This window comes from Aquabacter sediminis (assembly GCF_028863665.1).
Taxonomy (GTDB): Bacteria; Pseudomonadota; Alphaproteobacteria; order Rhizobiales; family Xanthobacteraceae; genus L1I39.
Map to the genome: position 1 here is coordinate 1 of NZ_JARBFX010000014.1, position 57,091 is coordinate 57,091.

A 57,091-nucleotide genomic window follows, 5' to 3' on the forward strand; every position below is an offset into this window, starting at 1 on the left:
CCGGCTCCGGCTGCTTCGGGCACCCGCGTGTTCGCCTCGCCGCTCGCCCGCCGCATCGCCAAGGACAAGGGCATCGACATCGCCGCCGTGGCGGGTTCCGGCCCCCATGGCCGCGTGATCGCCCGCGACCTGGACAATGTGCAGCCCGGCGCCAAGCCGGCGGCCGCGCCCACTGCTGCCGCCTCGGCTCCGGCCGCTGCGCCTGCCCCCGCCGCCCCGAAGGCGGCCGCCGCGCCCGTCACCGGCCCCACCGCCGATCAGGTCAAGGCTCTCTTCGAGGCCGGGACCTATGAGGAGATCATGGCCGATGGCATGCGCAAGACCATTGCGCGCCGCCTGGTGGAGAGCGAGCAGCTGACCCCGACCTTCTATCTGTCGGTGGATTGCGACCTCGACGAGCTGATGGCCCTGCGCGAGACGGTGAACGGCACCGCCCCCAAGGACAAGGACGGCAAGCCCGCCTTCCGCGTCTCGGTGAACGACTTCATCATCAAGGCCATGGCGCTGGCGCTCCAGAAGGTGCCCGCCGCCAATGCGGTGTGGGCCGAGGACCGCATCCTGCGCATGAAGCATTCCGACGTCGGCGTGGCGGTGGCCATCGATGGCGGGCTCTATGCGCCGGTCATCAAGAAGGCCGAGACCAAGACGCTCTCCGCCATCTCCAACGAGATGCGTGACCTTGCGCTGCGCGCCCGCAACAAGAAGCTGAAGCCGGAGGAATATTCCGGCGGAAGCACCTCCATCTCCAATCTCGGCATGATGGGCATCCGCGATTTCGTCGCGATCATCAACGCGCCCCAGTCCTCCATCCTGGCCATCGGCGCCAGCGAGCAGCGGGCGGTGGTGCGCGGCGGTCAGATCGTGGTCGCCACGCAGATGACCGCCACCATCACCTGCGACCATCGCGTGATGGACGGGGCGCTTGGCGCCGAGCTGCTGACCGCGTTCAAGCAGTTCGTGGAGAAGCCCTTCTCCATGCTGGTGTGAGAGTTGGGCGCGCGGGTCTTCCCGCGCGCCGCTTTATCGGGGGGCGAAAACGCTGCGGCAGATCAAACCTTTCGCCGCGTTGAGCGTGTAGCAGGGCGGGGATGCGGCGCTTCGGCGCCGTGATCGAGCAAGCAAGAGAGCGAGACAGCCCATGAGCCACACGCCCCACCAACTGGCGTCCGACTTTCCCGACTATGCGGGCAAGATCCACGAGCTGCGCCAGTCCGACGCCCATTTCGCCCATCTGGTGTCGCAATATGACGCCGTGAACGAGATCGTCCACAAGGCCGAGACCAATCTTGAGCCCATGGACGACCTGGACCTGGAAGAAAAGCGCAAGGAACGCGTCCGCCTGAAGGACGAGATCTACGTGCTCTTGTCCCGCTGATCGCCAGGCCCGGTGGCGCCCGAACGCCGCCGGGCCGGTTCATCCGCGAGGGCCGCCCGCATCTGCCGGGCCGGCCGCGTCGAGGGTGCAGGCGGGGCCTGATCGTTCCCACCACCCCCTCCCATCGGGACGGAGGGGAGGAGACACCCCATGGCTGATGCATATGATGTGATCGTGATTGGCGGCGGACCGGGCGGCTATGTGGCCGCCATTCGCGCCGCCCAGCTCGGCTTCAAGACCGCGGTGGTGGAGAAATCCCATCTCGGCGGCATCTGCCTGAACTGGGGCTGCATCCCCACCAAGGCCCTGCTGCGCTCGGCCGAAATCTATCACTACATGCAGCACGCCAAGGATTACGGCCTCTCGGCGGACAATGTGACGTTCGATCCGGCTGCGGTGGTGAAGCGCTCGCGCGGGGTGTCGTCCCAGCTCGCGACCGGCGTCGGCTTCCTGATGAAGAAGAACAAGATCGACGTCATCTGGGGCAAGGCCAAGCTGCTCGGCGGCGGAAAGATCGAAGTGCAGGCGGCGGAGAACCCCATCAAGGGCGCGCTCAGCGGCGGCACCTATGCGGGCAAGCACATCATCGTGGCCACCGGCGCCCGCCCGCGCGCGCTGCCCGGCCTTGAGCCCGACAAGAAGCTCATCTGGACCTATTTCGAGGCCATGGTGCCCGAGAAGATGCCCAAGTCCCTGCTGGTGATGGGTTCAGGCGCCATCGGCATCGAGTTCGCCTCCTTCTACCGCACCATGGGCGCCGAAGTGACCGTGGTGGAAGTGCTGCCCCAGATCCTCCCCGTGGAGGACGAGGAAATCGCGGCGGTCGCCCGCAAAAGGTTCGAGAAGCAGGGCATGAAGATCCTGTCGGGCGCCAAGGTGACCGGCGTCACCAAGCATGCCGACAGCCTCACCGCCCATGTGGAAGACGCCAAGGGCGCCAAGCTTGACATCACCGTGGACCGGATGATCTCGGCCGTGGGCGTGGTGGGCAATGTGGATGGCCTCGGCCTCGAGGCGCTGGGCGTGAAGATCGAGCGCGGCATCATCTCGACCGACGGCTATGGCCGCACCAACGTGCCCGGCCTCTATGCCATCGGCGACGTGGCGGGCGCGCCCATGCTGGCCCACAAGGCCGAGCATGAGGGCGTGATCTGCGTGGAGACCATCAAGGGCCTTCACACCCACCCCATGGACAAGAACAAGATCCCCGGCTGCACCTATTGCACGCCGCAGATCGCCTCCGTCGGCCTCACCGAGAAGAAGGCCAAGGAGCAGGGCCGCGAGATCCGCGTCGGCCGCTTCCCCTTCATCGGCAACGGCAAGGCCATCGCGCTCGGCGAGCCGGACGGCCTGGTGAAGACCATCTTCGACAAGAAGACCGGCGAATTGCTGGGTGCCCACATGGTGGGGGCTGAGGTCACCGAGCTGATCCAGGGCTTCGTGGTCGCCATGAACCTGGAGACCACCGAAGAAGAGCTGATGCACACGGTCTTCCCGCATCCCACCCTCTCGGAAATGATGCACGAGGCGGTGCTGGACGCCTATGGGAGGGTGATCCACACCTGAGGCGAAACACCCGACCCACGGCGGCGATCCGTGGGTCGTTCTTCATGGGGCGGATAAGCGTGCATCCGGCGCGGAGCTGGGCACCGGAAGCCGCCCTCGACGTTCGCGGCCGCGAACGCTACATCTAGGCACGATTGCACCTGCCGCCGTTGCGGCACGCGCGAAGGTCTTCTTGCTCATGGTCACGGTCGTCAACACCCTGAACAGGCCCCGCCACCCCGAAAAGGCCCACCGGCCCGAGACGGAGGTGCTGCGCAAGCCCGAATGGATCCGCGTCAAGGCGCCGGGGTCCGCCGGCTGGGGCAAGACCGCCGAGATCGTGCGCGCCAATGGCCTGCACACGGTGTGCGAGGAAGCCGGCTGCCCCAATATCGGTGAGTGCTGGGAGAAGAAGCACGCCACCTTCATGATCATGGGCGACACCTGCACCCGCGCCTGCGCCTTCTGCAATGTGCGCACGGGCCTGCCGGCGCCGCTCGACCTGGACGAGCCGCAGAAGGTGGCCGAGGCGGTGGCCAAGCTCGGGCTCTCCCATGTGGTCATCACCTCGGTGGACCGGGACGACCTGGCCGATGGCGGCGGCGCCCATTTCGCCCACACCATCCGCGCCATCCGCGCGGCGAGCCCCGGTACCACCATCGAGATCCTCACCCCCGACTTCCTGCGCAAGCCCGGCGCGCTGGAAGTGGTGGTGGAGGCTCGCCCGGACGTGTTCAACCACAATCTGGAGACGGTGCCGTCCAAGTATCTGACCGTGCGTCCCGGCGCGCGCTATTTCCATTCCCTCCGCCTGCTCCAGCAGGTGAAGGAGCTGGACCCGTCCATCTTCACCAAGTCCGGCATCATGGTGGGCCTCGGCGAAGAGCGGAACGAGGTGCTCCAGCTCATGGACGACCTGCGCTCGGCGGAGGTGGATTTCATCACCATCGGCCAGTATCTCCAGCCCACCCGCCGCCACCACAAGGTGGAGCGGTTCGTGACCCCCGACGAGTTCAAGGGCTATGAGACGGTGGCCTATGCCAAGGGCTTCCTGATGGTCTCGGCCAGCCCGCTCACCCGCTCGTCCCATCATGCGGGCGAGGATTTCGCCCGCCTGCGGACGGCGCGCGAGGCCAAGCTCGGGCGGGCCTGACACGTGCCGAGCTTTTCCAGCAGCCGGGTGGTGAACCACGGCGCCGCCGACATGTTCGCGCTGGTGGCGGACGTGGAGCGCTATCCCGAATTCGTGCCGCTCTGCCAGGCCCTGCGCGTGCGGCGGCGGGCGCAGAGCGGGGAGGGCGTGGAGATATTGGTGGCCGACATGACGGTCGCCTACAAGCTCATCCGCGAGACCTTCACCTCCCGCGTGACGCTGGACCGGCCGCGCCTGACCATCCATGTGGAATATCTGGACGGCCCCTTCAGTCGCCTGGACAATCGCTGGACCTTCAAGGACATGCCACCCGCGCGCAGCGAAGTGGGCTTCTACATCTCCTACGAGTTCCGCTCGCGCACCCTGGGCCTGCTCATGGGCGCCATGTTCGACGCCGCCTTCCGCCGCTTCGCCGATGCCTTCGAGAAGCGGGCGGACGAGGTTTACGGGCGCGTCTCCTGACCTGCGCCTTGGACGGCGGGGCGGACCCCGCCGCCGGATGGGACCTCAAGCGCTCCTCGCTTCCCCACTCTCCACATAGGCGCGGAAGCCGCCGAAGATGGTGATGTCCGTGCAGCCCTGCGTGCCGCTCGCTTCCGCCAGGAAGCCGGTCACGTGCCGCCCATCTTCCAGTTCAACCGATCCGAGGCCGAGCGGGGCGGGGATGCGGGCGAGCAGGCGGCCGATGCTCTCGACGGGAAGGGACCACACCTCGCCCTCCAGCGCCGCACCGCCCTGTGTCACCCGCAGCACGCCGGGGCGCGCCACCTCGCCCTTCAGGAGCCACATGCGATAGGCGGGCGCGGTGCGGGCCACCGCCACGAAGCGTCCGCCCAGTTCCAGGATTTCGCCGTTCAGCTTCATGCCGGACAGGTGCGCGCCGAAGACGCACACGTCCATCCGGCCTTCCTCTTTCGGGGCGGGGAGCGAGGCCATGGCAGGCGGTGGCGCGTCGCTCGATCCCAGCGGCAGCGGGGTGGCGGCGACGAAGGCGCGGGCGATGGCCGCCACCTGCCCGTCCCGTCCCGCCGGCGCCAGGAGCGTGATGCCATAGGGCACGCCATCGGCGGAAATGTGCGCGGGCACGGCGGTGCCGCACAGGTCCATGAGGTTGACGAAATTCGTGTAGGTGCCGTTGCGCGAATTCAGGCGGATATTGTCGGCCATCACCTCGTCCACGTTATAGGCCGTGGGCGCGGTGGGCAGGACGATGGCGTCGACGCTGGCAAGCACCGGCTTCACCTTGGCGGTGAGCTCCTTCAGCCGATAGAGCGCGCGGAAGGCATCCGCCGCGCTGGCGCGTCCGCCGGGCTCGGTGATGGCGCGGGTGACGGGGTGCACCTCGTCCGGCCGGGTGGTGAGGAGGGGTTCCGCCACGATCCAGCGCTCGGCCACCCACGGGCCTTCATAAAGCAGGCGGGCGGTCTCGGCGAAGGGACTAAAGTCAAACTCCACCAGGGTGGCGCCGATGCCCTTCAGGCGCTCCAGCGCCGCCTCATAGGCGGCGGCGGCTTCCGCATCGCCGAAGAATTCCCGCTGGGCGGCGGGCAGGATGCCGAGCCGCAAGGCGGGCGGGGCGGTGGTGAGGGGGGCCAGGGGCAGGGGCCGGGAATAGGCGTCCTCCGCATCAAAGCCCGCCATCACCTCCAGGGCGGCCATGGCGTCGTCCACGGTCAGCGCGAAGACGGAGATGCAATCCAATGTCCGGCACGCGGGCACAAGCCCGGTATTGGGCACGAGGCCGAGGGAGGGCTTCACGCCCACGATGTTCTGGAGCATGGCTGGCACCCGGCCGGAGCCGGCGGTGTCCGTGCCGAGCGCGATGGGCACGAGGCCGGCCGACACCGCGCTGGCCGAACCGGACGACGAGCCGCCGGGCACCAGCTTGGCATTGAAGGCGTTGCGGGGCACGCCATAGGGCGAGCGGGTGCCCACGAGGCCGGTGGCGAACTGGTCCAGATTGGTCTTGCCGATGATCAGCGCGCCGGCCGCCTTGAGCCGCGCGACCACCGTCGCGTCCTTGGCGGGATCGTAGGCGAAAGCGGGGCAGGCGGCCGTGGTAGGCAGGCCGGCCACGTCGATATTGTCCTTCACGGCCACCGGGATGCCATAGAGCGGAAGGTCGGTATGGCCCTTCGCCTCCAGCTCCGCCGCCTCCGTCAGCACGTCGGCCTCGGGCCGCAAGGTGATGAAGATGGCGGGGTCATCATGGGCGGCGATGCGCGCATAGGTCGCCCGGACGGTGTCGCGCGGCGTGGCAACGCCGCTGCGATGGGCGGAAAGGAGCGAGGCAAGCGTTTCCATGACAACTCCTGGCCGGACGACAGGAGGCACGCGCCGATGCCCGTCGTGAACAAGATGAGAGCGTGCGGCAGGCCGCAGCGGGTGGGGTCTCTCTAGCAGGAACCGCGCCAGGGATCGCGCACCCCTCCCGATCGCCCGAAAATGGCGTGGATACAGGGCTTTCGAGCGCGATACCGGAACGAATAGCCCGCATCGCGTTTCTCTTCCGGCGATCGAAGATGCCGATTAAATAAACAAAATGATCATACATTAATCAATATGTGCGCACTTGCATGCACCTGAGTGTATGACACATTCGCCGCTTTTGCGTGCTGCCCTGGTGACGGCGCGTGTCGGGAGGTGTCAGGTCAGCCCCGCCATTGGCGCCCCACCCGGATTGAGCGCCGAGGGCCCCGGGAGCGCGATCACCACGATCGCGCTCTAACGGATTGAACCTAGGCGGATTCACCGAGCGCGTCGGATCGCCATGCGACTCAATGCGCTCGGATCGCCCGTTCATCGAAATGCGTGCCGGCTCCTCGCGCATCATGCGGTTCCGGAGAAACGGAGCGCTTCCCGGCGCGCCGCCTTAGCGCTTCGCTTCAGCGCGCGGCCGGGGCCTGCGTCGTGGCCGGCGGCTCTGACGGCGGGCTGCGGCGCTCGGCGGTGTAATAGGAGGCGGCGAAGGCAGCCGAGAAGATGAGGGCGCCGATGAGAAGGCGGAGCTTGGGGTCCATGATCTTAACCTTGCGTCATCAGGCGAGGGTAATGAATCCGGCGCCCAAACGAAAGCGCCCGGATCTCTCCGGGCGCCAGCTTAGGGATCACGGGCAGTGCGACCTCAGTCGCGGAAGACCACCGTCTTGTGGCCATTGGGAATCACCCGGTCCTGCAGGTGCCAGGCCAGCGCCCGGGCGAGCACCCGGCGCTCGATGTCGCGACCCTTGCGGACCAGGTCATCGGGGCTGTCCTGGTGGCTGATGCGCTCCACGTCCTGCTCGATGATCGGCCCTTCATCCAGGTCCGAGGTCACATAGTGGGCGGTGGCGCCGATCAGCTTCACGCCGCGCATATGGGCCTGATGGTAGGGCTTGGCGCCCTTGAAGCCCGGCAGGAAGGAATGGTGGATGTTGATGCACTTGCCCGACAGCTTGGCGGAGAGCCCGTCGGAGAGCACCTGCATGTAGCGGGCCAACACCGCCACTTCGGAGCCGGTGGACTGGAACAGGTTCCACACCTCCGTCTCCTGCTCCAGCTTGGTCGCCTTGGTCACGGGCAGGTGATGAAAGGGGATGCCATCGAAGTCCAGGTGGGCATAGGTCTCGCGCGGATGGTTGGAGATGATGCCGGTGATCTCCATGGGAATCTCGCCGATGCGCCAGCGATAGAGCAGGTCCGCGAGGCAATGGTCGAACTTGGAGGCGAGCAGCAGCACGCGGCGCTTCTCGGCCTTGTCGCGCAGGCTCCAGGTGAGGCCGAAAGCGTCGGCCACGGCGGCGAAGCCGTCGCGGATCTCGGCGGCGCTGGCCTCGCCGATGGCCACGTTGAACACCACGCGCATGAAGAAGCGCTTGCTCTCCGTGTCGTCGAACTGCTGCGCCTCCAGGATGTTGCAGCCCTTCTCGAACAGGAAGGTGGAGACGCCCGCGACGATGCCGGGGCGGTTGGGGCAGGACAGAGTGAGGATGAACTGGTCGGACGGATTGGTCATGGCGGTTCGTGTCCTGAAGCTGGACGATCGCGAAAGGGGTGAGAGGTGCGATGGCGGCGCGCGACGCGCTGCCATCAACCTCGGCCGGTGCCGATCAACTCGAAGCCCAGCGGCGCCGCGGCCGCCGTCAGCGCGCGCACGATGGCCGGGGCGAAGGAACGGGCGATAACGAAGCGATAGCGCGGGCTGCCATCCACCTGCCAGAACAGGAGCGGGATCAGCGCCACCGCCGTCGCCGCGGCCTGTCCGGGACCGAAGACGGAGGGGTGCAGGTCAACAGCCACCAGCTTTTCCAGCGCCGCACCCACCTGCGGGCCGGTGAGGTCCAGCACAAGATTGGCATCCGATTGGTCGGTCAGCGAGGCAAGGCCGGCAAAGGCTTCGCCCAGCTTGCCCAGCAGGGCGTCCCCGCTCGCGCCGGGAAGGCCGATGAGCCAGCGGTCCGGCGCGGTGCCCACGGCGATCAGGCCGCCGGCTTCAACCACACGCGGGCCGTCGGGCAATTGCAGGCCAAAGGCGCTGTGGGCCGCCGCGCGCAGGTCGCCGCTCTTGCCCTTGCGCGCGGCGAGGGTGGCGAGCGCCAGGCCCTCGACCACGGTGGCGGTCACGCCGGGAAAGCCGGCGACCGAGCCATAGATGCCGGCGGGAACAAGCCGCGTCGGCGGAATGTGCGCCAAAAGGTCAGACACGGAGCCGCTCCCCTTCAGGATCCACGAAGCCCGGATGGCAGATTTCCACCTCGATGTCGCCGCCGCGCACCGGGTCATAGGCGCGCACGCGCTCGCCGATGCGCTCCGGGCCGCGCTTGATGAGGCCGAGGCCAATCCAGGTGTTCAGATGCGGGGAGAAGGTGACCGAGGTCATGTAGCCCTCATCATTCTCCACCTTGGCTTCGGCGCCGACCGCCAGGAAATGCGCGCCCGCGCGCAGCCGGGCGGTGGGGTCCACCGGCTTGAAGCCGATGAAGGTTGGCCGGTCGGGATCGAGGAAGGCGGGCCGCTGGGACAGGACGCGGCCGATATAGTCCTTCTTGGTGGACGCCATCTTGCCGAGCCCCAAATCGCGGGCGGAGGTCTGCCCGTTCAACTCGTTGCCGGAGACGTGGCCCTTTTCGATGCGCATCATGGCCAGCGCCTCGGTGCCATAGGGTGTGATACCGAAGGGCTCGCCCGCCGCCATCAGGGCGCGCGTGAGGGCCTCGCCCTGGCGGGCGGGCACCGCGATCTCAAACCCCAGCTCCCCGGAAAAAGAGAGGCGGAAGATGCGTGCCGTCACCCCGCCAAGCACGCTGCCCTGGAGCACGCCCATGAAGGGTAGGCCCGCATTGGAGACATCGTGGGGGGCATCCACCACCTTGGCCAGCACCTCACGGGCGCGCGGCCCGGCAATGGAAATCTGCGCCCATTGCTCGGACACGGAGGCGAGCTGCACATCCAGCTCCGGCCACAGCACCTGGAGGCAGAATTCCAGGTGCTGGAAGACCTTGGCTGCATTGGCCGTGGTCGTGGTCATCACATAGTGCTCGGGGCCGAGGCGGGCGGTGGTGCCGTCATCCATGACGATCCCGTCCTCGCGCAGCATGATGCCGTAGCGCGCCTTGCCCACCGCCAGGGTGGAGAAGGTGTTGATATAGACGCGGTCGAGGAACGCGCCCACATCCGGGCCCTGCAGGTCGATCTTGCCGAAGGTGGACACGTCGATGAGGCCAACCGAACTGCGGGTCGCCTTCACCTCGCGGGTGACGGTCTCCAGCCAGTCCTTCTCGCCGGGCTTCGGGAAATACTGCGCCCGCAGCCACAGGCCCGTTTCCACGAACACCGCGCCCTGCTCCTGCGCCCAGGCATGGGTGGGGGTAGGCCGCACGGCGCGGAAGTCCTTGCCGCGATGGTGGCCCGCCAGCGCGCCCAGCGCGACCGGCGAATAAGGCGGCCGGAACATGGTGGTCCCGGTCTCGGAAATGGGCTTGCCCGTCAACTCCGCCATGATGGCGAGGCCGGTGACGTTGGACGACTTGCCCTGATCTGTGGCCATGCCCAGCGTGGTGTAGCGCTTTAACAGCTCCACCGCCCGGAAGCCTTCCTTGTGGGCGATGGCCACGTCCTTGGCGCTGACGTCGTTCTGGAAGTCGACGAAGGCGAGGCCCTTGCTGTCCTTCACATGCCAGAAGGGCGAGAGCGTGATGGGCCTGTCCTCGGCCTGGGGCACAGGGGTGGCCTGGGCGCTAAACCCGAGGTCATCAACCGCTTCCGCCGCCCGCGCGGCACCACTCGCCAATGCCCGCGCCAGGGAGAAGTCCGCCGCAGCCGCGCCCGCGACCGTCATGCCGGGCGGATTCGTACCCGGCACGAACGCGGCGATGTCGGACCGATAGACCGGCTTGCCGCCGAAATGGCAGGTCAGGGCCACGTTGGGATTGGAGCCCCCCGACATGGCCAGCACGTCGCAGGCGATGGTTTCCGTGCCCTTGGGGCTGCGCACGCTGACGGAGGACAGCACCTTGCCGGAGGTGGCGATGATCTCGCCGCCGGTGATGACACGCACGCCGCGCTTCTTCGCCCGCTCCATCTGGACCGCCGGCGGCTCCGCCCGCACGTCCACGATGGCCGCGATCTTGAGGCCCGCCGCTGCCGCATCAAAGGCCGCCGACCAGGCATAGCCGTTATTGGCGAAGACCACGACGGAGGAACCGGGCGCCGCCGCATAGCGCACCGCATAGGTGCGAAGCGCCTGGGCGGACATGACGCCCGGCCGGTCATTGCCGCCGAACACGATGGGCCGGTCCAGCGCCCCGGCGCACAGCACCGCCCGCTTGGCCACGATCTTCCAATAGCGCTGGCGCGGCATGTGGGGCGCCGGCACGGCCAGATGGTCGCTCACCCGCTCAATCGCGCCATAGGTGCCGCCGTCATAGACGCCGAACACGGTGGTGCGGGGCAGGATGCGCACATTGGGAAGCGACGCCAGCTCCGCCTCCGCCGACGCCAGGAAGGCGCGGGCGGGGGCGTCGTCGATGCTGACCATCTCGGAGGTAAGGCGCCCGCCCAGGCGGAAGTCCTCGTCGGCGAGGATCACGCGGGCGCCGGAACGTCCTGCGGTCAGCGCCGCCATGAGGCCGGCGGCGCCGCCGCCGATCACCAGGAGATCGCAGAAGGCAAAGGCCTTCTCGTAGGAATCCGGGTCCGGCAGGCCGGAGGCCGAGCCAAGGCCCGCCGCGCGGCGGATCGCCGGCTCATACACCTTCTCCCAGAAGGAGGCCGGCCACATGAAGGTCTTGTAGTAGAAGCCCGCGCCCAGGAAGGGGGAGAGCCACTGGTTCACCGACAGCACGTCGAAGTCGAGCGAGGGCCAGCGGTTCTGGCTGGTGGCGTCGAGCCCGTCATAAAGCTCGGCCATAGTGGCGCGGGTGTTGGGCTCGCGCCGGTTGCCCGAGCGCAGTTCCACCAGCGCGTTCGGCTCTTCCGAGCCGGCGGTGAGGATGCCGCGCGGGCGGTGATACTTGAACGAGCGGCCGACCAGGCGCACGTCATTGGCCAGCAGGGCCGAGGCCAGGGTATCGCCGGCAAAGCCCTTGAGGCTGCGGCCGTCGAACGTGAAGGAGAGCGGGCGGGAGCGGTCAATCAGCCCCCCGGTGGCAAGGCGGCTCATGGGGTCACCTCCGCGCTCTCCGGCGTTGCGGGCCGCGCGAATTCGGTCGCGAATATCTCGTGGGTGCGGGTGTCGCGGGTCACCACCAGCCATCGGCGGCAACCGGCGCCGTGATACCAGAGCTCGCGGTGGGGACCGGCAGGATTGTCCCGCAGATAGACATAGTCATGGAAGGCGTCGGCGGCATCCGGCGCGTTCGGGTCGGGGCGAACCGGATTGGCGTCGCCCAGATAGGAGAATTCGTGGGCGTCGCGGACGCCGCAGAAGGGGCAGGGGATGCGCATGGTTCAGCGACCGTTCTTCAGTGCAGGTTCGGCTGCGCGCCGACCCCCTTTTCATCGATGATGTGGCCGGTTCGGAACCGGTCCAGCCGATAGGCGGCGTTGAAGGCGTGGGGGGCGTCTTTCGCGATGGTCCAGGCGAAGCACCAGCCCGAGGCGGGCGTCGCCTTGAACCCCCCGTAATTCCATCCGGTGTTGAGATAGAGGCCGGGCAGCGGCCCCACATCAATGATGGGCGAGCCATCCATGGACATGTCCATGACGCCGCCCCAGGTGCGCAGCACCCGCAGGCGCCCCACCAGCGGCATCAGCGCCATTCCGGCTTCCGCCACATCCTCCACCACGGGGAGGTTGCCGCGCTGGGCATAGGAATTGTAGCCGTCAATGTCGCCGCCGAAGACGAGGCCGCCTTTGTCCGACTGGCTGACATAGAAATGGCCGGCGCCAAAGGTGATGACGCCCGGCACCAGGGGCTTCAGGCCTTCGGAGACGAAGGCGGTGAGCACATGGCTCTCGATGGGCAGGCGCAAATCCAGATGGCGCGTGAGGCGCGAGGTGGAGCCGGCCACCGCCAGTGCCACTTTGCCGGCGCGGATGGGGCCGCGATTGGTCTCCACCCCCACCACCTTGCCGTTCTCCCGCAGGAAGCCCACCACTTCGCAATTCTGCACGATGTCGACGCCGAGCCGGTCGGCGCCGCGGGCATAGCCCCACACCACCGCGTCATGACGCGCCGTGCCGCCACGCCGCTGCAGGAGGCCGCCCTGGATGGGGAAGCGGGAATTCTCGAAATCCAGGAAGGGCGCCATGGCTCGCACCTGCTCGCGGTCCAGCAATTCGCTGTCTGCGCCATTGATGCGCATCGCGTTCGCGCGCCGGGCATAGGCGTCGCGCTGGGCGTCGGAATGGCACAGATTCAACACGCCGCGCTGGCTGACCATGGCGTTGTAGTTGAAGTCCTGCTCCAGGCCCTCCCACAGCTTCATCGACCATTCGTAGAAGGGCTCGTTGCCGGGCAGGAGATAATTGGAGCGGATGATGGTGGTGTTGCGCCCGGCATTGCCGGAGCCCACATGGCCCTTTTCCAGCACCGCCACATTGCGGATGCCGTGTTCCTTGGCGAGATAATAGGCGGTGGCAAGGCCATGGCCGCCGCCGCCCACGATCACCACGTCGTAAGCGGGCTTGGGCGCCGCATCGCGCCAAGCCGGCGTCCAGCCCTTCTGGCCGGAAAACGCGTTGGCGATGAGGCTGAAGACCGAATAACCCTTTGACATGCCCGTCGGCTCGCTCTCGGAAGGGGAGGAGTGACCCCTCGGATCAACGTAATATCTCACCCGCGTGACGGGGATGATATAAATGTTACTTATAGTGTGACGCGTCGCGTCGTTTCGGCGCCGCTGGAGCTTGCCATGGCCGTTCGGGGAGAGGCGCTGCCCTTCGATTTGCGCACCCTGGAGATCTTCCTCGCCGTGTGCGACGTGGGCGCCATGGCGGGGGCGGCGCGCCAGTTGGGGCTCACCCAGCCGGCCGTCTCCCAGGCGGTGGCGGACCTGGAGGCGAAGACCGGCGCGGTGCTGTTCGACCGCTCCGTGCGCCCCATCGGCCTCACCCCGGCCGGCGGCGTGCTGCGCCAGCGGGCGAGCGCGCTGCTCTCGGAAGCCCGGCAGATCGCGCCCATGCTGCGGGAGACGGAGAACAGCCGGTTTCCCCTGCTGCGGGCGGGGCTGGTGGATTCCCTCTCCCGCGTGCTCGCCGCGCCCTTGGGCGTGCGGCTCATGGGCCTGGCGGACGAGGTCTCGGTTCTGGCGGGGCTCACCTCCTCCCATGCCAGCGCATTGCTGACACGACAGCTGGACCTGCTGCTGGGCGTGGACGAACTGGAGGAGATTGCCGGCCTGGAGCGCTTTCCCATCATCTCTGAGCCCTACATCCTGCTTCTGCCCGCCGGCCGCCCCCGTCCCGCGCGGCTCGACGACATTGCCCGCCTGGCGCAGGACCTGCCCATGGTGCGCTTTTCGGCGCGCTCCAAGACCGGCATCGAGGTGGAGCGCCACTTCCGGCGGCTGAAGCTGGATCTGCCGCGCCGGCTGGAATTCGACACGCCGCAAGGGGTAACGGAAGTGGTGGCGCGGGGGGAGGGGTTCGCGGTGTCCACCCCGCTCTGCATTCTGGAGGCGGGCATCGACATGGTGCGCCTCGCTTGCTGGCCCATGCCGGGGCCGGCTTTCCTGCGCGGCCTCACCTTGGTGGCGCGCCGGCAGGAGTTGGGACGCGCGCCGCGCGAACTGGCAGCCTTCTGCCGCGCAGAACTGGCCCAGCGCGCCGTGCCGGAATTGCGCGCCTGGCTGCCCTGGCTGGGCGAGGCGCTCTCCATTCAATCGTGATGATGATGCCTTAGCATGGGGCAAGGATCTGCCATGAGGGGGACAAGATGAGGCTGGATCGCCGCCGGTTCGTTTCGTGTGTCGTGTGCACCGCCATGGGCTATGTGGCCACCGCAGGAGAGGCCGGGGCACAAGCGGCGCCCCCCGCGGGCAGCGGGATTTCGCGGGCGGTCCTCGACAAGACCCCATTTCCCGGCGACGCCTATATGACCCTCCTGGTGACAGCGGACCTGGAGCCCGGCGCGATCATTGCCCGGCACACACATCCGGGCGTGGAGAGCGTCTATCTGGTGTCCGGAGGCGGGGTGGTGCGGTTGGAAGGGCGCCCGGAGCGCGCCATGACGGCGGGGGAGGGGCTGATCATTCCCGCCGGCCTGCCGCATCTGTTTGAGAATGGCGCGGACAAGACGCGCATCGCCATCACTTATGTGGTGGAGAAGGACAAGCCGCTGGTGAGCCCGGCGCCGCTTTGAAGCGGCGACGACAAACGCGACCGGGGGCGGCATGGGTAATGCCGCCCCCGGAAGATCAATGTGCCGGTCGCCTCATTCCGCCGGAGCGGGGAGGGCCTCCGACGTGTGGTCGAGCATCTCTTCGTGCATCTCCTTCTCCATGGCGATCTGGCGGACGATGAAGACCACGAAGAAGGCACCCGCCAGGGCCGCGAACAGATATTCGAAGCCGTGGAAGGGGTAGATCTCCGCCATTTCGGAGACCTTGGCGAGGGACGTGACACCTGTATTCATGACACATGTCTCCTTAGATCGGGTGGCGTAAGGGTCAGAGCTTGGCTTCCTTGCGCTGGATTGCCTCGAAGGCGGCTTCCATGCCGGAGGCGGCGGGGTAGGTGACGGGAATGTGCTTGCCGTCGAGGCCGTGGATCTCCACGGCGGGCGCGACGCGCAGCAGGCCGGCCATCTTCAGGAGCTTGCCGATGATGAGGCCGGGGATGAGGCCGAAGCCCAGCGCAAACACCAGGGAGCCGATGATGTTGCCGATGGGCGTGACCACGGGCAGGCCCTCGGCATTGCGGCCGAACCAGCCGGCGCCTTCCGACAGGGCGATGAGCGTCCCGTCAGAGGGCATGATGGCCGGGTAGCCCCACAGGGCAAAGCCCGCCACGATGCCGCCGAACAGGCCGCAATAGCCGTGCACGGCCACCGCGCCCACCGCATCGTCGATCTTGTACTTCCGCTCCACCCAATAGTGCAGCTTGTAGGCCATGATGGTGCCGGCGATGGCGATGATCATGGCCACCACGGGATGGTAAAGATCGTTGCCGGACGAAGCGCTGATCAGCCCGGTGAGGCCGCCGGAATAGGTCCAGTAGGCGTTGCCGTTGCTGATCAGATAGGCGGTGACCATGCCGCCGAACAGGGCCATGAGGAAGTTCATGGTCACGCCGGACAGCGTTATCGGAACGCCATAGATGTTGGTGGCGGTCCAATAGGGCGCGGCGGCAGTGCCCACGTTCGCGATCGGGATGTGGCAGGCGGCATAGAAGCCCCAGAAGCCCACATAGATCATGAACAGGCCGATGGTGATGAGCCAGGGATTGTGCGCCGGAATCTCGCGCGGGGTGCCATCTGGGGCGAACTTGCCGATGCGCGGGCCCACATGGATGAGGATGCCGAGCGTCGCAAAGCCGGCCACCGAGTGCAGGATTGCCGAGCAATACTGGTCATGATAGCCCAGATACTGCGCCATCCAGCCATTGCCGGCCCAGGCCCAGGCGGCGGGGATGACCCATGCGATGGCGCCCACATAGACGGCGATGATGAAGAAGCCCGAGGTCTTGGTGCGCTCGATCAGGGCGCCGGAGACAATGGAGGCCGCCGTCATGCCGAACAGCGCGAAAGCCGCCCAGAACACGCCGGAGATGCGATCGCTGAGGTTGGGCGCGATCTTCGTGGACCAGGGCTCGAAGCCCGTCTCGAAGCTGAGCGCCGTGGACGACACCGGCCAGCCCTGGAAGGCGATGTAGATCCACATGCCGAACAGGAAGAAGGCAAGACCGACCAGCGGAATCGCCATCGTGTTCTTCAAAAGCGTGTGCTGGACATTCTTAACCCGCGCCGCGCCGACTTCGTACATGCAGAAGCCGACATGGATGAAGAACATGAGGACGACCGTCAGGAAGAAATAGAATTCCGTGAATATGGTCGTCAGGGCTGTCAATTGATCTGTCATGCTGATCCCCAAACCCGTTGCCCTCAGCCGCATGAACCGACGCCGGCAGATCCCGCTGGGGAACCACAGAGTACGGCCCATGAGCAGTTCACTGTGGAGCAACTTTTATGCCAGGGAGGTGAAGCGGGCGCGTCCGGCGCTGCGTCATGTCTCAACGGCATGACCAACGGGAATAAGCGCCTGCCTAAGTCATTCAGCCCGCGGTGGTTTCCAAGCGGGCCCGATCACCTTCGCATCCTTACGGAAAAGGCAAGAAAAAGGGCGAGCCGCCAGCCATTTCGCTGCGCGTCATATCATTTGCACAAAGAACAACCGTATCCGCTGCGAAGTGCCCGCCGAACAGGCGCCGGGCGTGGCTGCGCGCCCCTGCCGGCGGCCCCATGCGGCTAAAGGGGAAGGCGCTGCTTCAATCGTCGTCGAGGGAGAAGATGCGGGCGGGCGCCGCGCGCAGGAATCCCCGGAAGGCGTAAGGCGTGGTGGCGTCATAGGTGGGAAGCGGCATGTCCTGGGCGGTCAGCGTGAGCTGGTCCCCGAACACGCCGCGAATGTCCACATGACAGTGGCGGGCCAGAACCACTTCGCTTGGCCCGTCATCGGTCTCCAGGTCGAAAATATCCCGGTCCGGCACCGATGTGAGGGCCACGTCGACCGTCGCGCTGCGCGTGATGTGAAGCGAACTGCTGCTCAGATTGAGGCCGTCTTCCGCGGGCGAGACGACGCGCAGACGCTCCAGGCTCACCTGCGAATTGGTGAGGTCGAAGCCATCATCCCCCGAATGGTAGCTGCGCACTTCCCTGACCGTCCATTCCTGCGGGCCCACGCCCATGAGGGACACGCCATCCCGATCGTCCTGTCGCGGGTCGTCCTTGCCATTCTGCGGATCGCCGTGGCCCAGATAATAGCCGGCGATGAGATCCGCGCTGAACGCGGAAGGCTCGACGTGGGGCGCCGGCGCCACCACAAGTCCGTCCTTCGTGGCGGGATGATGGGTGCCGCAGAACCAGACCCCGCCATTGTCCGCCACACGCACCGCCCGAAAGCGGTCATCGCAGGCTTTCAGAAACAGGCGCCCCGCCTGGAGCCGCGCGCCGGGCTCGAAGATCAGCGCCGCCCGCCGAAGGGTGCCTGAGCGGCGGGTTCCATTCTGAATGAGGATGGTCGTCCCATCCTCGGCCGCCAGCATGGCCCCAGCCTTGACGCGCACTTCGCTGGCCACAGCATAGGGCCGCTCGGCCGTCAGCCGCCGGACACCCGTGATCGGTCCTTCCAGGAGCTCGAAGCGCTGCTCAGTCATGGCTGTTTTCCGGTGGGGTGCAGGATGGGATCCTGGCTGCGCAAGCTGTCATAAACGGCGGTGATGCTATCGTCGGAGATGCTGGTGTCGCCCAGATAGGGCAGATCGACGATGGCGATGGCGCCCAGCATGAGCGTCAGCATGATGAGCTGCACCGTCAGCGTGACCACGCGCATCAGGCTCGCCTCCATGAGGCGCAGCGCGCAGATGATGATGACGCCGGCAATGCTGATGACGCTCACCGTGTAGAACATGGTGGGCAAGGTGTTGGAGATGTTCATGAGCCGGTCGTTGCGCGCCTGTGCCACCTGGTCGGCAGCCACCAGGATGCGGCCGAAGACTGTGTTGGTCTTCGGCGATTGCGGATCGATCCGGTCGATCTCGCGGAACACATTGGTCAGTGCGGCGGAGGTGCGCTCGCTGCCATGGCCGAAGCGCAGGCCGGGCCACTCGTCGGTCAGGATCGACCCGGTATAGGCGATGAGCGCCTCCCGCGCTTTCAACGCCGGTGCTGTTTGATCGAGGATGAGAAGGCGGTTGAGGCTCTTGATGGCCTGGGCCTCCTGCGAAACCTTGTCGTCCATGCCGGAGGCCGTGGTCATGACCAAGGCGAGCACGAAGCCGAGGACCACGTAGCCCCCGGACATGGTGTTCTGCGTCGCGGTGTCGATGATGTCCGTGTCGTACTGAAGGCACTGGAACTTCCGGTTCACGGCCTGCAGCACCAGCGTCACCAGCCCCAGGATCAGGCAGGACACGATCGGAAACAGGACCAGAAGCTGCGTGTCCGTCAGTCGTTCGATGAGGAGGGCGTACATCCCGCTGCCGCTTTCTCTAGGATGTGGAGTCTAGGAGGGTTGCTCCAGCGTGGAGCGCTTCTTCCGGGCGTCCTGAAGCGTGCCGCTGATGGTGCGTCGCAGGTTGAAATAGTGGCGCAACTGGTCGTCGGCGACCCAGGTGGTGGCCACCGTGTGATCCAGTTGCTGGAGCCCGGCAATCACCACATCCACCTGACCAGCCGTGCCGGCGGCGCCCAGCTCGTCTTCCAGGTAGCGAAGCTCCCAGAAATGCAGCCAGAGCAGCCGCTGCGAGGCAAAGCTGCGATAACCGAACAGCTTCTTGAAAGCCGGCAGGGCGAGCAGGAACAGGGCCAGCAGCACCACCCAGACATTCTCCACCATGGCGGCCAGCCAGAACGGCAGGTAGCTGAAAAAGACGGGCACGCCGGTGGTGTAGAAGCGCAGGCCCACCGGGCTCAGGGGGAAGCCCTGATCCTTGTAGCGGGGGAGGGTGTCAGCGGCGGGGAAGAAGTTGTTGGTCTTCAGGTTGGTGTCCCGTGCCGCCATCAGGAAGGCCCATTGCACCGTGGGGTGCGTGTCCTTTTCCACCAGGAGGTTCACGCCCGAGGCCAGCAGCGCCACATCGGCCCGCGGACGGATCTCGGCAATGTCCAGCGCGCCGCGCGGCACGGTCACCTTCTGCAGGAAGGGCAGGCGGCGTGCATAGGCATCGGCGAGCGGGAAGTTCATCAGCTGGATCTGCGGCGCGTTCAGCAGTTTCTGAACCAGCGTGGAGCGGAAGCCGTCGACGATGAAGAGCGCGTCGATCTGGCCGGCAAGCAGGCGCTCTACCGCCTCCTCATGGGGGAGCTTCAGGAAATTGGGCCTGTCGCCCGTGCCGGGATTGTTCATCTCCATCAGCGTGGCGAAAAGCTTCTGGCTCACCGTGCCGGGCGCTCCCACGGCCACGACCTTGTCCTTGATCTCCTGGAACGGGTCGTCCGCGGCCACGGGGTCGCCCCGATAGAACAGCCACAGCGGCGCCAGCGCCACATTGCCCAGCGAGACGAGATCGGGATAGGCGGCAGGCGATCCCGCGCCCGAAATCACGAAGCTCGCATTGATGCGAGACTTGGGATCCCGCAACTCCTTCTCGATCTCGTTCAGCCCCATCCGGTTTTCGACCTGGAGGGAGAGGCCTTGGCGCTGGAAATAGGCCTGGAAGGCTTCGCCGAGCTTGTCCGTCAAGGTGTCGCGCTGGCCCGTCGCTAGGTAGGTGGCGCGCCCCGGCATCGGATTGATATAAAAGAGCACGGCGAGCGCAGCCAAGGCGAGCGCGGCTGCAACCGGCACGTAATAGATGCTGATCCGGCTCAGCGTCGAAATTTCGCGCGCCAGATCATGGCGCGCGTACATGCGGATATAGGCGAGAAGACTTTTGAACATCCTCGATCATATGAAAGAGGTTCATATACGGGTCAAGCGCCGAAAATAATTGCACGGGCAAACCAAGTATTGCTCGGGGCGGGTGGTTGTGCCTTTGCTTGGCCTGCTTCAGGTAGATTTAAAATATTGGTGTCTATTGGCCCGCTACCACCCGGCTGGCCGCAAGGAAATGGAATTTGGCGAGGAGGTATAATGAGCCCCTCGTTCCGCAATGGCCGGGTTCGCGGGGCGGCCGGTCTGGCAAATGGAAAGCGGAGAATTGTCTCTTGTCCAAGCGCGGGAAAAATGACGTGAGGCACGTCGCAGGCGGCGGTGGCTTTCACTCGCGCGCTGCAGTCTCAGGATTGGAAATATTCTAGGGAGGCTTTGGCGCCCGAAGCCTAAAGCGACTGGCCCCTGCGCGCCGCGGCAGGCGGGCGGCCTGCAGGAAGGCGATCTTGAGCGCGGCAGACAAGGCGCGATTTCAACGCCAGAGGGCGCGATCCGCTGAGATGGACGACATCCGAGCGGATCGCGCTCCCCGGAGCGCGCACCACATGGGGCATTGCCAGGCACTTGGCACTGCCTGTGCGCGCCGCAGTGCCCGAAGAGGGGCGAAGCGATTCTGCGCTTCAGATATCCAGCGTGTTGTCACGCTCCCACTGGGTCAGGTGGCGGGAATAGGCGTTCCATTCCTCGCCCTTGAGCTTGAGGTAGCCGGAAACGAAGCTCTCGCCGAGGCTGTCCTTCAGCACCTTGGAGCGATCCAGAGCGCGCATGGCATCCAGCATGTTAAGCGGCAGCTTCTTGGCGCCCTTCACCTTGTGGCCGTCCGTGTACATGTTGATGTCGAGGCGCTTGCCGGGATCGCGGCTATTGGTGATGCCGTCGAGGCCCGCCGCCAGGACGCCCGCCTGTAGCAGATAAGGGTTCGCCGCGCCATCGGCGAGGCGGAACTCGAAGCGCCCCGCATCGGGAATGCGGATCATGTGGGTGCGGTTATTGCCCGTATAGGTCACCGTATTGGGCGCCCATGTGGCGCCCGAAATGGTGCGGGGGGCGTTGATGCGCTTGTAGGAATTCACCGTGGGATTGGTGATGGCGCACAGCGCGTCCGCATTGTGGATGAGGCCGCCGATGAAATTGTAGCCGAGCGAAGAAACCCCCAGCTCGCCCTTGGGATCGGAGAAGGCGTTCTTGCCGTTGTTCCAGAGCGAGACATGCACGTGGCAGCCCGAGCCCGTCAGGTTGATGAAGGGCTTGGGCATGAAGGTGGCGCGCAGGCCATGCTTCTCGGCGATGGACTTGACCATGAACTTGAAGAAGACGTGCCGGTCGGCGGTCAGGAGGGCCGCGTCATAGTTCCAGTTCATCTCGAACTGGCCGTTGGCGTCCTCGTGGTCGTTCTGGTAGGCACCCCAGCCCAGGGTGAGCATGGCATCGCAGATTTCCTTGATGACCTCGTAGCGGCGCATCAAGGCGGACTGGTCGTAGCACGGCTTCTCGGCGCGGTCGGAGCCGTCCGAGATGGCGGTGCCGTCGGCGGAGATGAGGAAGTATTCGCACTCCACGCCGGTCTTCATCTCGTAGCCGAGGCTCGCGGCAGCGGCGAGCTGCTTCTTCAGCACCGTGCGCGGCGCCTGCGCCACCTCCGTGCCGTCCATGTAGAGATCGGAGGCGAGCCACCCGATTTCCGGCTTCCAGGGCAGCTGGATGAGGGAGGAGGCGTCCGGAACCGCGAACAGGTCGGGATCGGCCGGGCTCATGTCGAGCCAGGTGGCAAAGCCCGCAAAGCCCGCGCCGGCCTTCTGCATGTCGCCGATGGCTGATGCGGGGACGAGCTTGGCGCGCAGGCCGCCGAACAGGTCCACATAGGAAATGAGGAAATATTTGATGCCCTTCTCCTGCGCGACCTTCTCAAGGTCGGCGGAGGCGGCGATGGAGGCGCGGCCTTCGGCTTCGCGCGGCAGGTCGAACGAACGGGTCATGTGCTGTCCCCTGGAAGGTCTTCGTTTTCGTTAGGCGAGATCGCGCCGGTTGTGCCCGGCGCGATGAAAGCTGTGGTCAGAAGCCGGTGCGGCCCGGGATCCAGTTGGTGCCCGCCAGCGGCACCCCGGCCATGGCGGCGGCCTCGATGGTGAGGGACACCAGATCCTCCGGCTCCAGATTGTGCAGGTGGCTCTTGCCACAGGCGCGGGCGATGGTCTGGGCTTCCAGGGTCATCACGCCCAGATAATTGGCCAGACGCCGGCCGGCCTTGATGGGATCGAGGCGGGACCACAGCTCGGGATCCTGGGTGGTGATGCCCGCCGGGTCGCGGCCCTCGTGCCAGTCGTCATAGGCACCCGCCGTGGTGCCCAGAGCCTGGTACTCGTCCTCATATTGCGGATCATTGTCGCCCAGCGCCACCAGTGCCGCCGTGCCAATGGCCACCGCGTCGGCGCCGAGCGCCAGGGCTTTGGCCACGTCCGCGCCATTGCGGATGCCGCCGGAGACGATGAGCTGCACCTTACGATGCATTCCGAGATCCTGGAGCGCCTGCACCGCCGGGCGGATGGCGGAGAGGATCGGGATGCCCACATGCTCGATGAACACGTCCTGCGTCGCCGCCGTGCCGCCCTGCATGCCGTCCAGCACCACCACGTCGGCGCCCGACTTCACGGCGAGGGAGATGTCGTAATAGGGGCGGGAGGCGCCGACCTTCACATAGATGGGCTTTTCCCAGTCCGTGATCTCGCGCAGCTCCTCGATCTTGATTTCCAGGTCGTCCGGTCCGGTCCAGTCGGGATGGCGGCAGGCGGAGCGCTGGTCGATGCCCTTGGGCAAGGTGCGCATGGCGGCCACGCGGTCGGAGATCTTCTGGCCGAGCAGCATGCCGCCGCCGCCGGGCTTGGCGCCCTGGCCGATCACCACCTCAATGGCGTCCGCCTTGCGCAGGTCGTCCGGGTTCATGCCGTAGCGGGACGGGAGATACTGGTAGACGAGGGTGGAGGAATGGCCGCGCTCCTCAGGCGTCATGCCGCCATCGCCCGTGGTGGTGGAGGTCCCCATGGCCGAGGCGCCACGCCCCAGCGCTTCCTTGGCGGGAGCGGAGAGGGCGCCGAAGCTCATGCCGGCAATGGTCACAGGCGTCTTCAGGTGGATGGGCTTCTTGGCGAAGCGGGTGCCCAGCACCACGTCGGTGCCGCACTTCTCGCGATAGCCTTCCAGCGGATAGCGCGAGACCGAGGCGCCCAAGAACAAGAGGTCGTCGAAATGGGGCAGCTTGCGCTTGGTGCCGCCGCCGCGAATGTCATAGATGCCGGTGGCCGCGGCGCGACGGATTTCGGCCAGTGTGTGCGGATCGAAGGTGGACGAGAAGCGCGGCAGGGTGCGCGGGACATTGGTGTGGGAGGTCATCTGATCCTCACGCGAGAAAAGACGTTTGACGGGGCGCGGCGGGCGTCCTCTCCCGCAGTCGGGAGAGGGAAGAGCGCTCAGTAGGCGCCGGCATTGTCGATGTGGAAGTTGTAGAGCTGGCGGGCCGAGCCGTAGCGCTTGAACTCGGACACATCCACTGTGCCCGCGAGGCCCGCGGCGGTGAGCTTCTCGTGCAGATGCTGCTTGTGCTCGTCGCGCAGCTCCTTCTCGATGCAGTCGGCACCGAGGCTCTTCACCGAGCCGCGCACGAAGAGCTTGGCCTCATAGAGACTGTCGCCCAGCGCATCGCCCGCATCACCGAACACGATCAGCGAGCCGGCCTGGCCCATGAAGGCGCTCATATGGCCCACCGAGCCCTGGACGATGATGTCGATGCCCTTCATGGAGATGCCGCAGCGGGCCGAGGCATTGCCGTCGATGCGCAGCATGCCGCCATGGGCGGTGGCCCCCGCCGACTGACTGGCATCGCCGCGCACATGGACGAAGCCGCTCATCATGTTCTCGGCCACGCCCACCCCGGCATTGCCGTGGATGATGACGTTGGCCTGCTGGTTCATGCCGGCGCAGTAATAGCCCACATGGCCGTCCACCTCGATGGTGAGGGGCGCCTTGACGCCGGCGGCGAGGGCATGGCGGCCATTGGGATTCAGCACCCGCCAGTGCCGGGTATTGCTTTCGCCTGTGGCCTTGTGGAGCGCGGCGTTCAGTTCGCGCAGGGGGGTCTCTGCGAGGTCGAACGTGACGTCGGGATTGAAGGCGTTCATGCGGCGCGGTCCCAGAAATAGACGGTGGCGGGTTCGGGCTCGAAGACGCGGGCCTTGGAGATGCCCGGCAGATCCACGAGCGCGCGGTATTCGGAGCCGAAGGCGACATATTGGTCGGTCTCGGCCATCACGGCGGGCTTGCAGGCGATGGGGTCGCGCAGGACGCCGAAGCCGCTTTCCGTGCCCACCACGAAGGTGAAGAAGCCGTCGAGGTCGCCAAGGCCGGCTTCCAGCGCCTCGCCCAGGGACTTGCCCTGCTGCATGCGCCAGGTCAGGTAGCCGGCCGCCACTTCGCTGTCATTCTCGGTGGCGAACGAGATGCCCTCGCGGCGCAGGTTGCGGCGCAGGTCGTTGTGGTTGGACAGCGAGCCATTGTGCACCAGGCACTGGTCGGCGCCGGTGGAGAAGGGATGGGCGCCGGCGGTGGTCACCGCGCTCTCGGTGGCCATGCGGGTATGGCCGATGCCGTGGGTGCCGGCCATGCCCGGCAGGTCGAAGCGCTCGGCGACCGCACGGGGCAGGCCCACTTCCTTGAAGATTTCCATGCGCGAGCCGGTGCCCACGATAGCGACCTCGGGGTGGCGCTCGGCGAGCGCGGCACGCACCTGGCCCTCATGGGCCTTGGGCACCTCGATCACCGCATGGGTGGAGCGCACCACCAGCTTGGGCGCGCCGCTGGAGGTCAGCGAGATGGAATTGGCGAGCGCCTCGAAATCATAGCCTTCGACCGCGCGGAGGGAGAGCTTCACATGGTCCTTCTCGCCCGACCCGTAGATGGCGAAGCCGGCGCTGTCCGGCCCGCGATCCGTCATGACGCAGAGCATGGAAGAGAGCATGGCGCCGAGGTCCGGCTCCAGCTTGGGGTCCTTAAGGAAGATACCAACGATGCCACACATGGCGCACTCCGGGCCGGTCAGAAACCTTGACCAAAGTGGTACGCCGCCCAGCGCCTCCCGTCAACGATCTAGAATAAAATTTTCTTGGCAGGAAAAGATAGTGGCGAACGCTCTCAGCGGGTGTCGCGGGCGTAGACGATGACGGACAGGTAGGTCATGGGCCGGACGATGAGTTCCTCGGGGCCGTGGGCGGCGCCGGAATCGAACATCAGTGAGTCGCCGGGGCGCAGGTGATAGGTGCGGTCGGCGTGGCGATACATGACCTCGCCCGACAGCATGTAGAGGAACTCGACCCCCGCATGGCGGAAGCCCGTATAAGGCGTCGCCTCTTCCGACAGGGTGATGAGATAGGGCTCCACCACGATATCACCGCCCAGGCCGTGGCCGAGCAACTCGTACTGGTGGCCGACCTTGGTTCCCCGCCGCTCGATGATGACGCCCTGGTGCGCGCGCACGAAGGAGCAGTCGCGCCGCTCCTCGAAGGCGGAAAACAGCGTGGTGATGGGAACATTCAGCGCCTTGGCGATGGATTGCAGCGTCGCCAGGGAGGGGGAGATCTGACCGTTCTCGATCTTGGAGAGCATGCCCACCGAGATGCTGGCCGCGCCCGCAAGGTCGGAGACGGTGAGATCGAGCTGCCGGCGGATGGAGCGCACCTGCACGCCGAGGGCATGTTCCAGGGTGCTCGCGCTTGCGGCCGGTGCGTTCGATCCGGTCACATAATCGACCGCCTCGCTCTGGTCCGCGACCTTCGCCTTGCGCTCCGCCACCCCTGACCCTCCCCGGTGAAATCCCATGGGCCAGCTTGCCAGTTTCTGGAGAAGAAAAAAGCCCCTTTCGCGCCAGTCCATGCGACGAAAGGCGGATTTGGCGCGCTCAGGCGGTTTTCTCCTCTCCGGAGAGGTGGTCGAGGTGCATTCGGATGTGCGCGGCCTCGGCCGGGGTGCGCGCGAGGGCGATGGCACGCAAAAAAGCCTCCCGGGCTTCGGCCGTGCGTCCCAGCTGCTTCAGGAAGGCGCCCTTCACTCCGAAGAAATGGAAGTAGCCCGAGAGGGGGCTCGCCAGCGGCTCGATGAGGGCCAGGGCCGCTTCGGGACCCGACACCTTCGACACCGCCACGGCCCGGTTGAGGGTGATGACGGGCGAGGGTTGCATGCGTTCCAGCGCGCCATAGAGGAAGGCGATCTGGGGCCAGTCGGTCTCGGCCGGGGTGGTGGCGCGGGCATGCAGGGCGGCGATGGCCGCCTGCACCTGGTAGGCACCCGGCACCTTGTGGCGCATGGCCTTGTCCATGAGCGCCAGGCCCTCGGCGATCATGGGTTTGTTCCAAAGGGTTCGGTCCTGGTCCTCCAGCAGCACGGTGCTGCCATCGGCGGAAAAGCGGGCAGGGGCCCGGGCGTGCTGGAGCAGCATCAGGGCGGCGAGGCCCATGATTTCCGGCTCGGCGGGATAGAGGCGCAGCAGGAGACGGGCAAGGCGGATTGCCTCGTCGCACAGCGACCCGCGCCCTGCGCTTTCGGAAGGGCCGGCGGAATAGCCCTCATTGAACAAGAGATAGACCATGGCCGCCACCGCCCCGAGGCGTTCTGCCCGCTCCACGGGGCCGGGCGGCTCAAACGGGACGCCGGCCCCCGCCACCTTGCCCTTGGCGCGGGTGATGCGCTGCTCCATGGCGCTGTCCGAGACCAGGAAGGCGCGGGCGATTTGCGGCACGCTCATGCCGCACACCACCCGCAGCGCCAGCGCGATCTGCTGGGTGGCCGGAAGCTCGGGATGGCAGCAAATGAAGAGCAGCCGCAGGATGTCGTCGCGATAATCGGCCCCATCGAGCCGCTCTGCCATGCGCGCCTCGGCATCCTCGAGATCCGAGACCTCCTCCTCCGGCGGCAGCTCGGCCTGCCGGCTGCGGCGCCGCACATGGTCCAAGGCGGCATTGCGCCCCACCAGGATCAGCCAGGCGGCGGGATCACGCGGCGGGCCGTTCTTGGGCCAGTGGGAAAGCGCCCGGAGCGAGGCTTCCTGGAACGCCTCCTCGGCCAGATCCAGGTCGCGAAAATAGCGCAGGAGGGCCGCCACCGCCTGCGGCCGCGCTCCGGCGAGCGTGGAGGCGATGAAGTCCAGGTCGCTCACGCCGATGCGCCGCCAGGGTAGAAAAGCCCGATGGGCCGGATCTCATAGGAGCCGCCCGGATTGGCCTTTCCCAGCGCCCGGGCGATGTCGAGGGCTTCCTCCAGGTCCTTGCAATCGACCACATAGAAGCCGAGCAATTGCTCCTTGGTTTCTGCGAACGGTCCGTCAAGCACGAGGGGCGGGTCACGATCCTTGCGCAAGGTGGTGGCGGCGGTGGTTGGCAGGAGGCGGGCCACGGGCCCGAGCTTGCCGGCGCGGATCAATTCCTCCTGGACCACGGCGAGGCGCGCCATCACAGCGTCGTCCTCCTCCTTGGACCAGGCACAGACCACATCCTCCTGATGGTAGCAAAGGATGGCATATTGCATGGGCGTCCCTCTCCCGTGATCTGGCCGGTCACGCCGAAGGAACGCGCGGCGCGTAAGCTTGCCGACAGCCGGCCGTAATTTTTTCGGCGCCCGCCAGGACCACCCGGCTTCCGGTCACACCGGCAGGCGCAAGGTGGCGCGAAGGCCGCCCATGGGGCTGTCCGCCAGGATGATGTCGCCGCCGTGGGCGCGGGCGATGTCGCGGGCGATGGACAGGCCAAGCCCCGAGCCACCCGCATCCTGGTTGCGCGCATCGTCCAGGCGCAGGAACGGGCGGAACACCTCGTCCCGCTTCTCGGCGGGAATGCCGGGGCCGTCATCATCCACGTTGACGATCAGCCAGCGGGCATCCCGGGTGCCGGAAATCTCCAGGCTCTTGGCATAGCGCACCGCATTGCCCACCAGATTGCCGATGCAGCGGCGAAGCGAATCCGCTTTCACCTCCACCAGGGGCGGGCCCAGGAAGCTCGCCCGCGCCACCGCGCCCGAGCGCTCCGCATTGGCACGCAAATCCTCGATGAGCTGGGCCATGTCGGTGAGCGCCGACTGCTCGCCGGGATCACCGCGCGCGAAGGCGAGATAGGCTTCCAGCATGCCCTGCAACTCGTCGACGTCCTTGCGCAGCGCATCCACTTCCGGTCCCTCGGGCAGGAAGGCCAGTTCCAGGCGGAAGCGGGTGAGGATGGTGCGCATGTCGTGGGAGACGCCCGCCAGCATGGTGGTGCGCTGCTCGATCTGCCGTTCGATGCGCCGCTTCATCTCCAGGAAGGCCACCGCCGCCCGGCGCACCTCGCGCGCGCCGCGCGGGCGGAAATTCTCCACGTCGCGCCCTTTGCCGAAGGCTTCTGCCGCGTCCGCCAGCATCACGATGGGCCGGATCTGGTTGCGCAGGAACAGGATGGCAACCGCAAGCAGCACAAGCGAGGTGCCCACCATCCAGAGCAGGAAGATGTGGGAATTGGAGGCATAGGCGAGCCCGCGCGAGGCAAAGACCCGCAGCACCGCATTGGGCATCTTGATGCGCACTTCGAGCAGGTCGGAGCGGCCCACCGTGTCCATCCAGTACGGCTGCTTCAGCCGCCGGCTGAGCTCGCGCGAGAGCACGCCGTCCAGGATGGAGAAGAAGGGCCGGGCGCTGGGGGCGGGCAGGGGATCGGGCGGCAGCACGTCCACGGTGAGCTGTAGGTTCTGCCAGGCAATGCGACGCAGGACGGTGGCGTCCTTCTCCGTCGGAAAGGCTGAATAGAGCGCCACCACGGCGGCGATGTCCTGGCTGACGGCGGCGGACAGGCGGCGCGTGACCGAATTGTAGTGGCGCTCCATGAACACGAACGCCACGACCGACTGCAGCAGCACCATGGGCATGACGATGATGAGCAGCGAGCGCGGATAGAGCCCCTTGGGGGTGATGCTGTTGAACCAGGCCCCGAAGCGGCTGTTCACCGCTCCGAGCCGCGAGAGGAAACCCCGCATCCCGGAGCGGCCCGCCGCCATCATGGTCATGGCGTCACCACGAGCCGGTAACCCACCCCGCGCACCGTCTGCACATAGATGGGATTGGCGGGGTCGCGCTCCACTTTCCGGCGCAGGCGGTTCACCTGCACGTCCACCGCCCGCTCGCTCGCCGCCCCGTTGCCGGCGAGCGCGAGCCGCGGCACGGTCTCGCCCGGCTCCTCGGCCAGGATGCGCAGCATGTCGCGCTCACGCTCGGTGATGCGCACGATCTCCCCGCCCTTGGCCAGTTCTCCCCGGCCGAGATGGAAGACGAAATCGCCGAAGCGCACTTCCTCGATGGCCTTGGGCGGCGGCGGCGCGGCGCGCTTGAGAATGGAGCCCACCCGCAGCAGCAATTCGCGCGGCTCGAAGGGCTTGCCCAGATAGTCGTCCACACCGGCCTCCAGGCCGGCGATGCGGTCGGGCGTATCCGAACGGGCCGTGAGCATGAGGATGGGCACGGGATTGGTGCGGCGGATGTCGCGGGCCAGATCCAGGCCCGACTCGCCGGGCATCATCACGTCGAGGATGAGCAGGTCGAAGGTGAGCCCCTCCATGCGGCTGCGCGCATCCGCTGCCGAGGCGGCCATGGTGATGCGGTAGCCGTGCCCGGTGAGGAAGCGCGAGAGCAGCGTGCGGATGCGGCTGTCGTCGTCCACCACCAGGAGATGGGGGGCATCGTCCGGGACGGAGGCGGGGGGCAGGTCGGTGGCGGTCTCGGGGCTCATGGTGTGGCCGTCTGCGGTCGGAGAAGGGAAGGCAAGGGGTCAGGCGGAGCGACCGCGCTCGGCCCTATGGATCAGGTTTTCCACCTCGGCGCGATCTTCCGGGTCGATCATGGCGACAAGAAAGCGGCGCACCGTCTCGCGCGAGCCGGGCCCGCAAGCCTGCAATGCCTTGTGGATCCGGCGGCTTTGCACCGCCATGAAGGCCCGCGCCAAAGCCTCGCCCTTGGGGGTGGGATAGAGCAGGCGCTGGCGGCGGTCGGACGCGCCAGCCCGGCTGTCCACGAAGCCCTCGTCCACCAGTTCGCGCAGCACCCGGCCCAGCGATTGCTTGGTGATGCGCAGGATGTCGAGCAGGTCGGTGACGCGCATGCCGGGATGGCGGTTCACGAAATGGAGAACGCGATGGTGCGCGCGACCGAAGCCGAGGGGCGCCAGCGCCTCGTCGGGATCGGCGACGAAATCCCGATAAGCGAAGAAAAACAACTCGATGAGGTCCACCATGGGGGGACCTTCCGCCGGAGCGGCGGGGGAATGCGCATCTGCCAGAGGCGGCGCAATGAGAGGATTTATGTCAGCCATGTTGACTTTTTTCGATCCGATCATTACTCACACAGTCGCGGTGGCGAAAGGATCGGTCTCGAACCGAGGTTCTGGAGTTCGATCATTGCGCTCTTGCCGTCTGTGACCATATTTCAGACGGAAAGTAACCGTACCGGGCATGGCTGCAAAGTCGCGGCCGCCAGGGAGGCAAGGCCGTCTTAAAGGAACGGCCGCATAGGAGTGAAGACAATGAGTGGTGGAGAGCCTTTCGACAAACGTGACGGGTGGATCTGGTATGACGGGGCCATGGTGCCCTGGCAGGACGCCAAGGTGCACGTACTCTCCCACGGTCTTCATTATGCCAGCTGCGTGTTCGAAGGCGAGCGCGCTTATGGCGGTCGCATCTTCAAGAGCGCGGCCCATTCCGAGCGCCTGCGTCTCTCCGCCGAGATGCTGGACTTCACCCTTCCCTATTCCATTGAGGAAATCTGCGCGGCCAAGCAGCAGACCCTTGAGAAGAATGGTCTGGTGGACGCCTATGTGCGCCCCGTTGCCTGGCGCGGCAGCGAGATGATGGGCGTCTCCGCCCAGAACAACAAGATCCACCTCGCCATCGCGGTGTGGGAGTGGCCGAGCTATTTCGACCCCGAGCAGCGCCTGAAGGGCCTGCGCCTCGACCTTGCGGAGTTCCGTCGCCCCGACCCGGCGACCATCCCTTGCAAGGCGAAGGCGTCCGGCCTCTACATGATCTGCACCATCTCCAAGCACAAGGCGGAGCGCCGCGGCTACGCCGATGCGCTGATGCTGGACTATCGGGGCCTGGTGGCCGAGTGCACGGGTGCCAACATCTTCTTCGTGAAGGATGGCGTCATCCACACTCCGAAGCCCGACTGCTTCCTGGACGGCATCACCCGCCGCACCGTGATCGACCTCGCCCGCCGCCATGGCCTTGAGGTGGTCGAGCGGGCCATCAAGCCCGAGGAGCTGGCTGACTTCACCGAGTGCTTCATCACCGGCACCGCCGCCGAGGTGACGCCCGTTGGCCAGATCGCCGACTGGCACTTCGCCCCGTCGGGCATCACCCATCAGCTGATGGATGCCTACACCGCCGAGGTGCAGCCGAAGCAGGCCGCCGCCTGATCGCTGCCGCACAGGCTTTGAAATCGCGGGCGCCGGCCGGAAGGTCGGCGCCCGTTTTCTTTGGCGCGGGGGCCGGGAAAGCGGGGTTGGACCATCCCTTTCGAGGCCCGGGCGGCGGCGGCGCTGCCGCGCTTACGCAGAAAATCGCGTTGCACCGCCGAAGCCGTTGTTTTTCCGTGACGTGCGCCCTCTAATGTCCCCGGAGTGGCAATAACTTACCTTGCGTCATGGGGGCAGGATGCGTCGTCCGCTTTACAAGATCCTCTATGTGCAGGTCCTGGCGGCGGTCGCACTTGGAGTGGTGGTCGGCACCCTCTTCCCCCATCTGGGCGAGGCCATGAAGCCGCTGGGCGACGGCTTCATCAAGCTGATCAAGATGATCATCGCGCCAGTCGTGTTCTGCACCGTGGTGGTGGGCATCGCCAATATGGGCGACGTCAAGCGCGTGGGCCGGGTCGGCGGCAAGGCGCTCCTCTATTTCGAGGTGGTGTCCACCTTCGCTTTGGTGATCGGCCTCATGGTCGGCAAGGTTCTCCAGCCGGGCGCGGGCTTCAATGTGGATCCCGCCACGCTCAATGCGGCGTCGGTGACCCAGTTCGCCACTGCTGCCAAGCACACCTCCATGGTGGACTTTCTCCTCAACATCATTCCCGACACGCTGGTGGGGGCGCTGGCCAAGGGGGAGATCCTCCAGGTCCTGTTCGTCGCCATCATCACCGGCTTCGCGCTCTCCGCCCTCGGCCCGCGCGGCGAGCCCATCCTTGAAGCGATCCGCAAGGTGGAGGAACTGGTCTTTTCCATCGTGGCCATCGTCATGCGCGCGGCGCCGGTGGGCGCCTTTGGCGCCATGGCCTTCACCATCGGCGCCTATGGCCTCGCCGCCATCGGCAACCTGCTGGAATTGATTGCCACCTTCTATCTCACGGCGACTCTGTTCGTGCTGCTCGTGCTCGGCACCATCGCGCGCCTTGCCGGGTTCAGCATCTTGAAGCTCCTGCGATACATCCGCGAGGACCTCCTGATCGTGCTCGGCACCTCGTCATCGGAGAGCGCGCTGCCGAGCCTCATGCGCAAGCTGGAGGCGGCCGGCGCGTCTCGTGGGGTGGTCTCGCTGGTGGTGCCCACCGGCTATTCCTTCAATCTGGACGGCACCAACATCTACATGACCCTGGCGACGCTCTTCATCGCCCAGGCCACCAACACCCCTCTCACCTGGGGCCATGAGCTGACCATCCTGGCGGTGGCCATGCTCACCTCCAAGGGGGCAGGCGCTGTCACCGGGGGCGGTTTCATCACCCTGGCGGCGACGCTGGAAGTGGTGCCGGAAATCCCCATTGCCGGCATGGCGCTGCTGCTGGGCGTCGACCGCTTCATGTCTGAGTGCCGCTCGCTGACCAATTTCGTCGGCAATGCGGTGGCGACCTTGGTGATCGCCCGGTGGGAAGGCGAACTCGACCGGCCGCGACTGGCCCGGGTGCTGGATGGCGAGACCGACGCTCCCGCCACCGAGCCCGCCCGCGTCAACTGATCCATGGCCATGCTCCGCCACACGCTGGCGCACACCAGCGCCAGCCGGACGCCCCGCTGGCGCAGCCTGCCGGTTCTGGTGCTCATCGGTGCGGTGGCGGGTGCGCTCACGGGCGCACTGGTTCCCGGTTTCGGCGCCGCGCTCGGCCCCTTGGCCGAACTGTTCGTGCGCCTGCTGCACCTGGTGGTGGCGCCGGTGGTGTTCTGCACCTTGACGCTGGGCATTGCGGACCTGGGAGACGGACGCCGCGTAGGGCGGCTCGGCGGCGGAGCGCTGCTTTATTTCGAAGCCATGTCCACCCTGGCGCTGATTCTCGGCCTTGCGGCCGGCCTTCTGCTGCGGCCGGGGGAGGGGTTGCACATTCATGCCGCTTCCCTCGATCCGGCCTTGGTCCGTGACTTCGCCGCGCAAGCCAAGGCCACCGGGCCGGAAGCCTTCCTCCTGGGCATCATCCCCGACACGCTGGTGGGCGCGCTGACCCAGGGCAGCATGCTCCAGGTCCTGTTTGTCGCGCTGCTCAGCGGCTTCGCTTTGTCCCGCCTCGGCGAGGCGGGCGCTCCCATCTTGCGCGGGCTGCGCCATCTCCAGGACCTTGTCTTCCAGCTGGTGACCCTGGTGATGCGGGTGGCGCCGCTGGGAGCGTTCGGCGCCATGGCCCTCGTCGTGGGCAAATATGGCATCGGCGTCCTCGTGCCGTTCCTGTGGCTGGCCGCCGCCATGTATGGAACCCAGGCCCTGTTCGTTCTGGGGGTGTGTGGCGCCGTGGCCTGGGCGTCGGGCTTCAGCCTGCTGGCGCTGCTGCGGCTGCTGAAGGAGGAGCTGTTCGTGGTTCTCGGCACGGCGTGTTCGGAAAGCGCGCTGCCGGGCACCATGCGCCGGCTGGAGGAGGCGGGCCTCTCCAAGGGGGTGGTGAGCCTGGTGGTGCCGGCGGGCTATTCCTTCAACCTGGACGGCACGAACATCTATATGACGCTGGCCATCCTCTTCATCGCCCAGGCCACCGACACGGTGCTCACCACCGGCCAGATGGTCGCCCTGCTCGCCACCGCCATGCTCACCACGCGAGGCATGCCGGGCATTCCCGGCTCGGTCTTCATCGCCCTTGCCGCCACCTTCGCCATCGTGCCGGCGGTGCCGGCTGCCGGGATCGCTCTCCTGCTGGGCGTGGACCGGTTTCTGAACACCGGCCGCTCGCTGACCAATGTCATCGGCAACGCGGTGGGGGCTGTGGTGGTGGCGCGCTGGGATGGCGGCTACGAACCGGCCCGCTTCGCCGATACGCTCGGCCGCGGAAGCCGCCCATGACCGCGCCCGCAGCCGTTCCGCCCCGCAAGGGCTGGTACCGTTCGCTTTACATGCAGGTGCTCGTCGGCGCGCTGCTGGGCGCCGGCGTCGGGCTGGCGGCGCCCGCCTTTGGTGCCGCGCTGGAACCGCTGGGGCAGGCTTTCATCAAGCTGGTCCGGATGATCATCGACCCGCTGGTCTTCTGTACCTTGGTGGTGGGCATCGCCGGTAGCCGGAGCGAGGTCGCCATGGGCCGCATCGGCGGCAAGGCCCTGCTTTATTTCGAGGTCATGTCGACGCTGGCCCTGTTCATCGGGCTAGCCGTCGGCCTGCTGGTGCAGCCGGGGGCAGGATTCCAGGTGGATCCACGCACCATCGACATGGCGGAGGTGGCGCCCTACGTGGACAAAGGTGCCCAGCACACCGTGTCTGGCTTCCTCCTGGGCATCATCCCCGACACGCTGGTGGGCGCCTTCACCTCCGGCGACATGGTGCAGGTGCTGTTCGTTTCGCTGCTCACCGCCTTTGCCTTGCTGCGGCTGGGGCCGGCGGGCGAACCACTGCTGCGGGCCATGGAGAAGCTGGAGGGCTTTATCTTCGCTTTCGCGCGCCTCGTCATGCTGTCGGCCCCCCTGGGGGCGTTCGGGGCCATGGCTTTCGTGGTGGGCAAGTTCGGCTGGCACGCCATTGGCAGCCTGTTGCTGCTCATCGGCACGCTCTATCTGGCGGAGATCGCCTTCGTGGTGCTGGTGCTCGGCACCGTGGCGCGGCTGTGCGGTTTTTCCATCTTCAAGCTGCTGCGCTACATCAAGGACGAGATCCTGCTGGTGATCGGCACCTCCTGCGCCGAAAGCGCGCTGCCGGGGCTCATCCCCAAGCTGGAACAGGCGGGCGCGCGGCCGGCAGTGGTGCGCCTGGTGGTGCCCGGCGGCTATGCCTTCAATTCCGACGGCACCAACATCTATCTCACCCTCGCCATCCTCTTTATCGCGCAAGCGACGGGCACGCACCTTTCGTTCGGCCAGCTCGCCGGACTGCTTGCGGTGGCCATGCTCACCTCCAAGGGGGCGGGCGGGGTGAGCGGGTCGAGCTTCATCGCGCTCGCCGCCACCTTGAGCGTGGTGCCGGACCTGCCACTGGCGGGCATCGCCCTCATTCTCGGCATCGACCGCTTCTTGTCCGAGGCGCGCTCCACCACCAACATGATCGGCAATGCGGTGGCGACCCTGGTGGTCGCCAAGTGGGAAGGCGCCCTCGACATGGAGCGCCTCAGGGCGGCGCTGGACGGGGAGAGGCGCGCGCCCGGCCGATCGGCCGGGGTCACGCCGGCCTGACGGCCTATTTCCAGCGCGCAGCCGCCGTGTCGTCGCTGGCCTTGGCCGCCACCCAATCTCCGGCAACGCCCCGTTCTTCCTTCTTCCAGAAGGGGGCGTCGGTCTTCAGCCAGTCCATGAGGAAGGCGGCGGCGTTGAAGGCGGCCTCGCGATGGGCGGAGGCGGTCACCACGAGCACGATCTGCTCACCCGGCACGATGCGGCCAAAGCGGTGGATCACCCGCGCGCCCTGGAGCGGCCAGCGGGTTCGCGCTTCTTCCACATGACGGGCGATCTCATCTTCCGCCATGCCCGGATAGTGCTCCAGCACCAGGGCGGTCAGCGGCGCGCCGGCCGTGGCATCCGGCGGATCGGCGCGGCACAGGCCGGTGAAGGACACCACCGCACCCACCTCGCCCGTGCCGGAAAGCGCAGCGATCTCCGCCGCCACGTCGAACGGCTCGGCCTGGATGGCGACGGAAAAGGGCAGGGGCGAGGTCACGGGGTCAGCCTCCGGTCATGGGCGGGAAGAAGGCAATCTCCTGCGCCGTGCCGAGCAGCGTGTCCGGCTTCACATGCCGCCGGTCGATGGCCGCGCGGACCACGTCGGGCTTCTCGAAGGCATGGGCATGGGCTTCGTCGCGCCCCGCCAGCCAGCGGGCAAGATCCGCCACGGTGCGGACCTCCGGCGGAGGGGTGACCTCCTCCTGCGCCAGTCCCACCCGCTCGCGCAGCCAGGCAAAATAGAGGATCTTCACGCGTCATCCTCCACCAGGTGCCGGGCGCCGGCGCGGAAATAGTCATAGCCGGTATAAAGCGTCAGTACGGCCGAGACCCACAGCAGGCCCAAGCCCACATAGCTGACGCCAGGAAGAATCGCATCGCCCGCCGGCCCCGCCAGCAGGAAGCCGACCGCCACCAATTGCAGCGTCGTCTTCCACTTGGCGAGCCGCGACACGGGCACGGACACCCGCAGCTCCGCCAGGAATTCCCGCAGGCCCGAGACCAGGATCTCGCGGCACAAGATCACGACCGCCGCCCACAACGACCATCCCCTGATGGTGCCGTCGGAGGCGAGCATCAGGAGCGAGGTGGAGACCAGCAGCTTGTCGGCGATGGGGTCGAGCATGCGCCCGATGGCCGATTGCTGCGACCAGGCGCGGGCGAGATAGCCATCGAAGAAGTCGGTCACCGCCGCGGCGATGAACAGGCCCAGCGCCACCCAGCGCAGCCATTCCCCGCCATGAAAGATGTCCGACCAGAACAGGCAGGCCGCCACCATGGGCACGGCGGCGCAGCGGGCATAGGTGAGGATATTCGGCAGCGACAGGGCCAGCCGGCGCTCGTTGCGGGGCTTGGGGGTGCCAGAGGGGCGGGTTGCGGCTTCGGCCATGGCAATCAGTCTTCTGGCGGTCAAAGGGGCTGCGGCAGGATCGCGGCGGGCCGGACCATGCCGAAGAAAACGGGCGGGGTCGAGGCGTGCGTCACGGCTGCGGCTGCTCGTGGAAATAGCCGTAGATGGCCAGTGCCGTCGAGGCGTTGATTCCATCCACCTGCTCGAGATCGGCGAGCGAGGCCCGCTCGATGGCCTTCAAGGTCCCGAAATGGCGCAGCAAAGCGCGCTTCCGGGTGGGGCCGACGCCCGGTATGGCCTGGAGGCCCGCATCGGTGATGTCCTTCTTGCGCCGCGCCCGGTGCGAGCCGATGGCAAAGCGGTGGGCTTCGTCCCGCAGGCGCTGGATGAAATAGAGCACCGGGTCGCGGGGCTCCATGCGGAAGGGCGGCAGGCCCTCCACGAAGAACTGCTCGCGCCCCGCCTCCCGGTCGACGCCCTTGGCGATTCCCACCATGGGCACATCGGTGATGCCAAGTTCCGCCATCACGGCGCGGGCGGCGCTCATCTGGCCCTGCCCGCCATCGATAAGCACCAGATCGGGCCAGGGGGAGGTATCTTCCGCGGCCGAGGGCTCCGGGGCGACATCCATGCCGGTGGTCGTGTCGGGCACGGGCGCGGCGGACCGGGGCGCTTCCTTCAGCAGGCGGGAGAATCGCCGGGTCAGCACCTCCCGCATCATGCCGAAATCGTCGCCCGGGGTGATGTCTGCCGACTTGATGTTGAACTTGCGGTACTGGCTTTTCAGAAAGCCTTCCGGCCCCGCCACGATCATGCCGCCCACCGCATTGGTGCCCATGATGTGGGAATTGTCATAGACCTCGATGCGCCGGGGCGGGCCGGGCAGGCGGAAGGCGGCGGCGACGCCTTCCAGGAGGCGGGTCTGGGTGGCGGTCTCCGACAGCTTGCGGCCCAGCGCCTCGCGGGCATTCTGCAAGGCGTGGTCGATGAGGTCCTTCTTCTCGCCACGCCGGGGGCAGGCCACCTCCACCTTGAAGCCGGACTTTTCCGACAGGGCCTGGGCGATGAGCGCCTGCTCCTCCACCTCGTGGCTGATGAGCACGAGGCGGGGGCAGGGCTTGTCGTCATAGAATTGCGAGAGGAAGGCGCCGAGCACCTCGGCCTCCGTGAGCGAGCGGTCGGCGCGGGGATAATAGGCGCGATTGCCCCAGTTCTGCCCGGTGCGGAAGAAGAAGACCTCGATGCAGGTGGCGCCCCCCTCCTGATGGCAGGCGAAAACGTCCGCCTCTTCCACCGAGCGGGGATTGATTCCCTGGCTGCCCTGTACCGCCGACAGCGCGGCGAGGCGGTCGCGCAGCCGGGCGGCGCGCTCGAACTCCAGCGCCTCGGCGGCCGCCTCCATCTCGTGGGCGAGCTGCTCCTTCACAGCGCGGGAGCGGCCGGCGAGGAAGGCGCGAGCCTCGTCCACCAGCACCTTGTAGTCGGCCGGCGCGATCTCATCCGTGCAGGGGCCGGCGCATCTCTTGATCTGGAACAGCAGGCACGGGCGGGTGCGATTCTCATAATAGCTGTCGGAGCAGGAGCGCAGCAGGAAGGCGCGCTGGAGCGCATTGATGGTGCGGTCCACCGCCCAGACGCTGGCGAAGGGCCCGTAATAGGCGCCCGGCCGGTTGCGCGCGCCGCGATGCTTGAGGATCTGCGGCGCCTCGTGGTCGGCGCTGATGAAGATGTAGGGGAAGGACTTGTCGTCCCGCAGCAGCACGTTGAAGCGCGGCTTCAACTGCTTGATGAGGTTGGCCTCCAGCAGCAGCGCTTCCGGCTCGGTGCGGGTGGAGACGAACTCCATGGTCTCGGTCGCAGCGATCATGCGGGCGATGCGATTCGTATGACCCACCGGGCGCGTGTAGCTGAGCACGCGCTTCTTGATGCTCTTGGCCTTGCCCACATAGAGCACCGCGCCGTCCGAGCCGATCATGCGATAGACGCCCGGTCCCGTGGGTGCGTGGCGCACGGCTGCCAGGATCGCCGCCCGACCGGTGGCCAGCGGACCCTCGGCCACCTCCTCCTCGGGTTCGGAAGACAGGGCAAGCAGCGCCTCCTCTTCCATGTCCTCAGGCGTGACGAGGTCGGGGGGCGTGTCGGGCAGCTCTTTTGCGGGGCGCGGGCTCATGGCCGGGAAGTTAGGCATTCGGAAGCGCCGGGGCCAGGGGGCAAGCGCAGTGCGGTGCGGAAGGACGGGACCACGAGGACAGGAATCGCCATGTCCAAGCGCGCCCGCCTGTTTCACTGTTCATTGACCATCTTCAACAATTGCAAGGGGTCGCGCGGGAGCTGCCAGACTTCGTTTGTCATTTCCTCCTAGTGGAAGAGACAGCGCGCAGCCACGGCTGCGGCAGCGAGCGAGGAGTGTTGAGGATGAAGATCCAGGCCATTGCGGGTTCTGCCATTGCGGGTTCTGCCGTGGCAGGTCTCGCCATGCTGGGCGCCCTCGTGGTGCCTGCGGGCGCCGCAGACATGAATTCGGGCTACGGCTATGGCTATGCGGCAGCGCAGGCGCCCATGTCGTGGACCGGATTCTATATCGGCGCCAATGCGGGTTGGGGATGGGGAAGCTCCGGTTCCTATTCCCCGAGCGGTTTCGTGGGTGGCCTCCAGGCCGGCTACAACTGGCAGTTCGCCGGTTCGCCGTTCGTGGTGGGCATCGAGACCGATTTTGACTGGGCGGGGGTGAGTGCGGGTGCCTACAGCACCACGTATCTTGGCACCGTCCGGGCGCGTGCGGGCTTCGCCTTCGAACGTATACTGGCCTACGGAACCTTGGGTTTCGCCTACGGGCAAGGTCAATATGAAGTTTGGGGGCTGAGCAACAGCCAGACTCAGACGGGCTGGACAATTGGAGCAGGCGCGGAATATGCGCTTGATCGCAATTGGAGTGCCCGTGCCGAGTATCTTTATGTGGACATGGGTAGTTCTACTTACTCCTCCCTGCTTGGTCCCGCCACTCTTGGGTTTGACGGGAGCATCGTCAGGGCAGGAATGAACTATCGTTTCTGAAGTGTTAAGCTGCGTCGGGGCGGTAAAAGCCTTGTGATCTCGTCCGAGCCACGGAACTTGTCTCTAATTGTGTTCCGATGTAGGCTCAACGTCACAATCTCGCCGGGTTTTCTTTCGGCGGTGTTGCAGACGGGTTACAGACGGGCCCCCTGTCCCGATGTATGGTCCCGGTCATTGAGTTTTGTATCGCAACAAAGGGTGTAACCATGTTGAAGCGCGCTCTCGCCGGGGTCTCTGCCCTGGCTCTCCTCGGCGGCGCCGCCTCTGCGGCCGATCTCGCCACCAAGTACCCGGTCAAGGCCGTGGCTCCCGTCGTCCCGGTGTTCTCCTGGACCGGCTTCTACATCGGTGGCAACATCGGCTGGGGCTGGGCTGACAGCTCCCTGAACGTCTCCCCGATCTACGGCGCCACCCCGACCTCCATCGGCGTCGGCAGCGCGAACGGCTTCATCGGCGGTCTGCAGGCTGGCTACAACTACCAGTTCGCCAACAACGTCGTGCTCGGCCTCGAGGCTGACATCGACTGGACGAGCATGGGCTCCAACACCGTCGTGATCTCCAACACGGGCGGCGCTGGCGAGGCTTCGCTCGACTATGTCGGCACGATCCGCGCCCGCCTCGGCTACGCCTTCGACCGCGTGCTGCCCTACATCACCGGTGGTGCGGCTTACGCCAACACCAACTACGGCACGATCTACGGCGTCTCCACCTCCCAGACCAACTGGGGCTGGACCATCGGCGCTGGCGTCGAGTACGCCTTCACCCAGAACTGGACTGCCAAGATCGAGTACCTGTACGTCGATCTGCAGGGCAACTCCTACACCATCCCGGCCACCCTGGGTTCGGTCAACGCCGACACCAACCTGAACCTGCTCAAGCTGGGCGTGAACTACAAGTTCTGATCTTCCGATCAGGACGGTTCCTGGAAGGCCCCGGGCGCAAGCCCGGGGCTTTTCTGTTTTTGGGCGGGTCGCATTGGTTGGGCCAGTTGCTTGAGGCAATCCCGACATGTCCGTCCCTGTGCGGCGCCCTCGCTCCCCGCCGCCTTGGCCTGTCGCTCCGCCCCGCCGGGCGTCTGCCCCAGTCGCCGCTGGAATTGGCGGTGGGCCATGCCACAGCCAGTGAGGTACCCAAGCGTCCGATCTGATCCGGAGCGACTGTTTCATCCTCCCATGACACCCCCCAAATGGGCCGGGACTGAGGAGCGCCGGAGGAATTCCAATGGCGAGGGCGGAGCCGTGCCGCCAGGGTGGAAGCACCTCATCGGCCGACGGGCGTGTCGTTCCGTTAACGGCTTTCAACCCATTGAAAATCCATAATTTTCCTAGCGGAATGCCGGTGCGTGACGGGTGTCCGCCGTGCCATTGAGACACCCCAGGCATGCCATGGGATTGCCTTTTCTCGGTCACCGGCTGGCCTGTCTTCGGCGTCACATTCCGCTCGATCAGGAACGCATGCGGGGCTTCCGTCATTGGAACCGCAGGCAGCCTGTGTGGGTGTTCGTGGGTCCCTGGGCCCGGACGCCCGAGGCCGCGCCGGCCCAGGGTGAGGCAGTGCCTCCGCCTTGGTCGCCCGGCCCCGAGTTAAGTGAGGTGGACGAATATGAAGTCGGTTCTCATTTCCGGCGCCCTGCTGGGCGCGATGGTGGCAGCACCTGCCATGGCTGCGGACCTCTCAAGGCCGCAAACCTATCCGGTGAAGGCCCAGGTCGCCGCTCCGCCCCCCGTCTTCTCCTGGACTGGCTTCTATATCGGCGCCAATGCCGGCTATGCGTGGGGCTCCGGCAAGGGCGCCGCCGACTATTATGGCGTCTCGCCGGACGGTTGGTTCGGTGGTGGCCAGGTGGGCTACAACTACCAGTTCCAGAACAACATGCTGGTGGGTGTCGAGGCCGATCTCCAGGGCAGTGACATCTCCGGCAACGCCAATGGCGTGAACAGCAAGCTGGACTATTTTGGCACCGTACGTGCACGCGTCGGCTACGCCTATGACCGATTCCTGCCGTACGTCACCGGTGGTCTTGCCTATGGCAAGAACACCATCAACGATTTCGGCTACTCCGATTCCAACACCCATGTGGGTTGGACTGTGGGTGGTGGCCTGGAATACGCCATCACCAACAACTGGACCGCCCGCGCCGAATATCTCTACGTGGATCTCGGCAAGAAGACCTACGACAATATCGGCGATGCCGGCATCGCGGCCAGCACCGCCCGGGTCGGCGTGAACTACAAGTTCTGACGCAGACCGTCTTGGTCCCGTCCGTTACGGGATCACCAGACGTAAACGCGCGGGCGCCGTGAAGGGCCCGCGCGTTTTGTATGTGCACCTATAAAGGGTGCTTCGGCCAAGCCGTAATATGGCGACGCAATTGTTGAAGGCGGGGAGGTAGGCGGCTCTTCCCGCCGCCTCGCATCCGCCCCATCTCCCGTGATAGACGCGTCGTCGCACATCAGGAGTGAGGCTCAAATGGCGCACGATTCGGCTTCGCTGGATCGCCCCCCGGTGCGGATCGGGGTGACGGGCATCGGCATCATGGGATCCAACCACGCCCGCGTTCTCTCCCAGCTTGCTGGCGTGGAGCTTGTGGCGGTGGCTGATCCCGACCAGGCCCAGGCGGAGCGGGTGGCGGGGTTTCTCGGCTGCAAGGCGGTGGGCGACCATCGCGCGCTGCTGGACCTCGGTCTTGACGCCGTGATTGTGGCGGCGCCCACCCATCTGCACCACCCGGTGGCCCTCGACGTCATCAATGCCGGCGTGTCCGTGCTGGTGGAAAAGCCGGTGGCCTCCACCGTGGCGGAAGGGCGCGAAATCGTGTCGGCCGCCCGCGCCAAGGGTGTCACCCTCATGGTCGGCCATGTGGAACGTTTCAATCCGGCCGTGCAGACGGTCAAGAACGCCATCCGTGACGAGGAATTGCTCTCCATCGCCATTACGCGGGTGGGTCCTTTCCCGCCCCGCATGTCCAATGTGGGTGTGGTGATCGATCTCGCCGTGCATGACATCGATCTCATCCGCTGGTTCACGGGCTCCGACATTGTCGAAGTGCAGCCACAGACCTCCAGCGCCATGGCCGAGCGCGAGGACATCGCGCTCCTTCAGTTCCGCACCGCCTCCGGCGTGCTCGCCCACATCAACACCAACTGGCTGACGCCCTTCAAGGCGCGCACGGTGCATGTGGCCACCCGCAAGAAATATGTGATGGGCGACCTGCTCACCCGCCAGGTGACCGAGTGCTTCGACTATCGCCCCGACGGCTCCTATTCCATGCGCCACTTGCCGGTGGCCTATTCCGAGCCGCTGCGCTCGGAGCTGGAGAATTTCGTCGAGGCCGTGCGCACCAAGAAGCCGCCCATGGTGTCGGGCGACGAGGGCGTCGCCAGCCTGGAAATCGCCATTCAGTGCCTGGCCGAGCGCGCCGAGGCCACCTTGCGCGCCGACCGCCTGCGGGCGGCGAGCTGACAGCCATTTCAAGGGACATTTCATGACCACCCACGTGACCTCGCAGATGGCTCCCATTCCCTTCATCGACGTGGCCGCCCAGCGGGCCCGACTCGGTGCGCGCATTGACCGCGCGGTCTCCACCGTGCTGGAGAGCTGCCGTTTCATCAATGGGCCGGAAGTGGCGATGCTGGAGGAACAGCTCGCCGCCTTCGCCGGCGCCAAATATGCGGTCTCCTGCTCCAGCGGCACGGATGCGCTGGCCATGCTGCTGATGGCCTGGGGCGTGAAGGCGGGCGACGCGGTGTTCTGCCCGGCCTTCACCTTCTGCGCCACCGCCGAAGTGGTGCCGTGGGTGGGCGCCACCGCCGTGTTCGTGGACGTGCTGCCCGACACCTTCAACATGGACGCGGCTTCCCTGGAGCGCGCCATCGCGATCGCCAAGGCCAAGGGCCTGACCCCCAAGGTGGTCATTCCGGTGGACCTGTTCGGCCAGGCGGCGGACTATGACGCCATCCTGCCGGTGGCTGAGGCTCATGGCCTGAAGGTGCTGTGTGACACGGCCCAGGGCTTCGGCGCCACCTGGCGTGGCCAGCGCACGGGTAGCATCGGCCATGCCACCGCCACCTCCTTCTTCCCGGCCAAGCCGCTCGGCTGCTACGGCGACGGGGGCGCCATCTTCACTGATGACGCCGACCTCGTGGCTGTGCTCAAGAGCGTGCGCGAGCACGGGCAGGGGACGGACAAGTATGAGAATGTCCGCATCGGCATGACCGCCCGCCTCGACACCATCCAGGCGGCGGTTCTGATCGAGAAACTGGACATCTTCGAGGACGAGATCGCCGCCCGCGACCGCATCGCCGCTCGCTATAACGAGATGCTGGGCGATGTGGCGACCGTGCCCGTGGTGGACCCCCGTGCCACGTCCATCTGGGCGCAATACACCATCCGCCTGGCGCCCGGCCGGCGCGATGGCCTGGCCGATACGCTCAAGAAGGACGGCATCCCCACCGCCGTCTATTACCGCATCCCCATGCACCGCCAGCCGGCCTACAGCCACTTCCCGAGCGATGCCGCTCCCGTTGCGGAGGCGCTTTGTCCCGAAGTCATCAGCCTGCCCATGCATGCCTATCTGGACGAGGCGACGCAGGATCGCATCGTCACCGCGGTGCGTCGCGCGCTCGCGGCCTGAGCCGCTACGCCGGCCACATTCAAGGGTGAGGAAAAGGGCCGTCCCGAAACGGGCGGCCCTTTTTCATGGGGGCGGTCCCGCAGCGCGAGGCGCGGGGTGCGCAATGGGGCAGGGGAGGCTTCCAAACAGCCCTGCCTTCAGATTGCGATACAATCGCGCCTGAACGTGCCATAGCCTGCGGCCAGACGCGGCGATTCAGCGGACCCATGTTCAAGAGCATCCTTTCCGTCGGCGGGCTCACCTTGCTTTCGCGCCTCGCCGGCTTCGTGCGGGACGTGGTGATGGCGGCCGTGCTCGGCGCCGGGCCCGTGGCCGATGCCTTCCTGGTGGCGTTCCGCCTGCCCAATCATTTCCGCGCCATCTTCGCCGAGGGCGCGTTCAACGCCGCCTTCGTGCCCACCTATTCGCGGCTGCGGGAGCAGGGGGGCATCGCCACCGCGCGGGAATTTTCCAACGAGATCCTCACCGCCATGGCGCTGGTCCATGCGGTGCTGCTGGCGCTGGCGCTGGGCTTTACCGCCGATTTCGTCGGCCTGCTGGCGCCGGGCCTCAAGGAGGACCCCGAGCGGTTCCAGCTCGCGGTCTCGCTCACCCGCATCACCTTTCCCTATTTGGCGCTTATCTCCGTCGCCACCCTCATTTCCGGCGCGCTCAACGCGTCCAACCGCTTTGCCATGGCGGCGGCCTCGCCCATCCTGCTGAATGTGTGCATGGTTGGCACCCTGCTTTCGGCGGCGGCCTTCCCCACTGCCGGCCACGCCGCCGCGTGGGGCGTGCTGCTCTCGGGCATCGGGCAGGTGATCCTGGTGGGGTGGGATGCGGAGCGCAGTGGCATCGGCTTGCGATTCTCCCGGCCCCGCCTCAACCCCGGCACGCGGCAATTCCTGAAGGCGCTGGGGCCGGCCATCATCGGCTCGGCGGGCGTGCAGATCGCGCTTTTTGCGGACACCATCATCGCCACCTTCCTGCCGTCGGGCGCGCTGTCCGCGCTTTATTATGCTGATCGCATCAACCAGCTTCCCATCGGGGTCGTGGGCATTGCCATCGGCACGGTGCTGCTGCCGGAAATGTCGCGCCGCCTTGCGGCAGGCGATGATTCGGGCGCGGCGCATGCGCAGGCACGCTCCATCGAGTTCGCGGTCCTGCTCTCGCTGCCCTTCGTGGTGGCAGCCCTCCTCATTCCGGACCTGACCATGCGCGCGCTGTTTGCGCGCGGCGCCTTCACGCGCGGCGATGCGGCCGAAGCGGCGGCCACTCTCCAGGCCTATGGGGTGGGGCTCATCGCCTTCGTGGTGCTGCGCGCCTTCATCGCCCCGTTCCATGCGCGTGGCGACACGACGACGCCCATGATTGCGTCCCTGACCGCCGTCGCCATCAATGTGGCGCTCAAGTTCGCGCTCATGGGCGCTCTGGCCCAGGTGGGGCTGGCGCTCGCCACGGCGCTCGGCGGCTGGATCAATCTCGGCCTTCTCATTTTCTTCGCCCGCCGGCGCGGCCTGCCGCTGGGTGATGCACGCCTGCCCAACAATCTGTTGCGGCTGCTGGTCTGCGGCCTCGTGCTGGCGGGCGTTCTGGTGGGCGCCGATCCGCTCGCCCGCGCGCTGACGGCGCATCTCGCCGTGGCGCGGGAGGAACTTGTCTTCCTCCTGGTGGTGATGGCCGGCGGCCTGGCCTACCTGGCCATGGTGGTGACTTTCTTCGGGAAGCGCTTCCTGGCGCCGCTGCTGCGCCGCCGAGGCGGCCCGCCCGCTCCACCCCCGGCGACGTGAGGAGACCGAACGGACCGCCGGACAGCAGATGACAAAGGCGTGAGCATCGCTGAGACCGCCTCGCCGCTTCTCGCTTTCTCTGGCCCACGGCGCGGAGCGTGTGCCTGACAGATCGGGTCAGCAGCTTCGATCCCGACTTAAAGCTGCGATTCCTGCGCCCCCACGTGCCGTAAGGGATTTTGCATTGCACACGTCTGTGCTATGCGAGCGGCTGTGGCAAACGGCTCGTCGGTTGCGGGAAGCGCCGTTCTTCGCCCTGACAATGAAATGGCGCGCCTCAAGTCGCCCTGTCGGAGCACTCTATGTCCGTCCAGCCGCATCGCTTCGCGATCAGTGCCCTTGCCCTGTCTGCCGCTCTTGCCCTCGCCGCGTGCGGGCAGCCGCAGCAACAGCAGCAACAGGCCGCGCCCCCGCCGCCCACCGTCACGGTGGCCAAGCCCCAGACGCGCACCATCACCGACTATGACGAATATGTCGGCCGTTTCGCCGCCATCAACCGGGTGTCGGTGAATGCCCGCGTGAACGGCTATCTGGACAAGATCAGCTTCACCGACGGCCAGTTGGTCAAGGAGGGCGATCTGCTCTTCACCATCGACCCGCGGCCCTACAAGATCACGCTCCAGCAGGCGGAGGCGAACCTCGCCCAGGCGAAGGCCAATCTCGACTACGCCACCACGGACCTCGAGCGCGCCCGCACGCTGATCGAGGACAAGACGTCAAACGCCATTTCCAAGCAGACCTTCGACCAGCGCACCCAGACCCAGCGCACCGCGGCGGCCACCGTCCAGGCGCAGGAAGCAGCTGTGGCCCAGGCCAAGCTCGACCTGCAATTCACCGAATTGCGGGCGCCCATCTCCGGCCGTATCGGCGATCGCCAGGTGTCGGTGGGCAATTATGTGGTGGGCGGCTCGGGTGCCTCGCCGACCCTGCTCGCCATCATCGTCTCCACCGATCCCATCTATTTCGAGTTCACCTTCGACGAGGCCTCGTTCCTGCGCTACCAGCGCCTCTTGAACGGGGCGGACTCCAGCGGCTCCACCGTCGACCTCAAGCTGATCGACGACAAGGGCTGGCCTTATCACGGCAAGATGGACTTCCTGAACAACGTAGTGGACCGGGCCACCGGCACCATTCGCGGCCGCGCCGTGTTCGAGAATGCCAATGACCTGTTCCGCCCCGGCATGTTCGGCCGGGTGCGCGTGGCCTCGTCGGCGCCCTACCAGGCGCTGACCGTGCCCGACACCGCCATCGGCAGCGAGCAGACCCAGAAGTTCGTGTATGTGGTGGGCCCGGAGAATGTGGTGCAGGTGCGCCCGGTGGTGCTCGGCCCGCTGGAAGGCCCGCTGCGCGTCATCAAGTCCGGCCTGAAGCCCGACGACGTCGTGGTGGTCAACGGCCTGATGCGCGTGCGCCCGGGCGTGAAGGTCACCCCCCAGGAGGAAAAGCCAGCCGCGGCACCCTCGGCCCAGGCCAAGTGAGGGGGACCGCACCATGCGCTTGTCCCATTTCTTCATCGACCGCCCGATCTTTGCCTGGGTGGTCTCCATCGTCGTCGTGATCCTCGGCGCGGTCACCTATCTGCGCCTTCCGGTGGCGCAATATCCGGAAATCGCCCCTCCGGTCATCAACGTCACCGGCCAGTATCCCGGCGCCAGCGCCGAGACGGTGGCCGAGACCGTGGTGGCGCCCATCGAGCAGCAGATCAACGGTGTCGAGGGGATGATCTACATCTCCTCCAATTCCACCGCCGATGGCCGCTTCTCCATTTCGGTGACCTTCGATCTGGGCACCAACCTGGACATCGCCCAGGTGCAGGTTCAGAATCGCGTCGCCATCGCCACCCCGCGTTTGCCCTCCGAGGTGCAGCAGGTGGGCGTGGTCACGTCCAAGTCCTCGCCGGACCTGATGCTGGTCGTCAGCCTCTATTCCCCGGATGGCTCCCGCGACCCGCTGTTCCTGTCCCACGTGGCCAATGTCCAGATCAAGGACGTGCTGTCGCGCATCGATGGCGTCGGCTCCATCACGGTGTTCGGCAGCCGCGAATATGCCATGCAGGTCTGGCTCGACCCGACCCGGCTCCAGGAACTCAACCTGACGGCCGGCGATGTGGTCAGCGCCTTGCGGGCCCAGAACGTCCAGGTGGCCTCGGGCGTCCTGAACCAGCCGCCGGTCCCGGAGCAGCGCGCCTTCCAGGTGGCGGTGCGCACCTTGGGCCGATTGTCGGACCCGGAACAGTTCGGCAACGTGGTCATCAAGCAGAGCGAAACCGCCCTGGTGCGCCTGAAGGACGTGGCCCGGGTTGAAATTTCGGCGCAGGACTATTCGTCCACCTCTTACCTGGACAAGGACCTGTCCATCTCGCTTGGCGTGTTCCAGCGGCCGGGCTCCAACGCGCTGGCCACCGGCAACGCCATCGTCAAGGAGATGCAGCAGCTCGGCAAGCAACTGCCGAGCGGCGTGAAGTACGCCATCTATTACAACCCCACCGAATTCATCCAGCAGTCGGTGGAGGCGGTGATCCACACCATCCTTGAGGCCATCGTCCTCGTGGTGCTCGTGGTGATCCTGTTCCTGCAGACCTGGCGGGCGGCCATCATCCCCATCCTGGCCATTCCGATCTCGCTGGTGGGCACCTTCTTCTTCATGTCCCTGTTCGGCTTCTCGCTGAACAACCTGTCCTTGTTCGGACTGGTGCTCGCCATCGGCATCGTGGTCGACGACGCCATCGTGGTGGTGGAGAATGTGGAGCGCAACATCGCGGCCGGACTGTCGCCCCGCGACGCGGCCTACCGCACCATGGACGAAGTGGGCGGGGCGCTGATCGCCATCTCGCTGGTGCTGGCCTCGGTGTTCATTCCCACCGCCTTCATCACGGGCATCTCCGGCCAGTTCTACCGCCAGTTCGGCCTCACCATTGCGGGCTCCACCCTGATCTCGCTGCTGGTGTCGCTGACCCTGTCGCCGGCCATGTGCGCAGTGCTGCTCAAGCCCCATCGCGGGGACCACAAGGTGGCTTGGTATGCCCGGCCCCTGCATGGCTTCTTCCGCATCTTCAATCGCGGCTTCGAGGGGCTGGGCAATGGTTATGCCTGGCTGACCGCCCGCCTCGTGCGGTTCGTGGCGGTGGTGCTGGTGGTCTATGCGGGCATCCTGGCCTTTGGCGGCCACCTGTTCGTCTCCACGCCGCAGGGCTTCATCCCGCAGCAGGATCGCGGCTACCTCATCGTGGTCGCGCAATTGCCGCCGGGTGCCGCCATGCAGCGCACGGAAGAGGTGATGCAGCGGGCCGCCGATCTGGTGCTGGGCACGCCCGGCGTCGGCCATATCGTCAACATTGCCGGCTTCTCGGGCGCCACCTTCACCAACGCGCCGAATGCGGGCGCCATGTTCGTCATCCTGGAGCCGTTCAGCGCGCGCGAGAATGACCCGGGACGTTCGGCGGGGGCGGTGCAGCGGCAATTGTTCGGCAAGCTCGCCTCGATCCAGGAAGCCATGATGATCGTGGTGCAGCCGCCGCCCGTGCAGGGCATCGGCAATGCCGGCGGCTTCCGCATGATGGTGGAGGACCGCACGGGCGCTGGCTACAAGGCGCTCCAGAACGCCACCTATGCCATGATGGGTGCGGCGGCCCAGACGCCGGGGCTGATGCAGGTCTATTCGCTGTTCGAGACTTCCACCCCCCAGATGTATCTCGACATCGACCGGGCGAAGGCGCAGCTCCTGCAGGTGGACATCGCCAATGTGTTCGCCGCCCTCCAGACCTATATCGGCTCGAGCTATGTGAACGACTTCAACCTCTTCACCCGCACCTTCCGGGTGCAGGTGCAGGCGGATGCGGCGTTCCGCATGGACCCGAACGACATCCTGAAGATCCGGGTGCGCAATGCCACCGGCGAGACCGTGCCCCTCGGTTCGTTCACGACCATGCACGACCTCACCGGCCCCTATCGCGTGGCCCGCTACAATCTTTATCCGGCGGCGGAGCTCGATGGCTCGCCGGCGCCGGGCTATTCCCAGGGCCAGGCCATGCAGATCATGCAGGGTCTCGCCGCCCAGGTGCTGCCGCAGGGCTTCGCCTACGAATGGACGGCGCTCGCCTACCAGCAGCAGCGGGCCGGCAACACCGCCATCTTTGCCTTCGCGCTCGGCGTGGTGTTCGTCTTCCTGGTGCTGGCGGCCCAATATGAGAGCCTGACCTTGCCATTGGCGGTCATTCTCATCGTGCCCATGTGCCTGGTGGCCGCCTTGGGCGGGGTGATCCTGCGCGGCATGGACAACAACATCCTCACCCAGGTGGGCTTCGTGGTGCTCATCGGCCTGGCGGCCAAAAACGCGATCCTGATCGTGGAATTCGCCAAGCAGCTGGAGGACCAGGGGCAGGGGCGGCGGGAAGCGGCGGTGGAGGCGGCGCGTCTGCGCCTGCGTCCCATCGTCATGACCTCGCTGGCCTTCATCCTGGGCGTGGTGCCCCTCGTCTGGGCGGTGGGCGCGGGCGCAGAGCTGCGTCAGGCGCTGGGAACGGCGGTGTTCTCCGGCATGATCGGGGTGACCATCTTCGGCCTCATCTTCACGCCCGTCTTCTATGTGTTCGCCCGCTGGATCGCGTCCTTCGGCAAGCGCAAGGAGAAGCCGGAAGGCAAGCCCGACGATGACCACCGCCCGCAAGGCGACTATGTCGCCCCGGCGGAATAGCCGGGACGAACGATCCTGACGCTCACGTCCCGTCCCGGCCTCCGGGGCGGGACGTTTGCTTTCAAGGGCCCGACTTGACCCGCGCGGGGACGCGGTGCAGTTCTCCCGCCCAATCCTTGCGCGCGCCCCCGCGCGCCCCCACGACCCCGCTTGCGAGTCCTTCCATGTCCCTCCCGCCGAACGCGTCCGGTCTTCCCTTCGACGATATCCGCAACCTCGTCGCCACCATGCCGGGGCCGGACATCGGCGCCCGGGTGCTCGCGGAGGACCGCCAGTCGCAGCTTCTCAAGCCGCCGGGCGCACTGGGGCGGCTGGAGGAGATCGCCATTCACCTCGCCACCTGGCAGGGCAAGGGCATTCCCACCGCCGACCGCCCCATGGTGGCCGTGTTTGCCGGAACCCACGGGGTCACCGCCCACGGGGTCTCGCCCTATCCCTCCGCCGTGACGCGGCAGATGTTGGATGCCTTCACGGCCGGCAAGGCGGCGGTGAACCAGATCTGCGCCACCTTCGATGCGGGCCTGCGCGTGTTCGACTTGGCGCTTGACCTGCCCACAGGCGACATCACCCGCGAGGCGGCCCTCGACGAGCGGGCCTGCGCCGCCACCATGGCCTTCGGGATGCAGGCCATTGCCGGCGGGGCGGATGTGCTGATCCTCGGCGAGATGGGCATCGGCAACACCACGGTGGCCGCCGCCATCTGCCATGCGCTCTATGGCGGCACGGCGCAGGATTGGGTGGGCGCCGGCACCGGCGCCACCGGCGCGGTGCTGGAGCGCAAGATCGAGGCGGTGCGTACCGCTGTCGCTCTTCACGGCCCCGCCAGCGGCGGCGATCCGCTGGAGGTGCTGCGGCGCCTGGGCGGGCGCGAACTGGCCGCCATTGCCGGCGCCATCCTCGCGGCCCGCCATGAGCGGGTGCCGGTCATCCTGGACGGCTATGTGGTGACCGCCGCCGCCGCCATTCTCCAGGGTCTCGATCCCGGGGCCCTGGACCATTGCCTGGCCGGGCATGTATCCGACGAGAAGGCCCACCGGGCGCTGCTCGACCATCTGGGCCTGCGCCCGCTTTTGGATTTCGGCATGCGTCTGGGCGAAGGCTCGGGCGGCGCGCTGGCGGTGGGGCTCATCAAGGCGGCGGTGGCCTGCCACAAGGGCATGGGCACCTTCGCGGACGCCGGCGTCTCCGACAAGGACTGAGGCCTCACGCTCCCGCGCGCGGCGGAAGCCGGCGGGCGGCGGGAAAGGCGACCTCGGCCCGCGTGCCGCCCTCGGCGCGCCGGCTGAGCGCGAGCCGCGCCGCGTGGAGGTCCGACAAACCCCGCACGATGGCAAGCCCCAGCCCCGCGCCACGCCCGCTTACCGGATCGGTGGCGCTCTCGCGTGGGCGAGCGGCACCGGGCAAAGGGAGCTCGGCATCACCTATGCCCGGACCGGTATCGTCCACGCACACATAGGGCGCCCCGGATGGGGTGACACCAGCGGTAAGTCGCACCTGCCCGCCGGCGGGGGTGAACTTCACCGCATTGGCCAGCAGGTTCAGCGTGATCTGCCGCATGGCCCGCTCGTCGGCCCACAGACGGGGGGCATTCTCAAGATCGCCGACGGACAGCGAAACGCCGCGTTCCGCTGCCGAAAGGCGCATCATGTGGGCGCAATCCGCAAGCAGGGGGCCGAGGGCGACGGCGGTCTCCAGCAAGGTGCGGTGGCCGGTCTCGATGCGGGCAAGATCGAGAATGTCGTCGGCGAGCGCCAGGAGGTGGCGTCCCGACGTGTGAATGTCGCGGGCATATCCTTGGTAGGCCGGCACGGAATGGGCGCCGAGCACGGCCTCCGCCATCATTTCCGAAAAGCCGATCACGGAATTGAGCGGGGTGCGCAATTCGTGGCTCATCTCGGCCAGGAAACGCGACTTGGCGGCATTCTCGCCCTCCGCCTGCCGCAAGGCGGACAGCGCCGCTTCCGATTCCCGCCGTCGCACTTCCACCTCCGCTGCCAGGACGGCAACCCGGCGGCGCAGGCGATGCAGCGCGGTGGCGGCCACGCCCAAGGCGCCGGAGGCGCATCCGAGCAGCATCCGCGCACCCGATTCCGCCTCCACGCCAAGCGCGGTAACGGCACATGCCGCGGCGGCGGCCCACAAGGCGGGCAGCAGGAGGGGCGAGAGCAGGGCGGGCAGGGAGGTCACCGGCAGGTCGAATCCTGGATCCTGCGCCCGTGCCGCCGGTTCGGGGGGCAGGGCGTGCCGGTCGCCAGAGGGAAAGGGTCGGTCCATGGCCCTTGCAGTCCGCGCCCAAGCGGAAGGGTGAGTCCCTCCGCATGAGGATGGGATCGACTCCTGCGGCAAGAGGGTTAGCAGAAGGTTAACGGGCGGCGAAGCCAAGTGCCGCCAGCGTTTGCGTGCCCAGGAATCTCGGCCCTGGGTGGCTTGGGCGCCACGCTTGGTGCGTCGAAGATTGCATACATCCCGGAAGGATGGCACCTGATCGGGCATGTCCCTCCGTGACCTCCTTACCGCCATCCTCATTCTTGCGGCCCTGTCGGGGCTCGCGCGCTTCCTGACGCGCGGCGATGAGGCCATTGGTCCGGCGCGGGCGGTGGATGGCGACACGCTGGAGATTCTCGGCCAGCGGGTGCGCCTGTCCGGCGTCGACGCGCCGGAACTGGCCCAGACCTGTGGCACGGATATGGCCCTGTGGCCCTGCGGCGCCGAGGCCCGCACCAAACTCGCGAGCCTCGTTCGAATGCATATCGTCTCCTGCCGGGGGAACCGGCATGATGGCTATGGACGCCTGCTCGCGGTGTGCTCGGTGGGGCAGGGGGACACGGCGCGGGACCTTGCCGCCGAAATGGTGACCTCTGGCCTTGCCATCGCCGCCAGCGGGCGCGGCTACAAGACCTTGCAGTCGGAAGCCCAGGCACGGGGGCGGGGCATCTGGTCCGGCCCGTTCCAGCGGCCGGCGGACTGGCGCTCGGCCCACGCCACGGGCCCCTGACGCGTACTGTCGGCGCCTTGACGCGGCAGGCGGGCCATGGTCTGTCCACTGCAAAATGCGAGGAGACGCCGCACCATGAAGCTCTTTCTCTCCGCCCGCTCGCCCAATCCCCGCCGCGTGCAGTTCTTCCTCGCCGAAAAGGGCATCTCCGTGCCCGAGGTGATGGTGGACCTCGCAGGGAAGGAACACATGGGTGAGGCCTTCCTGCGCATCAATCCGCGCGCCAAGGTGCCGGTGCTGGAGCTGGACGACGGCACCCACATTTCCGAATCCATTGCCATCTGCCGCTATTTCGAGGCGATTCAGCCAGAGCCGAACCTGTTCGGCGCCACGCCGCGCGAGCAGGGCCTGGTGGAGATGTGGCAGCGGCAGGTGGAAATCGAGCTGATGCTGGCGGTGCAGTTCGCCTTCCGCCATCTCCATCCCGCCATGGCCGAGCGGGAGGTGCCGCAGGTCAAGGAATGGGGCGAGGCCAACAAGGCCAAGGTGATGAACTTCCTCGGCTATCTGGATCGCCACCTGGCCGACCAGGCCTATATCGCCCTTGACCGCTTCACGGTGGCCGACATCACCGCCGTCGTCGCCATCGACTTCATGCGCGCGGCCCGGATCACCGCGCCCGAGGAGATGGTCCATCTGGCGCGGTGGCGGGCGCAGGTGTCCGCCCGCCCTGCGGCAAAAGCGGGAGCCTGACGCATGCGCCTGACGGTGGTGGGATCGGGGGACGCCTTCTGCTCCGGTGGGCGGGGCACCACCTGTTTTCATGTGGAGGCCGACGGCTTCCGCATGGCCATCGACTATGGCGGCAGTGCGCAATTGGGCTGCAAGAGCCTCGGCTTGCCCGTGGAGGAGATCGACGCCGTCGTGCTCTCCCATCTCCATGGCGACCATTTCGGCGGGCTGCCCTTCCTCATCCTCGACGGCCAGTTGGGCACCCGCCGCGAGAAGCCGTTGCGCGTCTTCGGCCCTCCGGGCACGACGGCACGCCTCCATGTGCTGATGGAAGCCCTCTATCCCGGCATCAGCGGCAATCGCTGGCGATTCGACTGGTCGGTGGAGGAGGTGGCGCCCGGCACGCCGGGGCAGGTGGGGCCGTTCTCGCTTCTGACCACCGAGGTGCTGCATTCTTCCGGCGCCCCCTCCACGGCGGTGCGCTTCGAGGGCTTGGGCAAGACGCTCGCTTATTCCGGCGACACAGCCTGGACGCCCGCGCTGTTCGAGGTGGCGCGGGAGGCGGATCTGTTCATCTGCGAATGCTATCGCTTCGACGGCGCGCCCACCGGCCATATGGCCTATGAGACCCTCGCCGCCAATCGCGATGGCTTTTCGCCCCGCCGCATGCTGCTCACCCATATGAGCGACGACATGTGGTCCCATGTCGGCGATGTGGATGCCAGCCGGTTCCTGGTGGCGCGGGACGGCCTCGTCCTTGATGTCTGAGGACGCGAGGCGGCACGGGGACGCGCGGCTGGAGGAACTGGTCGCGGCGATCCGGGCCTGCCGCACCTGCGTCGAGGCGCCTCTGGGGGCGCCCATGCCCCACGCGCCGCGCCCCGTGCTGCGGGTGTCCGCAACCGCCCGCATCCTGGTGGCGAGCCAGGCGCCGGGCACCAAGGTTCATCTGTCGGGTCTGCCCTTCACCGATGCGTCGGGCGATCGCCTGCGGGCCTGGATGGGGGTCGACAAACCCGTCTTCTATGACGAAGCGCGCATCGCCATCGCCCCCATGGGCTTCTGCTTTCCCGGCCAGGACGCGGCGGGCGGCGACCTGCCGCCGCGCCGGGAATGCGCCCTTCTCTGGCACGACCGCTTGTTCACCGCTCTGCCGCCCTTCGACCTGGTGCTGGCCATCGGGCGGCCGGCGCAGGCCTATCATCTCAAGCGGTTGGGCCTTGGCCATCTCCTCGGCAAGGGGCTGACCGAGACGGTGGCCAACTGGCGAGCGGTGCGGGAGGCCGGCGGCACGCGGGTCTATGCCTTGCCCCATCCCTCCTGGCGCAACACCGGCTGGCTGAAGCGCCATCCCTGGTTCGACGCGGAACTGGTGCCGGAGCTTCAGGCCGATATGCGCAGATTTCTTCGCCCCCGCGGCGAAGAGCCGGCCTGAGGCCGATACATCCGCGCGGCGCGTTCTATAATGCGTGCGCACCGGAGCCTTGAGATGCACGCCACGTCCGCCTGCGTGTTCGACGCCTATGGCACCTTGTTCGATCTGCGCTCGGCGCTGAAGCATCATTTGACGGTGCTCGGCGCGCCTGCCGATCGCTTTCTGGAGGTGTGGCGCACCAAGCAACTGGAATATGCCTGGACCAGCAGCCTGATGGGGCTCGACAAAGACTTTCTCGCTGTGACGCGTCAGGCGCTCGACTATGCGCTGCGGGTGTGTGGCATCGCCGATGATTCCGGCGGGGCTCTGGTGGACGAAATCGCCGAGGCCTTCATGGTGCTCGATCCGTTTCCCGATGTGGCCCCCGCCTTGGCGCAACTGCGCGAGGCGGGGCGCCGCATCGTCATCCTGTCCAACGGCACGCTGGAGATGGTGACCACGGCGGTGGAGCGCGGCGGCCTCTCCGCGCTGGTGGACGACGTCCTCAGCTGCGAGGAGGTGCACACCTTCAAGCCCGATCCCAGAGGCTATGACCTGGCCTGCAACCGCCTTCAGCTGACGCCGGAAGACATCATGTTCGTCGCCTCCAACACCTGGGACGTGGCGGGGGCCACCGCCTTCGGCTTCCGAACCGTGTGGGTCAATCGCGGCGCCGAACCGGCGGAATATCCCGCGCTTTCCCCGCGGGCCACGGTGTCCAACCTCATCGACCTGCGCACCCTGCTGGAGCAGGTGGAGGCCAGATGAGGCCTTCCTCGCCGCCGCCGCCCGTGCGAAAGGAGACGCTCGGGCGAAGGCGCCTGTTCGGGGATGG

General features: G+C 66.8%; 52 protein-coding genes. 25 read left to right on the top strand and 27 right to left on the bottom strand.

The annotated features are described in order from the left end of the window. From PV781_RS21205 to PV781_RS21225, 5 genes are all read left to right on the top strand, one after another. The coding region (locus tag PV781_RS21205; protein ID WP_274777619.1) for a 2-oxo acid dehydrogenase subunit E2 at positions 1-987 on the top strand (987 nt) is incomplete at its 5' end. Positions 988-1,138: 151 nt separating this feature from the next. Beyond that, positions 1,139-1,375: an HP1242/YdcH family protein gene (locus PV781_RS21210; protein ID WP_274777620.1), complete on the top strand. Its 237-nt coding sequence runs from the start codon at positions 1,139-1,141 to the stop codon at positions 1,373-1,375. A 150-nt stretch (positions 1,376-1,525) separates the two neighbouring features. After that, positions 1,526-2,941 carry a dihydrolipoyl dehydrogenase gene (gene lpdA / locus PV781_RS21215; protein ID WP_274777621.1) on the top strand — a complete coding sequence of 472 codons (1,416 nt, stop codon included), beginning with the start codon at positions 1,526-1,528 and terminating at the stop codon, positions 2,939-2,941. Positions 2,942-3,119: 178 nt separating this feature from the next. Then, the gene (lipA, locus tag PV781_RS21220) at positions 3,120-4,073 is read left to right on the top strand and encodes a lipoyl synthase (protein WP_274777722.1); all 954 of its coding nucleotides are present in this window, start codon (positions 3,120-3,122) and stop codon (positions 4,071-4,073) included. A 3-nt stretch (positions 4,074-4,076) separates the two neighbouring features. Further along, the gene (locus PV781_RS21225) at positions 4,077-4,535 is read left to right on the top strand and encodes a type II toxin-antitoxin system RatA family toxin (protein WP_274777622.1); all 459 of its coding nucleotides are present in this window, start codon (positions 4,077-4,079) and stop codon (positions 4,533-4,535) included. 45 nt (positions 4,536-4,580) lie between these two features. Here PV781_RS21225 and atzF read toward each other — a convergent pair whose 3' ends face one another. The 7 genes from atzF to PV781_RS21260 form a co-directional block, all read right to left on the bottom strand. After that, a complete protein-coding gene (gene atzF / locus PV781_RS21230) occupies positions 4,581-6,377 on the bottom strand; it encodes an allophanate hydrolase (RefSeq protein WP_274777623.1) in 1,797 nt (598 codons plus the stop codon). Between the two features lie 581 nt (positions 6,378-6,958). Beyond that, complete coding sequence (locus PV781_RS21235) at positions 6,959-7,093, bottom strand: hypothetical protein (protein ID WP_274777624.1); 135 nt, start codon at positions 7,091-7,093, stop codon at positions 6,959-6,961. Between the two features lie 104 nt (positions 7,094-7,197). Then, on the bottom strand, positions 7,198-8,067 hold the full coding sequence (gene purU, locus PV781_RS21240) for a formyltetrahydrofolate deformylase (RefSeq protein ID WP_274777625.1): 870 nt from the start codon (positions 8,065-8,067) through the stop codon (positions 7,198-7,200). Positions 8,068-8,141: 74 nt separating this feature from the next. Further along, positions 8,142-8,756, bottom strand: a complete 615-nt coding sequence (locus PV781_RS21245; protein WP_274777626.1) for a sarcosine oxidase subunit gamma — start codon at positions 8,754-8,756, stop codon at positions 8,142-8,144. After that, positions 8,749-11,712, bottom strand: a complete 2,964-nt coding sequence (locus PV781_RS21250) for a sarcosine oxidase subunit alpha family protein (RefSeq protein WP_274777627.1) — start codon at positions 11,710-11,712, stop codon at positions 8,749-8,751. The genes PV781_RS21245 and PV781_RS21250 overlap by 8 nt, the downstream gene beginning before the upstream one ends. Then, the gene (locus PV781_RS21255) at positions 11,709-11,996 is read right to left on the bottom strand and encodes a sarcosine oxidase subunit delta (protein ID WP_274777628.1); all 288 of its coding nucleotides are present in this window, start codon (positions 11,994-11,996) and stop codon (positions 11,709-11,711) included. Before PV781_RS21255 ends, PV781_RS21250 begins: the two co-directional genes overlap by 4 nt. A gap of 17 nt (positions 11,997-12,013) precedes the next feature. Beyond that, complete coding sequence (locus PV781_RS21260; RefSeq protein WP_274777629.1) at positions 12,014-13,270, bottom strand: sarcosine oxidase subunit beta family protein; 1,257 nt, start codon at positions 13,268-13,270, stop codon at positions 12,014-12,016. 135 nt (positions 13,271-13,405) lie between these two features. On the opposite strand from PV781_RS21260, the gene PV781_RS21265 reads away from it, so the two are divergent. Both PV781_RS21265 and PV781_RS21270 read left to right on the top strand, forming a co-directional pair. Continuing rightward, positions 13,406-14,380 carry a LysR family transcriptional regulator gene (locus PV781_RS21265; protein WP_274777630.1) on the top strand — a complete coding sequence of 325 codons (975 nt, stop codon included), beginning with the start codon at positions 13,406-13,408 and terminating at the stop codon, positions 14,378-14,380. Between the two features lie 47 nt (positions 14,381-14,427). Next, positions 14,428-14,853, top strand: a complete 426-nt coding sequence (locus tag PV781_RS21270; RefSeq protein ID WP_274777631.1) for a cupin domain-containing protein — start codon at positions 14,428-14,430, stop codon at positions 14,851-14,853. 72 nt (positions 14,854-14,925) lie between these two features. Here PV781_RS21270 and PV781_RS21275 read toward each other — a convergent pair whose 3' ends face one another. The 15 genes from PV781_RS21275 to PV781_RS21345 form a co-directional block, all read right to left on the bottom strand. Beyond that, positions 14,926-15,126 (bottom strand): hypothetical protein, encoded by a 201-nt coding sequence (locus tag PV781_RS21275; protein WP_209099703.1) that lies wholly within the window; start codon positions 15,124-15,126, stop codon positions 14,926-14,928. A 34-nt stretch (positions 15,127-15,160) separates the two neighbouring features. Next, positions 15,161-16,570 (bottom strand): ammonium transporter, encoded by a 1,410-nt coding sequence (locus PV781_RS21280; RefSeq protein ID WP_274777632.1) that lies wholly within the window; start codon positions 16,568-16,570, stop codon positions 15,161-15,163. A 406-nt stretch (positions 16,571-16,976) separates the two neighbouring features. Further along, the gene (locus tag PV781_RS21285; protein WP_274777633.1) at positions 16,977-17,864 is read right to left on the bottom strand and encodes a hypothetical protein; all 888 of its coding nucleotides are present in this window, start codon (positions 17,862-17,864) and stop codon (positions 16,977-16,979) included. Further along, entirely contained in the window at positions 17,861-18,682 is an 822-nt protein-coding gene (locus PV781_RS21290) for a bestrophin-like domain (protein WP_274777634.1), read from the bottom strand. The genes PV781_RS21285 and PV781_RS21290 overlap by 4 nt, the downstream gene beginning before the upstream one ends. 30 nt (positions 18,683-18,712) lie before the next feature. Further along, positions 18,713-20,089 (bottom strand): TAXI family TRAP transporter solute-binding subunit, encoded by a 1,377-nt coding sequence (locus PV781_RS21295; protein ID WP_274777635.1) that lies wholly within the window; start codon positions 20,087-20,089, stop codon positions 18,713-18,715. 611 nt (positions 20,090-20,700) lie between these two features. Then, entirely contained in the window at positions 20,701-22,056 is a 1,356-nt protein-coding gene (glnT, locus tag PV781_RS21300) for a type III glutamate--ammonia ligase (protein WP_274777636.1), read from the bottom strand. A 76-nt stretch (positions 22,057-22,132) separates the two neighbouring features. Beyond that, positions 22,133-23,467, bottom strand: coding sequence for an FMN-binding glutamate synthase family protein (locus PV781_RS21305; RefSeq protein WP_274777637.1), 1,335 nt, complete (start codon positions 23,465-23,467; stop codon positions 22,133-22,135). Positions 23,468-23,544: 77 nt separating this feature from the next. Further along, positions 23,545-24,252, bottom strand: a complete 708-nt coding sequence (locus tag PV781_RS21310; RefSeq protein ID WP_274777638.1) for a protein glxC — start codon at positions 24,250-24,252, stop codon at positions 23,545-23,547. Next, positions 24,249-25,148: a class II glutamine amidotransferase gene (locus PV781_RS21315; protein ID WP_274777639.1), complete on the bottom strand. Its 900-nt coding sequence runs from the start codon at positions 25,146-25,148 to the stop codon at positions 24,249-24,251. Before PV781_RS21315 ends, PV781_RS21310 begins: the two co-directional genes overlap by 4 nt. 113 nt (positions 25,149-25,261) lie before the next feature. Beyond that, positions 25,262-25,945, bottom strand: a complete 684-nt coding sequence (locus PV781_RS21320; protein ID WP_425532446.1) for a helix-turn-helix domain-containing protein — start codon at positions 25,943-25,945, stop codon at positions 25,262-25,264. A 79-nt stretch (positions 25,946-26,024) separates the two neighbouring features. Next, entirely contained in the window at positions 26,025-27,278 is a 1,254-nt protein-coding gene (locus tag PV781_RS21325) for an RNA polymerase sigma factor (RefSeq protein ID WP_274777640.1), read from the bottom strand. Beyond that, on the bottom strand, positions 27,275-27,646 hold the full coding sequence (locus PV781_RS21330) for a YciI family protein (RefSeq protein ID WP_274777641.1): 372 nt from the start codon (positions 27,644-27,646) through the stop codon (positions 27,275-27,277). Before PV781_RS21330 ends, PV781_RS21325 begins: the two co-directional genes overlap by 4 nt. Positions 27,647-27,760: 114 nt before the next feature. Continuing rightward, positions 27,761-29,149 (bottom strand): ATP-binding protein, encoded by a 1,389-nt coding sequence (locus PV781_RS21335; protein WP_274777642.1) that lies wholly within the window; start codon positions 29,147-29,149, stop codon positions 27,761-27,763. Then, the gene (locus tag PV781_RS21340) at positions 29,146-29,868 is read right to left on the bottom strand and encodes a response regulator (RefSeq protein ID WP_274777643.1); all 723 of its coding nucleotides are present in this window, start codon (positions 29,866-29,868) and stop codon (positions 29,146-29,148) included. The genes PV781_RS21335 and PV781_RS21340 overlap by 4 nt, the downstream gene beginning before the upstream one ends. Positions 29,869-29,907: 39 nt before the next feature. Further along, positions 29,908-30,447: a MarR family winged helix-turn-helix transcriptional regulator gene (locus tag PV781_RS21345; protein WP_425532447.1), complete on the bottom strand. Its 540-nt coding sequence runs from the start codon at positions 30,445-30,447 to the stop codon at positions 29,908-29,910. 210 nt (positions 30,448-30,657) lie between these two features. Here PV781_RS21345 and PV781_RS21350 point away from each other — a divergent pair, with 210 nt between their 5' ends. From PV781_RS21350 to dctA, 4 genes are all read left to right on the top strand, one after another. Beyond that, entirely contained in the window at positions 30,658-31,548 is an 891-nt protein-coding gene (locus tag PV781_RS21350) for a branched-chain amino acid aminotransferase (RefSeq protein ID WP_274777645.1), read from the top strand. Between the two features lie 238 nt (positions 31,549-31,786). Then, positions 31,787-33,076, top strand: coding sequence for a dicarboxylate/amino acid:cation symporter (locus tag PV781_RS21355; RefSeq protein ID WP_274777646.1), 1,290 nt, complete (start codon positions 31,787-31,789; stop codon positions 33,074-33,076). 3 nt (positions 33,077-33,079) lie between these two features. Beyond that, the gene (locus PV781_RS21360; RefSeq protein ID WP_274777647.1) at positions 33,080-34,381 is read left to right on the top strand and encodes a cation:dicarboxylate symporter family transporter; all 1,302 of its coding nucleotides are present in this window, start codon (positions 33,080-33,082) and stop codon (positions 34,379-34,381) included. Then, positions 34,378-35,694, top strand: a complete 1,317-nt coding sequence (dctA, locus tag PV781_RS21365) for a C4-dicarboxylate transporter DctA (RefSeq protein ID WP_274777648.1) — start codon at positions 34,378-34,380, stop codon at positions 35,692-35,694. The genes PV781_RS21360 and dctA overlap by 4 nt, the downstream gene beginning before the upstream one ends. A gap of 4 nt (positions 35,695-35,698) precedes the next feature. Here the strand turns inward: dctA and PV781_RS21370 are convergent, their stop codons facing one another. The 4 genes from PV781_RS21370 to uvrC form a co-directional block, all read right to left on the bottom strand. Beyond that, positions 35,699-36,175, bottom strand: a complete 477-nt coding sequence (locus tag PV781_RS21370) for a molybdenum cofactor biosynthesis protein MoaE (RefSeq protein WP_274777649.1) — start codon at positions 36,173-36,175, stop codon at positions 35,699-35,701. A 4-nt stretch (positions 36,176-36,179) separates the two neighbouring features. Then, a complete protein-coding gene (moaD, locus tag PV781_RS21375; RefSeq protein WP_274777650.1) occupies positions 36,180-36,431 on the bottom strand; it encodes a molybdopterin converting factor subunit 1 in 252 nt (83 codons plus the stop codon). Continuing rightward, entirely contained in the window at positions 36,428-37,066 is a 639-nt protein-coding gene (pgsA, locus tag PV781_RS21380) for a CDP-diacylglycerol--glycerol-3-phosphate 3-phosphatidyltransferase (protein ID WP_274777651.1), read from the bottom strand. The genes moaD and pgsA overlap by 4 nt, the downstream gene beginning before the upstream one ends. 91 nt (positions 37,067-37,157) lie before the next feature. Further along, the gene (gene uvrC, locus PV781_RS21385; RefSeq protein WP_274777652.1) at positions 37,158-39,197 is read right to left on the bottom strand and encodes an excinuclease ABC subunit UvrC; all 2,040 of its coding nucleotides are present in this window, start codon (positions 39,195-39,197) and stop codon (positions 37,158-37,160) included. A 245-nt stretch (positions 39,198-39,442) separates the two neighbouring features. Between uvrC and PV781_RS21390 the strand changes: the two genes are divergently transcribed. From PV781_RS21390 to cobT, 9 genes are all read left to right on the top strand, one after another. Continuing rightward, a complete protein-coding gene (locus tag PV781_RS21390; protein WP_274777653.1) occupies positions 39,443-40,081 on the top strand; it encodes an outer membrane protein in 639 nt (212 codons plus the stop codon). Between the two features lie 206 nt (positions 40,082-40,287). Beyond that, entirely contained in the window at positions 40,288-40,983 is a 696-nt protein-coding gene (locus PV781_RS21395) for an outer membrane protein (protein ID WP_274777654.1), read from the top strand. A 700-nt stretch (positions 40,984-41,683) separates the two neighbouring features. Further along, a complete protein-coding gene (locus PV781_RS21400; protein ID WP_274777655.1) occupies positions 41,684-42,322 on the top strand; it encodes an outer membrane protein in 639 nt (212 codons plus the stop codon). 228 nt (positions 42,323-42,550) lie between these two features. Continuing rightward, positions 42,551-43,543 (top strand): Gfo/Idh/MocA family protein, encoded by a 993-nt coding sequence (locus tag PV781_RS21405; protein ID WP_274777656.1) that lies wholly within the window; start codon positions 42,551-42,553, stop codon positions 43,541-43,543. Positions 43,544-43,565: 22 nt separating this feature from the next. Beyond that, the gene (locus PV781_RS21410; RefSeq protein ID WP_274777657.1) at positions 43,566-44,714 is read left to right on the top strand and encodes a DegT/DnrJ/EryC1/StrS family aminotransferase; all 1,149 of its coding nucleotides are present in this window, start codon (positions 43,566-43,568) and stop codon (positions 44,712-44,714) included. 206 nt (positions 44,715-44,920) lie between these two features. Further along, entirely contained in the window at positions 44,921-46,483 is a 1,563-nt protein-coding gene (gene murJ / locus PV781_RS21415; RefSeq protein ID WP_274777658.1) for a murein biosynthesis integral membrane protein MurJ, read from the top strand. 302 nt (positions 46,484-46,785) lie between these two features. After that, entirely contained in the window at positions 46,786-47,961 is a 1,176-nt protein-coding gene (locus PV781_RS21420) for an efflux RND transporter periplasmic adaptor subunit (RefSeq protein ID WP_274777659.1), read from the top strand. 13 nt (positions 47,962-47,974) lie between these two features. Continuing rightward, a complete protein-coding gene (locus tag PV781_RS21425) occupies positions 47,975-51,175 on the top strand; it encodes an efflux RND transporter permease subunit (RefSeq protein ID WP_274777660.1) in 3,201 nt (1,066 codons plus the stop codon). A 164-nt stretch (positions 51,176-51,339) separates the two neighbouring features. Continuing rightward, positions 51,340-52,374: a nicotinate-nucleotide--dimethylbenzimidazole phosphoribosyltransferase gene (gene cobT, locus PV781_RS21430; protein WP_274777661.1), complete on the top strand. Its 1,035-nt coding sequence runs from the start codon at positions 51,340-51,342 to the stop codon at positions 52,372-52,374. Positions 52,375-52,378: 4 nt separating this feature from the next. Here the strand turns inward: cobT and PV781_RS21435 are convergent, their stop codons facing one another. Beyond that, the gene (locus tag PV781_RS21435; RefSeq protein ID WP_274777662.1) at positions 52,379-53,449 is read right to left on the bottom strand and encodes a sensor histidine kinase; all 1,071 of its coding nucleotides are present in this window, start codon (positions 53,447-53,449) and stop codon (positions 52,379-52,381) included. A gap of 217 nt (positions 53,450-53,666) precedes the next feature. Between PV781_RS21435 and PV781_RS21440 the strand changes: the two genes are divergently transcribed. The 5 genes from PV781_RS21440 (at position 53,667) to PV781_RS21460 (ending at position 57,024) form a co-directional block, all read left to right on the top strand. Next, positions 53,667-54,170, top strand: a complete 504-nt coding sequence (locus tag PV781_RS21440) for a thermonuclease family protein (RefSeq protein WP_274777663.1) — start codon at positions 53,667-53,669, stop codon at positions 54,168-54,170. A 75-nt stretch (positions 54,171-54,245) separates the two neighbouring features. Continuing rightward, complete coding sequence (locus tag PV781_RS21445) at positions 54,246-54,863, top strand: glutathione S-transferase family protein (RefSeq protein ID WP_274777664.1); 618 nt, start codon at positions 54,246-54,248, stop codon at positions 54,861-54,863. Positions 54,864-54,866: 3 nt separating this feature from the next. Beyond that, positions 54,867-55,610, top strand: a complete 744-nt coding sequence (locus tag PV781_RS21450) for an MBL fold metallo-hydrolase (protein ID WP_274777665.1) — start codon at positions 54,867-54,869, stop codon at positions 55,608-55,610. Further along, positions 55,603-56,277 (top strand): uracil-DNA glycosylase family protein, encoded by a 675-nt coding sequence (locus PV781_RS21455; protein ID WP_274777666.1) that lies wholly within the window; start codon positions 55,603-55,605, stop codon positions 56,275-56,277. Before PV781_RS21450 ends, PV781_RS21455 begins: the two co-directional genes overlap by 8 nt. Positions 56,278-56,331: 54 nt before the next feature. Further along, complete coding sequence (locus PV781_RS21460; RefSeq protein ID WP_274777667.1) at positions 56,332-57,024, top strand: haloacid dehalogenase type II; 693 nt, start codon at positions 56,332-56,334, stop codon at positions 57,022-57,024. Positions 57,025-57,091 lie beyond the last annotated feature (67 nt).

Coding starts and splice junctions, on each gene's coding strand:
- PV781_RS21210 (WP_274777620.1), top strand. CDS start 1,139: ATGAGCCACACGCCCCACCAACTGGCGTCCGACTTTCCCGACTATGCG.
- lpdA (WP_274777621.1), top strand. CDS start 1,526: ATGGCTGATGCATATGATGTGATCGTGATTGGCGGCGGACCGGGCGGC.
- lipA (WP_274777722.1), top strand. CDS start 3,120: ATGGTCACGGTCGTCAACACCCTGAACAGGCCCCGCCACCCCGAAAAG.
- atzF (WP_274777623.1), bottom strand. CDS start 6,377: ATGGAAACGCTTGCCTCGCTCCTTTCCGCCCATCGCAGCGGCGTTGCC.
- PV781_RS21235 (WP_274777624.1), bottom strand. CDS start 7,093: ATGGACCCCAAGCTCCGCCTTCTCATCGGCGCCCTCATCTTCTCGGCT.
- purU (WP_274777625.1), bottom strand. CDS start 8,067: ATGACCAATCCGTCCGACCAGTTCATCCTCACTCTGTCCTGCCCCAAC.
- PV781_RS21250 (WP_274777627.1), bottom strand. CDS start 11,712: ATGAGCCGCCTTGCCACCGGGGGGCTGATTGACCGCTCCCGCCCGCTC.
- PV781_RS21255 (WP_274777628.1), bottom strand. CDS start 11,996: ATGCGCATCCCCTGCCCCTTCTGCGGCGTCCGCGACGCCCACGAATTC.
- PV781_RS21260 (WP_274777629.1), bottom strand. CDS start 13,270: ATGTCAAAGGGTTATTCGGTCTTCAGCCTCATCGCCAACGCGTTTTCC.
- PV781_RS21265 (WP_274777630.1), top strand. CDS start 13,406: ATGGCCGTTCGGGGAGAGGCGCTGCCCTTCGATTTGCGCACCCTGGAG.
- PV781_RS21270 (WP_274777631.1), top strand. CDS start 14,428: ATGAGGCTGGATCGCCGCCGGTTCGTTTCGTGTGTCGTGTGCACCGCC.
- PV781_RS21275 (WP_209099703.1), bottom strand. CDS start 15,126: ATGAATACAGGTGTCACGTCCCTCGCCAAGGTCTCCGAAATGGCGGAG.
- PV781_RS21280 (WP_274777632.1), bottom strand. CDS start 16,570: ATGACAGATCAATTGACAGCCCTGACGACCATATTCACGGAATTCTAT.
- PV781_RS21285 (WP_274777633.1), bottom strand. CDS start 17,864: ATGACTGAGCAGCGCTTCGAGCTCCTGGAAGGACCGATCACGGGTGTC.
- PV781_RS21290 (WP_274777634.1), bottom strand. CDS start 18,682: ATGTACGCCCTCCTCATCGAACGACTGACGGACACGCAGCTTCTGGTC.
- PV781_RS21295 (WP_274777635.1), bottom strand. CDS start 20,089: ATGTTCAAAAGTCTTCTCGCCTATATCCGCATGTACGCGCGCCATGAT.
- glnT (WP_274777636.1), bottom strand. CDS start 22,056: ATGACCCGTTCGTTCGACCTGCCGCGCGAAGCCGAAGGCCGCGCCTCC.
- PV781_RS21305 (WP_274777637.1), bottom strand. CDS start 23,467: ATGACCTCCCACACCAATGTCCCGCGCACCCTGCCGCGCTTCTCGTCC.
- PV781_RS21310 (WP_274777638.1), bottom strand. CDS start 24,252: ATGAACGCCTTCAATCCCGACGTCACGTTCGACCTCGCAGAGACCCCC.
- PV781_RS21315 (WP_274777639.1), bottom strand. CDS start 25,148: ATGTGTGGCATCGTTGGTATCTTCCTTAAGGACCCCAAGCTGGAGCCG.
- PV781_RS21320 (WP_425532446.1), bottom strand. CDS start 25,945: ATGGGATTTCACCGGGGAGGGTCAGGGGTGGCGGAGCGCAAGGCGAAG.
- PV781_RS21330 (WP_274777641.1), bottom strand. CDS start 27,646: ATGCAATATGCCATCCTTTGCTACCATCAGGAGGATGTGGTCTGTGCC.
- PV781_RS21335 (WP_274777642.1), bottom strand. CDS start 29,149: ATGACCATGATGGCGGCGGGCCGCTCCGGGATGCGGGGTTTCCTCTCG.
- PV781_RS21340 (WP_274777643.1), bottom strand. CDS start 29,868: ATGAGCCCCGAGACCGCCACCGACCTGCCCCCCGCCTCCGTCCCGGAC.
- PV781_RS21345 (WP_425532447.1), bottom strand. CDS start 30,447: ATGGCTGACATAAATCCTCTCATTGCGCCGCCTCTGGCAGATGCGCAT.
- PV781_RS21350 (WP_274777645.1), top strand. CDS start 30,658: ATGAGTGGTGGAGAGCCTTTCGACAAACGTGACGGGTGGATCTGGTAT.
- PV781_RS21355 (WP_274777646.1), top strand. CDS start 31,787: ATGCGTCGTCCGCTTTACAAGATCCTCTATGTGCAGGTCCTGGCGGCG.
- PV781_RS21360 (WP_274777647.1), top strand. CDS start 33,080: ATGGCCATGCTCCGCCACACGCTGGCGCACACCAGCGCCAGCCGGACG.
- dctA (WP_274777648.1), top strand. CDS start 34,378: ATGACCGCGCCCGCAGCCGTTCCGCCCCGCAAGGGCTGGTACCGTTCG.
- pgsA (WP_274777651.1), bottom strand. CDS start 37,066: ATGGCCGAAGCCGCAACCCGCCCCTCTGGCACCCCCAAGCCCCGCAAC.
- uvrC (WP_274777652.1), bottom strand. CDS start 39,197: ATGAGCCCGCGCCCCGCAAAAGAGCTGCCCGACACGCCCCCCGACCTC.
- PV781_RS21390 (WP_274777653.1), top strand. CDS start 39,443: ATGAAGATCCAGGCCATTGCGGGTTCTGCCATTGCGGGTTCTGCCGTG.
- PV781_RS21395 (WP_274777654.1), top strand. CDS start 40,288: ATGTTGAAGCGCGCTCTCGCCGGGGTCTCTGCCCTGGCTCTCCTCGGC.
- PV781_RS21400 (WP_274777655.1), top strand. CDS start 41,684: ATGAAGTCGGTTCTCATTTCCGGCGCCCTGCTGGGCGCGATGGTGGCA.
- PV781_RS21405 (WP_274777656.1), top strand. CDS start 42,551: ATGGCGCACGATTCGGCTTCGCTGGATCGCCCCCCGGTGCGGATCGGG.
- PV781_RS21410 (WP_274777657.1), top strand. CDS start 43,566: ATGACCACCCACGTGACCTCGCAGATGGCTCCCATTCCCTTCATCGAC.
- murJ (WP_274777658.1), top strand. CDS start 44,921: ATGTTCAAGAGCATCCTTTCCGTCGGCGGGCTCACCTTGCTTTCGCGC.
- PV781_RS21420 (WP_274777659.1), top strand. CDS start 46,786: ATGTCCGTCCAGCCGCATCGCTTCGCGATCAGTGCCCTTGCCCTGTCT.
- PV781_RS21425 (WP_274777660.1), top strand. CDS start 47,975: ATGCGCTTGTCCCATTTCTTCATCGACCGCCCGATCTTTGCCTGGGTG.
- cobT (WP_274777661.1), top strand. CDS start 51,340: ATGTCCCTCCCGCCGAACGCGTCCGGTCTTCCCTTCGACGATATCCGC.
- PV781_RS21435 (WP_274777662.1), bottom strand. CDS start 53,449: ATGGACCGACCCTTTCCCTCTGGCGACCGGCACGCCCTGCCCCCCGAA.
- PV781_RS21440 (WP_274777663.1), top strand. CDS start 53,667: ATGTCCCTCCGTGACCTCCTTACCGCCATCCTCATTCTTGCGGCCCTG.
- PV781_RS21445 (WP_274777664.1), top strand. CDS start 54,246: ATGAAGCTCTTTCTCTCCGCCCGCTCGCCCAATCCCCGCCGCGTGCAG.
- PV781_RS21450 (WP_274777665.1), top strand. CDS start 54,867: ATGCGCCTGACGGTGGTGGGATCGGGGGACGCCTTCTGCTCCGGTGGG.
- PV781_RS21455 (WP_274777666.1), top strand. CDS start 55,603: ATGTCTGAGGACGCGAGGCGGCACGGGGACGCGCGGCTGGAGGAACTG.
- PV781_RS21460 (WP_274777667.1), top strand. CDS start 56,332: ATGCACGCCACGTCCGCCTGCGTGTTCGACGCCTATGGCACCTTGTTC.